General features: G+C 67.2%; 38 protein-coding genes. 23 read left to right on the top strand and 15 right to left on the bottom strand.

The features are described from left to right. Positions 1 to 503: 503 nt before the first annotated feature. Entirely contained in the window at positions 504 to 4,334 is a 3,831-nt protein-coding gene (locus tag G1H11_RS24295; RefSeq protein WP_216844105.1) for a S8 family serine peptidase, read from the top strand. A gap of 39 nt (positions 4,335 to 4,373) precedes the next feature. Here G1H11_RS24295 and G1H11_RS27320 read toward each other — a convergent pair whose 3' ends face one another. The 4 genes from G1H11_RS27320 to G1H11_RS24275 all read right to left on the bottom strand — a co-directional run bounded on the left by G1H11_RS27320 (position 4,374) and on the right by G1H11_RS24275 (position 7,523). Then, a complete protein-coding gene (locus tag G1H11_RS27320; RefSeq protein WP_174257948.1) occupies positions 4,374 to 5,384 on the bottom strand; it encodes a LuxR C-terminal-related transcriptional regulator in 1,011 nt (336 codons plus the stop codon). A gap of 190 nt (positions 5,385 to 5,574) precedes the next feature. Then, complete coding sequence (bla, locus tag G1H11_RS24285; RefSeq protein WP_163821215.1) at positions 5,575 to 6,570, bottom strand: class A beta-lactamase; 996 nt, start codon at positions 6,568 to 6,570, stop codon at positions 5,575 to 5,577. Positions 6,571 to 6,597: 27 nt separating this feature from the next. Continuing rightward, positions 6,598 to 7,200 (bottom strand): TetR/AcrR family transcriptional regulator, encoded by a 603-nt coding sequence (locus G1H11_RS24280; protein WP_163821214.1) that lies wholly within the window; start codon positions 7,198 to 7,200, stop codon positions 6,598 to 6,600. Further along, entirely contained in the window at positions 7,200 to 7,523 is a 324-nt protein-coding gene (locus G1H11_RS24275; RefSeq protein WP_163821213.1) for a DMT family transporter, read from the bottom strand. The genes G1H11_RS24280 and G1H11_RS24275 overlap by 1 nt, the downstream gene beginning before the upstream one ends. A gap of 161 nt (positions 7,524 to 7,684) precedes the next feature. Here G1H11_RS24275 and G1H11_RS24270 point away from each other — a divergent pair, with 161 nt between their 5' ends. Both G1H11_RS24270 and G1H11_RS24265 read left to right on the top strand, forming a co-directional pair. Then, positions 7,685 to 7,927, top strand: a complete 243-nt coding sequence (locus G1H11_RS24270; protein ID WP_163821212.1) for a type II toxin-antitoxin system Phd/YefM family antitoxin — start codon at positions 7,685 to 7,687, stop codon at positions 7,925 to 7,927. Further along, positions 7,924 to 8,355 (top strand): type II toxin-antitoxin system VapC family toxin, encoded by a 432-nt coding sequence (locus tag G1H11_RS24265; RefSeq protein ID WP_216844104.1) that lies wholly within the window; start codon positions 7,924 to 7,926, stop codon positions 8,353 to 8,355. Before G1H11_RS24270 ends, G1H11_RS24265 begins: the two co-directional genes overlap by 4 nt. Positions 8,356 to 8,370: 15 nt before the next feature. On the opposite strand, the gene G1H11_RS26705 is transcribed toward G1H11_RS24265, so the two are convergent. Together G1H11_RS26705 and G1H11_RS24255 are read right to left on the bottom strand one after the other, a co-directional pair. After that, positions 8,371 to 9,225, bottom strand: coding sequence for a methyltransferase domain-containing protein (locus G1H11_RS26705; RefSeq protein WP_281352534.1), 855 nt, complete (start codon positions 9,223 to 9,225; stop codon positions 8,371 to 8,373). Between the two features lie 7 nt (positions 9,226 to 9,232). Beyond that, positions 9,233 to 9,997 (bottom strand): PIG-L deacetylase family protein, encoded by a 765-nt coding sequence (locus G1H11_RS24255; protein WP_163821210.1) that lies wholly within the window; start codon positions 9,995 to 9,997, stop codon positions 9,233 to 9,235. A 278-nt stretch (positions 9,998 to 10,275) separates the two neighbouring features. Between G1H11_RS24255 and dacB the strand changes: the two genes are divergently transcribed. From dacB to G1H11_RS24230, 5 genes are all read left to right on the top strand, one after another. Next, positions 10,276 to 11,895 (top strand): D-alanyl-D-alanine carboxypeptidase/D-alanyl-D-alanine endopeptidase, encoded by a 1,620-nt coding sequence (dacB, locus tag G1H11_RS24250; protein ID WP_216844103.1) that lies wholly within the window; start codon positions 10,276 to 10,278, stop codon positions 11,893 to 11,895. Between the two features lie 125 nt (positions 11,896 to 12,020). After that, positions 12,021 to 12,800: a DNA repair protein RecO gene (recO, locus tag G1H11_RS24245; RefSeq protein WP_163821209.1), complete on the top strand. Its 780-nt coding sequence runs from the start codon at positions 12,021 to 12,023 to the stop codon at positions 12,798 to 12,800. 31 nt (positions 12,801 to 12,831) lie between these two features. Then, positions 12,832 to 13,623 carry an isoprenyl transferase gene (locus G1H11_RS24240; RefSeq protein ID WP_163821208.1) on the top strand — a complete coding sequence of 264 codons (792 nt, stop codon included), beginning with the start codon at positions 12,832 to 12,834 and terminating at the stop codon, positions 13,621 to 13,623. 93 nt (positions 13,624 to 13,716) lie between these two features. After that, a complete protein-coding gene (locus tag G1H11_RS24235; RefSeq protein WP_163821207.1) occupies positions 13,717 to 14,859 on the top strand; it encodes an amidase family protein in 1,143 nt (380 codons plus the stop codon). 74 nt (positions 14,860 to 14,933) lie between these two features. Then, a complete protein-coding gene (locus G1H11_RS24230; RefSeq protein ID WP_163821206.1) occupies positions 14,934 to 15,848 on the top strand; it encodes an arginase family protein in 915 nt (304 codons plus the stop codon). 125 nt (positions 15,849 to 15,973) lie between these two features. Here G1H11_RS24230 and G1H11_RS24225 read toward each other — a convergent pair whose 3' ends face one another. Genes G1H11_RS24225 through G1H11_RS24215 form a run of 3 tightly spaced genes read right to left on the bottom strand, consistent with a single transcriptional unit; the run spans position 15,974 to position 18,811 of the window. Continuing rightward, positions 15,974 to 16,960: a metal ABC transporter permease gene (locus G1H11_RS24225; protein WP_216844102.1), complete on the bottom strand. Its 987-nt coding sequence runs from the start codon at positions 16,958 to 16,960 to the stop codon at positions 15,974 to 15,976. After that, the gene (locus G1H11_RS24220; RefSeq protein WP_163821205.1) at positions 16,948 to 17,769 is read right to left on the bottom strand and encodes a metal ABC transporter ATP-binding protein; all 822 of its coding nucleotides are present in this window, start codon (positions 17,767 to 17,769) and stop codon (positions 16,948 to 16,950) included. Before G1H11_RS24220 ends, G1H11_RS24225 begins: the two co-directional genes overlap by 13 nt. Before the next feature lie 19 nt (positions 17,770 to 17,788). Continuing rightward, the gene (locus G1H11_RS24215) at positions 17,789 to 18,811 is read right to left on the bottom strand and encodes a metal ABC transporter substrate-binding protein (protein WP_216844101.1); all 1,023 of its coding nucleotides are present in this window, start codon (positions 18,809 to 18,811) and stop codon (positions 17,789 to 17,791) included. Positions 18,812 to 19,007: 196 nt separating this feature from the next. Here G1H11_RS24215 and G1H11_RS24210 point away from each other — a divergent pair, with 196 nt between their 5' ends. Further along, positions 19,008 to 19,421 carry a transcriptional repressor gene (locus tag G1H11_RS24210; RefSeq protein WP_163821203.1) on the top strand — a complete coding sequence of 138 codons (414 nt, stop codon included), beginning with the start codon at positions 19,008 to 19,010 and terminating at the stop codon, positions 19,419 to 19,421. A 6-nt stretch (positions 19,422 to 19,427) separates the two neighbouring features. Here G1H11_RS24210 and G1H11_RS24205 read toward each other — a convergent pair whose 3' ends face one another. Continuing rightward, the gene (locus tag G1H11_RS24205; RefSeq protein WP_163821202.1) at positions 19,428 to 19,835 is read right to left on the bottom strand and encodes a DUF6703 family protein; all 408 of its coding nucleotides are present in this window, start codon (positions 19,833 to 19,835) and stop codon (positions 19,428 to 19,430) included. A gap of 126 nt (positions 19,836 to 19,961) precedes the next feature. On the opposite strand from G1H11_RS24205, the gene G1H11_RS24200 reads away from it, so the two are divergent. The 3 genes from G1H11_RS24200 to G1H11_RS24190 all read left to right on the top strand — a co-directional run bounded on the left by G1H11_RS24200 (position 19,962) and on the right by G1H11_RS24190 (position 23,146). Then, positions 19,962 to 20,381 carry an antibiotic biosynthesis monooxygenase family protein gene (locus G1H11_RS24200; RefSeq protein WP_163821201.1) on the top strand — a complete coding sequence of 140 codons (420 nt, stop codon included), beginning with the start codon at positions 19,962 to 19,964 and terminating at the stop codon, positions 20,379 to 20,381. Next, entirely contained in the window at positions 20,378 to 21,631 is a 1,254-nt protein-coding gene (locus G1H11_RS24195) for a YibE/F family protein (RefSeq protein WP_163821200.1), read from the top strand. The genes G1H11_RS24200 and G1H11_RS24195 overlap by 4 nt, the downstream gene beginning before the upstream one ends. 144 nt (positions 21,632 to 21,775) lie before the next feature. Beyond that, positions 21,776 to 23,146: a glycine--tRNA ligase gene (locus G1H11_RS24190; protein WP_174257950.1), complete on the top strand. Its 1,371-nt coding sequence runs from the start codon at positions 21,776 to 21,778 to the stop codon at positions 23,144 to 23,146. 19 nt (positions 23,147 to 23,165) lie between these two features. Here the strand turns inward: G1H11_RS24190 and G1H11_RS24185 are convergent, their stop codons facing one another. Next, positions 23,166 to 23,969, bottom strand: coding sequence for an ABC transporter permease subunit (locus tag G1H11_RS24185; protein ID WP_163821198.1), 804 nt, complete (start codon positions 23,967 to 23,969; stop codon positions 23,166 to 23,168). Continuing rightward, complete coding sequence (locus G1H11_RS24180; RefSeq protein ID WP_163821197.1) at positions 23,966 to 24,874, bottom strand: ABC transporter ATP-binding protein; 909 nt, start codon at positions 24,872 to 24,874, stop codon at positions 23,966 to 23,968. The genes G1H11_RS24185 and G1H11_RS24180 overlap by 4 nt, the downstream gene beginning before the upstream one ends. A gap of 331 nt (positions 24,875 to 25,205) precedes the next feature. Here G1H11_RS24180 and dusB point away from each other — a divergent pair, with 331 nt between their 5' ends. From dusB to G1H11_RS24165, 3 genes are all read left to right on the top strand, one after another. Next, positions 25,206 to 26,357 (top strand): tRNA dihydrouridine synthase DusB, encoded by a 1,152-nt coding sequence (dusB, locus tag G1H11_RS24175; RefSeq protein ID WP_163821196.1) that lies wholly within the window; start codon positions 25,206 to 25,208, stop codon positions 26,355 to 26,357. Positions 26,358 to 26,772: 415 nt separating this feature from the next. Next, positions 26,773 to 29,454, top strand: a complete 2,682-nt coding sequence (ppdK, locus tag G1H11_RS24170; RefSeq protein WP_163821195.1) for a pyruvate, phosphate dikinase — start codon at positions 26,773 to 26,775, stop codon at positions 29,452 to 29,454. Positions 29,455 to 29,954: 500 nt separating this feature from the next. After that, positions 29,955 to 32,378: a glycosyl hydrolase 53 family protein gene (locus G1H11_RS24165; protein ID WP_163821194.1), complete on the top strand. Its 2,424-nt coding sequence runs from the start codon at positions 29,955 to 29,957 to the stop codon at positions 32,376 to 32,378. Positions 32,379 to 32,477: 99 nt separating this feature from the next. Here G1H11_RS24165 and G1H11_RS24160 read toward each other — a convergent pair whose 3' ends face one another. The 3 genes from G1H11_RS24160 to G1H11_RS24150 all read right to left on the bottom strand — a co-directional run bounded on the left by G1H11_RS24160 (position 32,478) and on the right by G1H11_RS24150 (position 38,417). After that, the gene (locus tag G1H11_RS24160; protein WP_163821193.1) at positions 32,478 to 34,394 is read right to left on the bottom strand and encodes an alpha/beta hydrolase; all 1,917 of its coding nucleotides are present in this window, start codon (positions 34,392 to 34,394) and stop codon (positions 32,478 to 32,480) included. A gap of 258 nt (positions 34,395 to 34,652) precedes the next feature. Beyond that, a complete protein-coding gene (locus tag G1H11_RS24155) occupies positions 34,653 to 37,166 on the bottom strand; it encodes a glycoside hydrolase family 2 TIM barrel-domain containing protein (protein WP_163821192.1) in 2,514 nt (837 codons plus the stop codon). Positions 37,167 to 37,439: 273 nt separating this feature from the next. Beyond that, positions 37,440 to 38,417, bottom strand: coding sequence for a PfkB family carbohydrate kinase (locus G1H11_RS24150; protein ID WP_163821191.1), 978 nt, complete (start codon positions 38,415 to 38,417; stop codon positions 37,440 to 37,442). A gap of 359 nt (positions 38,418 to 38,776) precedes the next feature. Between G1H11_RS24150 and G1H11_RS24145 the strand changes: the two genes are divergently transcribed. The 8 genes from G1H11_RS24145 (at position 38,777) to G1H11_RS24110 (ending at position 47,132) form a co-directional block, all read left to right on the top strand. Next, on the top strand, positions 38,777 to 39,523 hold the full coding sequence (locus G1H11_RS24145) for an IclR family transcriptional regulator (protein ID WP_163821190.1): 747 nt from the start codon (positions 38,777 to 38,779) through the stop codon (positions 39,521 to 39,523). Positions 39,524 to 39,689: 166 nt separating this feature from the next. Further along, on the top strand, positions 39,690 to 41,003 hold the full coding sequence (locus G1H11_RS24140) for an ABC transporter substrate-binding protein (protein WP_163821189.1): 1,314 nt from the start codon (positions 39,690 to 39,692) through the stop codon (positions 41,001 to 41,003). A 79-nt stretch (positions 41,004 to 41,082) separates the two neighbouring features. Next, positions 41,083 to 42,039 (top strand): carbohydrate ABC transporter permease, encoded by a 957-nt coding sequence (locus tag G1H11_RS24135; RefSeq protein ID WP_163821188.1) that lies wholly within the window; start codon positions 41,083 to 41,085, stop codon positions 42,037 to 42,039. A gap of 64 nt (positions 42,040 to 42,103) precedes the next feature. Further along, entirely contained in the window at positions 42,104 to 42,934 is an 831-nt protein-coding gene (locus G1H11_RS24130) for an ABC transporter permease subunit (RefSeq protein ID WP_163821187.1), read from the top strand. Positions 42,935 to 42,973: 39 nt separating this feature from the next. Continuing rightward, positions 42,974 to 44,773: an IlvD/Edd family dehydratase gene (locus G1H11_RS24125; RefSeq protein ID WP_163821186.1), complete on the top strand. Its 1,800-nt coding sequence runs from the start codon at positions 42,974 to 42,976 to the stop codon at positions 44,771 to 44,773. After that, positions 44,760 to 45,683, top strand: a complete 924-nt coding sequence (locus G1H11_RS24120) for a dihydrodipicolinate synthase family protein (protein ID WP_163821185.1) — start codon at positions 44,760 to 44,762, stop codon at positions 45,681 to 45,683. Before G1H11_RS24125 ends, G1H11_RS24120 begins: the two co-directional genes overlap by 14 nt. Before the next feature lie 128 nt (positions 45,684 to 45,811). Then, entirely contained in the window at positions 45,812 to 46,492 is a 681-nt protein-coding gene (locus tag G1H11_RS24115; protein ID WP_163821184.1) for a hypothetical protein, read from the top strand. Continuing rightward, complete coding sequence (locus G1H11_RS24110; RefSeq protein ID WP_163821183.1) at positions 46,485 to 47,132, top strand: class F sortase; 648 nt, start codon at positions 46,485 to 46,487, stop codon at positions 47,130 to 47,132. The genes G1H11_RS24115 and G1H11_RS24110 overlap by 8 nt, the downstream gene beginning before the upstream one ends. Positions 47,133 to 47,366: the final 234 nt, after the last annotated feature.

Below are 47,366 nucleotides of genomic sequence, written 5' to 3'. Positions count from 1 at the left end.
CCGCGGCTGGGACGTCCATACAGGCGCGGACGGGCATCCAGACTTCCTGCCACCCCCATGGGTCGACCCCGAACGGACCCCCAGACGCAACACCCGACCCCGACACCACCACCAACCACCACCCGACGGCTAGCGGGAATAGCCCTCGGGACATGCGCCCGGGACAGGCGATTGGGCAGGTGACCGGGAACAGGTGACTGGCGGCAGGTGACCGGGAACAGGTGACTGGCGGCAGGTGACCGGGATAGGCGACCGGAGCACGTACCGGGAGCACTCCTGCCCGGGGCCTGATCACGCGCCACGCAAAGGTGCTGCCGGATGCTGCGAACCACCGTGAAAGGGCCGCGGAGGGAGCGCCCATTGTTGTCGAAATTGCGACATGTCGTAACAACGGCACGTCTGGCTAGTGACGTGGGCACTGTAGACAAGTGAACCTTGGGTTGCGCTCAATCAAACGGCGCGGCTCCCGTTCGGCTCACGGAAGGCTCAACAGCATGCATGCGATGTCACGACTACGCCGCGGCGCGATCGGCTGCGCCGTGGCTGTGCTTGCCGCCACCACAGGTGTCACCGCCGGCGCCGCTGGTGACACGGACGTTCCGGCGACAGCCGTTGCGCCGGCGAGCGCGGCGCTCACAGTGGGAGAGCCGACGGCGGCGGAACACATCGGGCGCGGACTTCCTGGCGAAACCTACAGCGTGACCCTACTCACCGGAGACGTCGTCCACGTCGAGCAAGCCGCGGAAGGCAAGCAAGCGGTCACCATCGAACCCGTTGCGGGCCGTGCTGTCGTGGACTTCCTCCACCTCGAACTCGACGGTGAACTGTTCGTGCTGCCGTACGACGTGCTGCGCCACGTGGGCGCCGGTCTGCTGGACCAGCAGCTGTTCAACGTCGACCAGTTGATCGAACAGGGATTTCACGACGCTGAGACGGACTCCCTACCGGTCATTCTCCAGTATGGACCGGACTCGGATGTCGCCCTGCTCGATGAGCCCGGTGCGCTCCACAGCGCACAGCATGAGCTGACCCTGGAAAGCGTCAACGCCCGCGCTGTGGCGGTGGACAAGCAGAACGCGGCGATGTTCTGGGAGTCCGTGGACGTCGGTGATGACGGCGACGCGGTCACGACGCTGAGCCAGGACATCGAGCGTATTTGGCTGGACGCCAGGGTGGAGGCGGTCCTGGATCACAGCGTGGGCCAGATCGGTGCACCAAGCGCGTGGGATCTGGGGCTAGACGGAGCCGGCGTCACGGTCGCCGTGCTGGACACCGGCGTGGACGAGAAGCATCCGGACCTTGCGGGCAAAGTCAGCGACGCGCGCAATTTCACCGGCAGCGACTCGACGGACGACATGATCGGCCACGGCACGCACGTCGCGGCGACCATCGCCGGTACCGGGGCCGCCTCGGACGGGCTGCGCAGGGGAGTGGCGCCGGGTGCTGACCTGCTCTCGGGCAAGGTACTCGGGGACGACGGCGTCGGTCAGAGCTCGTGGGTCATCGAGGGCATGGAGTGGGCCGCGGCGGCCGGCGCAGATGTGATCAACATGAGTCTCGGCGGCGGGCCCACTGACGGCACCGATCCAATGAGCCTCGCGGTGAATCAGCTCACGGAGGAGAGCGGAGCCCTGTTCGTCATCGCCGCGGGCAACGACGGGCCCAGCAGCACCACGGTCGGTGCGCCGGGGAGCGCCGACGCGGCCCTGACGGTGGGCGCGGTGGACCGTGACGACCTGCTGGCCCGGTTCTCCAGCCGCGGTCCGCGCCTGGGTGACCTGGCCGGCAAGCCGGACATCACCGCGCCAGGCGTCGGCATCGTCGCCGCCCGCGCCTCGGAGACGGCGATGGGTGTCCCGGTCGACGAGCACTACACCGCGGCCAACGGCACGTCGATGGCTACCCCGCACGTGGCCGGAGCGGCGGCCATCCTCGCGCAACGGCACACCGAGTGGGCCGCGGGCGAGCTCAAGGATGCGCTGATCAGCACCGCGGTGATCGCTGACGATTACTCGACAGATGAGCAGGGCGGCGGCCGGGTCGACATCGCACGTGCCGTGGAGAACGGCATCTACGCCAGCGGCGCGGTGAGCCTCGGCGATTTCGCCGACGAGGACGACGTACCTACGTCGACCGAGGTGACCTACGTCAACACCACGGACGAGCCGATCGAGCTCGACCTCGACGTGGAGCTCCGGACGGCCAGCGGTGACGTCCCGTCCGACGCGGCTGTCCGGCTGGGTCACGACACAGTGCGGGTAGAGGCGCAGTCGAGTGCCGTGGTGCCGGTGGTGGTCGATCCCGCGCAGCTCGACCGCGGGCGCTACACCGGCCGTCTTACGGCCACCTCGTCAGCCGGGACCGTCAGCAGCACACTGTGGCTGCTCAAGTCGCCCCCGATTCACGAGGTGACCTTCTCGGCCGTCGGCCCGGACGGCGAGCCGAGTACCGCGCTGCCGCTGGCCGTGTACGGGGACGACCCTCGGTTCGACCTGGTGACGGATCTGTGGCGGCCTGGCCAGTCCATCACTCGTGAACTCGGGGAAGGTGACTACTACGTCTTCGCCAAGATCGACAACGAGGATCGCGTGAACGGTGAGACCGCCCACGTCGTCGTCATTCCGGAGCTTGAGGTCACCGGGGACAATGAGGTGATCCTCGACGCCCGCGAAGCCGTGGAGGTGAAGATTGAGACCCCGCGGCCGGCGAGGCAGGACGGAATCTTCAGCTACTACGCCTACCGGCATGCCGGCGTGCGCGGCGTCGCCACCGGCGCGATGGAACACGCCAATGTCGAGCGGCTGTACGTGTCGCCTACCGAGCAGGTGTCTGGGGGCGAATTCGAGTTCAACTCCCGTTGGCAGCTGCGTCAGCCCATGCTGGACGGCGACGTCGTAGGCCGGCCGAAGTTCGATCTCGAGCTGAACTATCTGAACGGATCGGACGCGTTCGACGGTACCGAGACCTTGCCGTTCATCTACGTGGGAGAGGGCGAGCCCGAGAACTACGAGGGGCTCGACGTCCAGGATGCACTCGTGCTCGCCGCTCCGCTCGGTGACCCCGATTTCGACGGTCTGACTGCTGTCGCGGCCGAGGCCGGTGCGAGGATGATCGTGTTCGTGCCACCGAGCGGCTACAGCTGGTTCAGCACGTGGGACCCGGACGCGCGGTGGTTGCCGACTATGGCCGCCTACGTCCGGCCGGACCGGGGGGCGCAGCTCATCGACTTGCTCAAGCGGCAAGCCGCGAAGGTGCGCTTGACCGGGGTGATCGACAGCCCATACCTGTACGACGTGATGCAGGTGTCCAGTGGCCGGGTGCCGGAGAAGGTGGTGCACGTCGTCGACCAGCGCAACAGCGCGACCCTGACGAACCGTTACCACGACACCGGAGGCGGCGAATGGGTCAAGGAGCAGCGCTTCGGCTGGCGCGAGTGGATGGGCTCCGCGATCAATCAGACACAGCGCCAGATGCGTACTCCGGCGCAGCGTGAGGAGATCGTCAGCGCGGACGGCACGCTGTGGCAGCACCGGGTACGGCACGACTCGCCGTGGCTGACCGGGGACGCGGTCGGCGGAGGTATGACGCACGTTCCACGGACCTACGGGGCCGGCGAGCGGATCGACGCGGATTGGCACGGCGCGATCATCCGGCCCGCCATCCCGCGAGACGTGAAGGGACTGACGAGCTACCGCGATGACGACGTCATGACGATTCGCATCCCCGAGTACGCCAGCAGCGCGTCCGACCACTACGGTTTCGCGGAGGGCGCGGAGGAGCCCTGGGGGGACACTGTGGTGGCACGGCTCTACGGAAACGACGAGCTGATCGCCGAGGACATCGCAGCCTGGGGCGAGTACCCGGTGTTGCCGGAGCCTGCGAGCTACCGACTGGACATGACCGTCGAGCGTGACGAGCCTGAGTGGGAGTTTTCCCCGCGTACGACAACGTCGTGGACGTTCGACTCCGCTCGCCCCGATAGTGACGCCGAGCTGTTGCCGCTGCTGCAGGTGGACTACGACATCGACACCGACCTTCGAAACCGGGCGCCGGCAGGCCGCGTCGTCCAGCTCGGCCTGACCGCCCGGCACCAGACGGGGGCAGCTGCCGAAGCCGTGCGCGAGTTGCGTGTCCAGGTGTCCTTCGACGACGGAGCGACCTGGGAGGACGCCCGGGTGATCGACCGCGGGAAGGGACGGTTCCAGGCTCAGGTGCGCCACCCACCCCTGCGTGCCACCAACGGCTACGTGTCCTTGCGGGTGGAGGCGTCGGACGCCGTCGGCAACAGCATCGCTCAGATCATCGAGCGGGCTTACGGCCTCGGGTCCGGATGATGCTGTCGTCGTGACGAGGTTCGCCCGCCTCGGCCGGGGTCAGACCCAGCCGTGGCGGGCGGCTTGCCACGCCAGTTGCATGCGTGTCTCGGCGCCGACCCGGTCCATCAGTTCCTTGACTCGCCGTTGCACGGTCCGCTGGCTGATGCTCAAGGCGGTGGCGATCGCCTTGTCGCTCACCCCGGCGACGAGCAGTGACAGGAGGTAGAGGTCGTCGTCGCCCACCGCGTTCGTGGTTCGTTCGGGAGCTGAGCGTTGAAGCGCCGTGCCCTGCGAGCCCTCGAACACATGCAGCGGAGACGCGTTCGCCCAGTAGCTTTCGAACAGGGCGATCAGTGCCGCGAGCAGGTTGCTGTCGCGCACCAGCGCGGCGGTGGGCTCGCCGGGGCCGTCACCACCGCGCACCAGGGGACACAGCGCCACCTTGCGGTCAGCGATGACCATCCGCACCGGCAGGTGTGGCGTCGCACGTGCCTGTTCGCCCTTCCGGATGCCACCGGCGACGTTGCCGATCATTCCCGGTTCCTCGAGCAGGGCCTGCTCGTAGATCACCTGGTACCGCACGCCACGAGCGAGCATCTCGAACTCTTCGCTGTTCTCCTCCGAGGGCATGGCGACGTGCCCGGACCGGCAGAACCACAAGGCTTCCTCGCGGGTGCCCAGCTGGAGATTCCTCAGCTGTTGCCGGATCGCCGGCGCCCCCGTGACGACCTCGACGAGTTGGGTGGCGTCCCGGCGGCGGACGCTGCTGCGGTACTCGTCGGTCAGGTGCGCGACGGCGGTACGCGCTCGCTCGAGGGCTTCTTGCCCGCTCAGCAGCAGCTGTCCGAGCCCGATGTCGGGAGCGGTGACGGTGAACCGGCTTTTCTCACCGTGGCGATGCTGGCTGACGAGGCCTTTGGCGTACAGCGAATCCAGCACGTCCTGCGCCTCTTCGGCTGTGACGTCGAGCGTGCCCGCGAGCGTGGCGGCGTCGGACTCGATGACGCCGACCAGCAGGCGATACATGCGTTCCTCGAGCGTATCGAGGCCGACCGCGTCGAACACCATTCCACCTTTCAGTCAGCCGTAGGAGACCTATGGTTGCAGGCACGGCTACCGGTGGAAGGCAGGTGGCCTCCAACTGGCGGCATCGGTCCAACCTTCGGCCATGCTCTCGTATCGGATGAGGTCTCCGTCGTACCCCGAGGTCAGAGGAGCGTCGCGTGGCTTCCAAGGTGATTGGGTGCTCGCCGGATTCTCAGCCGTTACCGGCTCCGGTCAGGGCGTCGGCGATGATCTCGGCGGTGTCGGCGATCAGCTGATCGTCGTGCTCTGCGCCTTCCTCGTCGCGGCTGGACAGCACCGCGATGACGATGGGATCGCGCCCGGGCGGCCATGCGACGGCGATATCGTTGCGGGTTCCGTACCCGCCGTTGCCGGTCTTGTCGCCCACCACCCAGTCGTCGGGTAGGCCGGCGCGGATCAGGTCGTCTCCGGTCGTGTTCTCCACCAGCCATGCGGTGAGCAGCGCCTGCTTGTCCCCGGAAAGGGCGTCGTCCAGAACGAACGTCCGCAGGCTGGTGCCGATCGATCGTGCGGTGCTGGTGTCTCGGGTATCACCCGGAACGGCGGAGCTCATCTCGATCTCGTACCGGTCGACGCTGATGACGTCGTCGCCGTTCTCCTGGAGAGCCCTTCCCAGACCGCTGGGCCCGCCGACCTCGTCGAGAAGGAGGTTCGTGGCAGTGTTGTCGCTGTAACGGACCGCTGCTTCGCAGAGCTCGCCGATAGACAGCCCGGTTTCGACGTGCTGCTCGGTAATGGGGGCGTGGAAAACGAGATCGTCGCTGGTGTACGTGATGACACGGTCCAGGTCCTCAATGGAGTTCTCCTGCAGGACGACGCCGCACAGAAGTGCCTTGAATGTGGATGCGTGGCCGAATCGGTCGTCGGCGCGGTAGGCGATCTCTTGATTCGCGCCGGTGTCCACCGCGTACACCCCGAGCCGGGCGTCGTAGGTATTCTCCAGCTCCGCGAACTCCTCATCTGCGGAGATGATGCCGGGAGTGCCGGACGGCGTTTCGTCGGACGGCGATGCCGCGGTCGTCGGGGCGCTCGTCGTCGGTGCCGTGGTGGCTTCGGAACCGGCGGACGTGGCGTCACGGTTCGAAGAGCAGCCGGTGAGCGAAACGACGGCGACGACGCCCAGTGCAGCAAGGACGGTGCGTCGAGTGAGACGCGGGGGGACGTTCATGGCGAATAGTCTGCCAGCCCGGACTGCTTAGCCGGCCCGTCTGATCAGGCTCTGCAGAACGTGGAGGACGACGCCGGCGTCGGGTGGATTCTCGCCGATACAGGCGCGGAGGAACAGGCCGTCGATGGCGGCGGTGGCACCGGCTCGTTCAACGGGGTCGTCGATGTACCTGGCCATCAACGCGTCGAGGGCGTCCATCCATCGGGCGATCTGCGGGCGCATCTCCGGCCGTCGAGCAGCCTTCAGGAACAGTTCGTATTCGGCGACGATGTGAGCGCGGGTGGTGGTCGTGCTGCCGGCGATCAACGACGCGAGTCCCTCCAGAGCGCTGGCGTCGTCCATGCTGCAGAGCTTGTCGAGTTCCTCCAGGTAGCTGTCGTTGCAGGCGGTCAGTGCCGCCACGAGCATCTCCTCAACGGAGGGGAAGTAGTACATCACCGCACTGGGCGGCAGCCCGGCCTCGCGCGCCACCGCGCGCTGGGTGACCGCTGCGACTCCGCTGTCCTCGATGACGCGCATCGTGGCTTCGCGGAGCAGCCGCCTGCGCTTCTCGCCCTTGCGGCGCCGGCCGTCCTGGATGGAGGGGTCCGGCACGAGATCACCGTGAGCGGTGCCGGCGGCACGCGCCATCACTGGTTACCTCCGAGCTCGAGTGCGAGGACACCGGCGATGATCAATGCGATTCCGCCCACCTGGACCCACGTCATGTTCTCACCCAGGAATATCGTGCCGATGACGGCGATCAGCGCGATGCCGGCTGCTGCCCACACTCCGTACGCGACGCCGAGATGCATGCCGCGGGTGAGCGCCAGCGAGAGCAGGTAGAACGCGCTGGCGTAGCCCACCACCACAACAATCGACGGAACGAGCCGGCTGAAGCCCTCCGAGAGCTTCAACGCCGTGGTTGCGGTCACCTCGAAGGCGATCGCGGCGGCGAGGAAGAGCCATGGCATGGGAACCCCCAAGGTAAAAACCTGAGCAATTGCTCCAGATTCTAGCTCGAATCTCGGTCGCGGCGAATGGCTCGGCTCGGTGCCGTTCGAGCTGCGCGGGGCATTCGGCTTGCCGAGGTCTCACGGTTGCCTTCATGACCATGGTGTGTGACCATGGTCATATGACGCCAGCGGGTAAGACCACGCATATGCCGGCGGGCCAGTTCAAGGCCGTCTGCCTCAAGGTGCTCGACGGGGTGGCTGAGTCGCGCGTCCCGGTCACCATCACCAAGCGCGGAGTGCCGGTGGCCAGGTTGGTGCCGGTCGACCCGCCGGCGCCGCTCTTCGGCGCACTGGCCGGGACGGTCGCCCACTGCGAGGACCTCCTCGCTCCCATCGGCGACGAGTGGGACGCTCTGCGGTGACGCCGCAGGACGGCGGTCCCGTGGTGCTGGACACGCACGTGCTGGTCTGGATGCTCGCTGGAGATTCCCGGCTGCCCGCGGACGTGCGGCAGAAGATCGAGAACGCCTCCTATGCAGCGGGTGCGAACGTCAGCTCGATCTCGCTGTGGGAGATCGCCATGCTGGTGGCGAAAGACCGGCTCCAGCTCACCAGCGACGTCGGCGCGTGGGTTGAACGCGTGGTGGCTCAGCCCGGCCTCACCGTGGTCCCGCTGGCGCCGGAGATCGCCGTTGCCAGCACCCGGTTGCCGGGGGACATTCACCGTGACCCGGCTGACCGGATCATCGTGGCCACGGCGCGCACGCTCGGTGCGACCCTCGTGACGGCGGACACCGCCCTGATCGACTATGGCGCGGCGGGTCATGTCGCCACCCTCGCGGCCGCGTGAGCTCGTGGAACCCGATCAGCCTGGGCGTCGCCCCGCCACCGCGAACATCCCCACAGACATGAAGACGCGGCCGGTCCGGCCGGCATGGACCAGCTGCTCGAGGAAGCGTGATCCCGTCGCCGCGTCGAGGGCCCGTGCCTCGACCATCTGGTGAACGATCGGCGGGATCGGGAAGACACCGGAGGGTGTCGCTTCCGTGTCGGGTGACCACTGCGTCCAGACGTGGGTTTCAGCGGTGGCCTCGAGGCCGGTGATTCCCGCGTCACGGCAGAGGTTGAGAAGCTTGCTGCCGGCCGAGGCCGGTGTTCCCCGCAACCTCGGGATGGCTTCACGGAATGCGGCGACCGCGTCGTCGTCGGGGATGTCGATGGTGAGGGTCAGCCAGTCGGTGTCGGTGATGCACAACCGCCCGCCCGGACGCAGGACGCGCACCATCTCGTTCACCGCGCGGCCAGGCTCCTCCAGCCACTGCAGCGTGCGCTCCGAGCGGCAGATGTCGAACGCCGCGTCCGGCTCGCCGAGATCGGCGGCATCGCCGGTGTGGAAATCCACGCTCACCCCGGCGTCGGCCACCCGGCTCCTGGCAACCTCCAGCATGCTGGTGCTGGCGTCGATGCCGACCACCCGGCCACCGGGTGCCACGTTCGCGGCCAGTGTCGCCGCCACGTCGCCGAGCCCGCATCCGACGTCCAGGACCTCGTCGCCGGGACGAGGAGCGAGCCGCGCACGTTCCCACGCCCGGAGCCTGCGGACGGAAGGCCAGGCGGCCGTGGCGTCCATTCCCGCCAGCACCGTGGCGACATCAGGCTGCTGGTCAACCTTGGAATAGCCGAGACGCGCGTCCAGGGCCGCCGTGTCTGCGTCGGCCATGACGGCCCTACCGCCAGTCCTCGAAGCTGGCATCGCGGAAGAACTCCTCCGCGGTGAGATCATGGAACGCGGCGTCCCCGAGAGCCCGGTAGAGCGGATCGACCTGACTGGACTGGGCGCGAAGAGCCCGCACCTTTCGATCGAGCAGTGCTGTATCCGGCCGGAACCAGATGGCCAGCTGCTCGGGCTCGACAGCGGGCGGCGTCATCCCCTCGACCATCATGATCGCGTCGAGGGCGATGTGTGCGCCGAAGCGCTCGTTCCAATCCTGTGTCTTCGTCGCATACAGCAGGCGTGGCGGCGTCCGATGCGGCGTGCCGTCCGACGTGGAGGTCGCTGCGGTTCGGCGGACTGCGAGGGTCGCCCAGCGGCTTACCGCCATGTGGTCGTCGTGGCCGGTCATGCCGTCGGGGCCGAAGGTGAGAACCGTATCCGGCCGGATCTCGTCGATCAGGGCGGCGAGCTTGGCCACGGGCACCGCGGGGTCGATGAGATGGCACCCTCCGTCGGAGTACCCGAGCCAATGGTGCTCCGCGACCCCGAGAATCTCCATCGAGGCCGCGCATTCCGTCACGCGCAGCATCCTGCGCTCGTCGGCCGTGCGGCCGTCGTCGTCGGGAAAGCCGGCCTCGCCCTTGGTGGCGGTGACACACACCACCCGGCGTCCGTCGTCGACAGATGCCGCCATGAGCGCGCCGGAGAGGTAGGCCTCGTCGTCGGGATGGGCCCAGATACCCAGGACAGTGCCGAGTTCGTGCGCGTCGAGTCTCATCCGATGTCCACCTTGTGCATGCTCGGAGCATGAAGTTTGGCCGGCCCAGGCTGACACCGGGCCGTGCTGAGTAGTGTCGGCGGCGCCAGCCAAGGTGCGGTCAAGGGTGGGTAAACATCCACAGAACCGTCCCGTTCACGGGAATCCAGAAGCTCCGGCCACCGAGCCCTTGTTGCCCGGATGCCGAGAAATATTCCGGCGAATGCTTGACATTGCGGAAAGAATTCCAGGATGGTCTAGACCTCAGCTGCGTCCTTCCCTACGTGCAAGGAGCCCAGATGCGCGGTCGGTCCAGGAACGTCATCGTCACTTTAGCCGCAGGCGGCCTGCTGGCCGCGTTCAACGTCGTGCCGTCGGCGCTGCCGGCGGAGAACCTCACCCCGGCCGATCCGGCCGTGGCGGATCTCGTCGCCGATCTCGACGGCATCCTGGCCGATCCGCGTCTCGACGGGGCCCAGGCCTCGGTCGTCGTCGCCGACGCCGAGACCGGCGACGTGCTCTACGACCACAACGGCGAGAACCGGCTGATGCCGGCGTCGAACACGAAGCTGCTGACCTCGGCGGCGGCGATGGATGTCCTCGGTCCGGAGCACACCTTCGGCACCACGGTGGAGACTGATGCCCGGCACAGCGGCCGGATCCTCGCCGGAAACCTCTATCTGCGAGGTACGGGCGACCCCACGATGCTGGCCGAAGACTACGAAAACCTCGCCGGCCAGATCGCCGACGCCGGCATCCAGCGTGTCCACGGAGCGGTGGTCGCCGACGACACCTGGTTCGACGACGTGCGCCTCGGGCTCGGCTGGAACTGGGACGACGAGCCGTTCTACTACTCTGCCCAGATCTCGGCGCTCACCGTCGGACCGGACACGGACTACGACGCGGGCACCGTGATCGTCCGGGTCGAGCCGGGCCGGCGCGCGGGCGATGCCCCGGTGGTCACGATGGTGCCGGACAACGACTACGTCGGCATCGTCAACGACGCCGTCACCACAGACGCCGGTTCCGGACGCTCCATCTCGATCGACCGGGACCACGGCAGCGACTCCATCAGGATCAGCGGCACCATCGCCACCGACGCGGCGCCCACCAGCGTCTGGCGGGCTATCTGGGAACCCACCGGACTTGCCGCCGACGTCTTCCTCCGGGCGCTGGAGGAGCGCGGCGTCAAGGTCCGGGATGGAATCGGCTACGGCAGCACGCCAGCCGGCGCCCGCGTCCTCGCCGCCCACGAGTCGATGCCGCTGAGCGAGCTGCTCATCCCGTTCATGAAGCTGAGCAACAACGGTCACGCCGAGGTCCTGGTCAAGGCGATGGGCCGCGAGGTCTCGGGAGCCGGTACCTGGGCGGCCGGCCTGGCGGCGATGCGGACGTCGCTGCAGAAGTGGGACGTGGACACGGACACCATCGCGGTGGTGGACGGCTCCGGGCTGTCCCGCCGGAACTGGGTTCCGGGCAACGAGTTCGTCGACATGTTGCGGGCCATCCAGGACGAGCCGTGGTTCGACGCATGGTACGAGTCGATGCCGGTGGCCGGGGTCAGCGAGCGGATGGTCGGCGGGACGTTGCGGAGCCGGATGGTGGGCACCGCGGCGCAGGACAACGTTCGCGCCAAGACCGGATCTCTGACCGGTGCGTCGGCCCTGTCCGGCTACGTGACAACTGCCGACGACGACGAGCTGGTCTTCGCGATCGTGCTCAACTACTACCTCAGTGGTAAGCCGTCCGACCTCGAGGACGCGATCGCCGTGCGCCTGGCCGAGCACACCGCCGACGGCGAGGTGCCGGTCGGAACGCTCTCCGATTCCCGTGAGAACGGGTCGTCGTCCGAACAGCTGGGCGAGCATGCTCCGGTGAGCGCGAACGAGCTGGAGTGTTCCTGGACCAAGTCCTGCTGACCTCCTACCCGTCCCCATGATCATCGACGATCCGCCACCTTGGCGTGGGGGTGATCGTCGATGATCATGGGGGCGTTGGCGAGCCCTTGCGCCGCGATGTCAGTCCGGTGGCGGACAATGGTCGCGTGAGTCTCTATCGTGACGAGGCGGTCGTGCTGCGTACCCAGAAGCTGGGCGAGGCCGACCGCATCGTCACGTTGCTCACCCGCGGCCACGGCCGCATCCGTGCCGTGGCCAAGGGTGTCCGGCGCACCACCAGCCGGTTCGGCGCGCGGCTGGAGCCGTTCATGCACATCGACGTCCAGCTCGCCACCGGCCGCTCGCTGGACATCGTCACTCAGGTCGAGACAGTGGCGCCCTTCGGGACCAAGATCTGCGCCGACTACGCCCGGTACACTTCCGCCACGGCCATCCTGGAGACGGCTGAGCGGCTCAGCGCCGAGGAGCGAGAACCGGCGTTGCAGCACTACCTTCTCCTGGTGGGCGCGTTGCGGGCGCTGGCAGGAGGAGCCCACGACCCCGGCCTCGTGCTGGACGCGTTCCTCTTGCGTGGGCTCGCCATCGCCGGGTTCGCACCGAGCTTCACCGACTGCGCGCGGTGCAGCACCCAGGGGCCGCACCGGCTGTTCTCGGTGCATTCCGGTGGCATGGTGTGCGGGGCGTGCCGCCCGGCCGGCACGGTCGCCCCCTCGGCGGACACACTCGCCCTCCTGAGCGCGCTGCTGACCGGAGACTGGGCGGTGGCGGATCAGAGCGAGGAACAGGCCCGGCGCGAGGCCAGCGGCATCACCGCGGCGTTCCTCCAGTGGCACCTGGAGCGCGGCTTGCGTTCGCTCCCGCTCGTCGAGCGGGTCTACCGGGAGCGCCAGGTGATCGGCGACGACGAGCCGGTGGCGCACCTGTGAGGTGGAGGATGATCGACGAAAAGCCGGTGGCGTGCCTGTGAAACGAGAGTTCGCGGCGCCACCGCCGCACCCGTCCGGTGCCCAGCCGCCACCCGTTCCAGCCGACCTGGTCCCGCGGCACGTGGCGCTGGTCATGGACGGCAACGGTCGGTGGGCCAATCAGCGCGGTCTCCCGCGCACCAAGGGGCACGAGGCTGGTGAGGCGGCGTTGCTCGACGTCATCCACGGCGCTATCGAGATCGGTGTGCCCTGCCTGTCCGCGTACGCGTTCTCCACGGAGAACTGGCGCCGCTCACCGGACGAGGTCAAGTTCCTGATGGGCTTCAACCGAGACGTCATCCATCGCCGGCGCGACGAGCTGGACGCCCTGGGTGTGCGCATCCGGTGGGCCGGGCGGCGCCCCCGGCTGTGGAAGAGCGTGATCAGCGAGCTCGCCGAGGCCGAGCGCCGCACCCGGGACAACGACGTCATCACGCTGCAGTTCTGCGTCAACTACGGCGGGCGGGCCGAGCTCGGCGATGCCGCCGCCGCCCTCGCGGCCGATGTCGCGGCGGGCCGGGTGAATCCGAAGCGGGTCAACGAGAACACGCTGGCCCGTTATCTCTACAACCCCGATCTACCCGAGGTGGACCTGTTCGTGCGCTCGTCCGGGGAGCAGCGCACATCGAATTTCATGCTGTGGCAGGCGGCCTACGCGGAGATGGTCTTCCTGGACACCCTGTGGCCGGACTTCGACCGGCGTGACCTGTGGCGGGCCATCGAGATCTACGCCAGCCGGGACCGCCGCTACGGCGGTGCCGACCCGGCCGCCCCCGCCGTGTGAGCGCCGGCGGCAGGAGCATCCGCGGCCGCCGCTTACAGGAGGTGCCCGGCCCGGACACGTGCCGGGGCTTACGTGATGGTGCATGATCGTCGCGTGAGCCGTGATGCGACCTGGTTACTGAGACTGGACACCGACGGAGACGGTCCGCGGCTGGCGGTGAAGGACTGCATCGACGTCGCGGGCACACCCACGACCGTCGCGTGCCCCGCGATCATGGACGATGCGGAACCGGCCCGGGCCGACGCGCCGGCGGTGGCCACGGCGCGGAGCCAGGGTGCGCGGATCGTCGGCAAGACCAACCTGGTGGAGCTGTGCCGGCACATCGACGGCGTCAACCCGTGGACCGGGACGCCACTCAATCCCCTCGACCCCGAACGGCTGCCCGGGGGTTCGTCCAGCGGCTCAGCCGTGGCGGTCGCCGTCCACGAGGCCGATGTCGCCTACGGCACGGACACCGGAGGATCGGTCCGCGTTCCCGCGGCCTGCTGTGGCATCACCGGGCTGAAAACCACCGCCGGGCGGATTCCGATGCACGGCGTCTTCGAGTTCTCCCGCACCCTGGACACGGTAGGGCCGCTGGCACGCGACGTCGCCGGCCTGGCCCTGGGTATGAGCCTGATGGAGCCCGGGTTCCGGGCCGCCCCGGCCGAGGCGGCGTCGGCGACCGTGTCGCGCCTGCGGTTTCCCGATGTCGATCCTGGGATCGACGACGCCATCGACGAGGCGTTGGCAGCGGCGGGCATGACGGCCGTCGACGTCACGCTGCCCGAATGGGAGGACTGGATCGACGCCGCTGACGAGATCATGACGGCTGAGGGGTACTGGGCACACCGCCATCTCCTGGGCCGCGCGGACCGGCTCGAGGAGCGCGACGTGCGCAGCATCCGTGCGGGGGAGTCGATCACCGCCGCCCGGGTCACGGAATGCCGCCGGACCGGCCGCGCCGTCCGTGCCCGCCTCGGCGCGCTGCTGCACCAGCACGGCCTGCTGGCGCTGCCCACGTTGCGTGTGGCTCCTCCGCGCATCGGGGAGCGAGCACGGATGACATACCTGACCGTCCCGCTCAACCTGGCCGGGCTGCCGGCGGTGTCGTTGCCGGTTCCGCGGCCCGGTGGCGGCTTCCCGGCGTCGCTGCAGCTTGTCGGCGGATGGCTGGACGAGGAGAGGCTGCTCGCGGCGGCTTCTGTCATCGAGACGGCCGTGGGGACCGTCGACCGTGCCGACAGGCAGGGCTAGTGCCCTTCCGACTGGCAGGGCATTAGCATCCCTGCCAGCAGGCGCCGGACGGTGAGGATCGAAGGAGCAGACACATGGTGGTGGCCGGCAGGGAGATCGCCGTCCTCGACGCGCCTTCCAACCTGGGGTTGCGTCCTCCCGGGCCCGGACTGGTGCCGGGCTGCTACAAGGCGCCGGGTGTGCTCCGTGACAGCGGCCTGCTCACCGCCCTCGCCGCGGAAGACGCCGGCGTTGTGACGCCCGGCAGGTACCTGCCCGAGTGGACACCCGGCTCCGTCCGCAACGAGGCCGGCATCGCCGAACACTCGCGGCTGCTGGCGGACCGCATTTGCCGTCTGGTGGACCGCGCACGCTTCCCGCTGGTTCTGGGTGGCGAGTGCAGCATCCTTGTCGGCGCCGGGTTGGCATTGCAGCGCACGGGCCGCTTCGGTTTGGTATCCCTCGACGGGCTCGACTACCGGCATCCCGGCAACATGCCCGACGCCGGCGTGGCCGTCGGGGGCGAGAGCCTGGCCCTCGTGACCGGTCTCGGGGGCATGCTGGCCGAGCTGGACGGTGCGCGGCCGTATCTGCGGCCGGAGGACGTCGTGGCGGTAGGCCTGCGCGGCGACGACGAGTGTGCGGAGGAGGCTGCCGCAGCCGGGCTGCATCTGATCGACGCGCCGGCGGTCGCCGGGGATTCGCAAGCAGCCTCGGCCGAAGCGCTGGACATCGTCGAGGCCTCCGTACTGGACGGGTTCTGGATCCACCTCGACGCCGACGTACTCGACCCTGGCGTGATGCCCGCCGTGGACAGCCCGGAGCCTGGCGGCCTGAGCTTCGAGCAGCTGGTCGGCGTGCTGGCGCGGCTGCTGGCCTCGCCCCGGGCGGTGGGTCTGGACGTGACCATCTACGACCCCGATCTCGACCCCGGTTTCCGGTACGGCACGGCGCTCACCCAGGCCCTGGTCGACGCGTTCAGACTCGCGGCCGCACGACGACTCGGCTGAACGTCGACCCAACGGTGGAGGGTTCTTTCATCGGTGGAGGACTGTGTGGGCCAGGACCGATAAGGCCTTCCACCCTTGAAAGAACCCTCCACCGTTGAGCGGGGGCACACAAGGCAGCGAGCGCGCTAGTGCTCGTCGTAGTGCTTGCCGTGTGCGGCATGGAGGTGGCCGTCGTGGAGATAGTCCGTGTGATCGTCGTGCGTGACGGCCGGGTGACCACATTGCTCGTCGTGCTCGTGCGGGTGCTCCTCCGTGGGCACGTGGGCTCCGGTGACCCGCGGGTCCTCGCCGCCCGCCCGGCCTCGTACACGTCGCCGCACGATCGTGCCCAGCGGCCAGGCCAGGATGAAGCCAGCCAGGGCGATCACCACGATGCTGGCTCCGGGAGCCACATCGACGTAGTAGGAGAACACGACGCCGGAGAGGGAGGGAACGACGCCGAGGCACAGCGCCAGCGTGAAGGTGGTGCGAAAGCCCTTCGTGAGCTGCATCGCGGTCGCGACCGGCACCACCATCAGCGCACTCACCAGCAGCAAGCCGACGGTGCGCATGGCCACCGCGACGGTCACCGCCGCCATGACGGCGATCATGATGCTGTACAGCCGAACCGGAATCCCGCACGCCCGGGCGAATTCCTCGTCCTGGCAGACGGCGAACAATTGCGGCGCCAGCCCGATGGACGCGGCGATGACGACGACCGCGAGTCCGCCGATCACCCACAGGTCGCCGGTGGAGACGGTGGTGATCGAACCGAAGAGGTAGGTGTTCAAGGTCGCGGCCGAGCTGCCGGCGAGGCCGGTGATCAGCACACCGCCGGCGATGCCGCCGTAGAAGAGCATGGCGAGTGCGACGTCGGCCGACGCCTTCCCGTACGAGCGCACCACCTCGATGGTCACCGCTCCGGCGATCGCGACGACGACGGCCGTCCACACCGGCGCCCACCCGGTCAGCAGGCCCACGGCGACGCCGGTCAGGGCCACGTGACCGATGCCGTCGCCCATCAACGCCAGGCGCCGATGCACCAGGTACGTGCCGATGGCGGGAGCGGCCAGGCCGGTCAGCAGGGCCGCCAGGAGCGCCCGTTGCATGAAGTCGTAGTTCAGGAGTTCCAACCGAACGGCCCCGCTTCCTCGTCGTCGCCGTGCGGATGGTCATGGGGCTCGCCGGCGGCCGGCACTCGCCCGGGGCCATGGGTGTACGCACCGGCGTGCACGGTAGCCGTCGTGGGGTGTCCGTGTGCGGACGCGGGCACCGGCCCGTCGTGGACAATCCGCCCACCATCGAGCACGACGCCGCGGTTGACCAGCGGTGCCAGCGGGCCCATCTCGTGTAGGACCAGGAGGACGGTGCGCCCGGACGCGACGAACGTGCGCAGCGAGCGGGCGAAGGCCTCCTGGCTGCGCCGGTCCACACCGGCGTTGGGTTCGTCAAGCACCAGGATGTCGGGATCACCGGCCGCGGCGCGGGCGATGAGCACGCGCTGTTGCTGCCCGCCGGAGAGCGTGTGGATGCCGTCGCCGGCCCGATCGGTGAGGCCCACGAGTTCGATGGCGCGCTCGACGGCGGCCCGGTCGGCGCGCGACGCCGGCAGGAACGGTCGCCGCTGAGCCAGCCGGCCCGAGCTCACGACCTCACGCACGGTGGCCGGGACGCCGCCGGCGGCCGTGGTGCGTTGCGGGACGTAGCCCACCCGCCGCCAGTCGTGGAACGAGCGCAATGTCTCCCCGAACAGGGAGATCTCCCCGGAGGCGACGGGAATTAGGCCGACGATAGCCCGCACCAGCGTCGATTTACCCGAACCATTGGCGCCGAGCAGGGTCACGACCTCGCCCGCCCCCACATGGAAGTCGACGTCGTGCACGACGGGGCGCTCGCCGAGTTCGACGGTGACGCCCCGTACGTCCACCACGCGCTCGCTCATGAACGGAAACGGTACCCCGTCAGGCGCATTCGTTGGCCGCGCGGATGGCTTCCAGGTTCTCTCGCATCAAGCTGAAGTAATCCTCGTCAGCCGTCTCGTCGGTGAGTCCTTCGATGGGGTCAAGAACGGCGATCTCCAGGCCTAGGTCATTGGCCAGGGACTCCACGACTGCCGGGCTGCTGAGTCGCTCGTAGAAGACCGTCGTAATGCCTTCCGCCTCGACGGTGGAGTGGACTTCGCTCACCCGGGCCGGCGATGGTTCCGAATCGGGATCCAGGCCGGCGACGCCGAGCTGGTCCAGGCCATATCGGGTGGTGAGATATCCGAACGCCTCATGGCTCACGACGATCAGCGAGCGTTCGCACTGCGCCAGACCGGAAGCGAGCTCGCCGTCGAGTTCGTTGAGCTCGTCCGACAGCTGCGAGGCGTTCGCGTGGTAGGCATCGGCGTTGTCCGGGTCGATCTCGGCGAGCATGTCGGCGGTGTCGGCCGCGATGGCCGCCATGTTGGCCGGGTCGAGCCACAGATGCGGATCGCCGTCGAGTTCGCCGTGGCCGTGATCGTCGTGCGCTTCGTCGTCGTGCTCGTGTTCCTCGTGCTCGTGGTCGTCGTGCTCGTGGTCGTCGTGACCGTCTTCATCCTCATTGTGCTCGTCGTCGTGCTCGTGCGTGTCAGGAAGCAGCTCGACGGTGGACGCGGCGTCGAGGACAGCGCCGGAGGCATTCTGCTCGATCGCCGCGTCGACGGCCGGCTGGTAACCGGCCAGGTGCACGACGAGATCGGCGTCGGCGACCTGCCCCACCTGGCGGGCGGTCAGCTCCAGGTCGTGGGACTCGACGCCGGGCTCGGTGAGGTTTTCCACGCTGGCGTGCTCGCCGGCGACCCGCTCGGCGACGAAGGCCAGGGGATAGAACGCCGCCGCGACCGACGCGCCGTTTGACGTGGACTCCCCGCCGGAACCGTCGTCGGCCCCGCATGCGGCTAGCACCAGGCCGGAAGCGGCGATCAGCGGGAGTGCGTGGGCGAGGAAGCGGTCCTTCATGGGAGACATTCTCATGAAAACTGACAACGATTGTCAAAATTGGGAAGAACGTAGGGGCGACCAGTGGTTGAGTGGAACAGCAGCCCGGTGACGGACGCGCCGCCGCGATGGTCGTGCGGTGCGGCACGACCGGCCCACGCAAAGTTAAGGTGGACGTCAGAGTGAGACCCGGACGGGAGAGGCGGGCGCGAGTCCAGTGTCGCTAGAGCAGCAACCGGTCAAGGAACATCGCCGGACGCGTCAACGTGCGGCTGTCGACGAGGTGCTCGAGGAGACCGAGGACTTCATCAGCGCGCAAGACCTCCATGCCATCCTGCGGTCGCGGGGCATGAGCGTCGGGTTGGCCACCGTGTATCGGACGTTGCAGACGCTGGCCGACAACGGCGACGTGGACGTGCTGCACACCGCCGGTGGTGAGGCCGCGTACCGGCGATGTGCCCGGGAAGGCCATCACCACCACCTGGTCTGCCGGTCCTGCAAAGCCACCGTTGAGGTTGCCGGTCCCGCGGTGGAGCGCTGGACCTCGTCGGTGGCCAAGGAACACGGCTACACCGACGTCGCGCATACGCTGGAGATCTTCGGCACGTGCCCGCGCTGCGCGCAGGGCTGACGACGCCTACATGACGCCGGCCAGCTTCGCGATCAGCAGCGCGGCCAGCGCGCCGATCACGGCACCACGCAAGATCCTGGCCGTGGGCTGCAGCTTCGGCCAGGCGAGCACCAGCAGCCACGTGAGGAACAGCACCACCAGGGTCAGCAGCAGTGGAGACCATGGAGCGGGCGCCAGGAGGCCACCGAGCAGGACGCCTCCGGTCACTGCGCCGAGCACCCACTTCGGTGCCCGGGTCAGCCGCAGCAGGATCGGGTAGCTGACTCGCTCGAGGTTCCCTCGCCAGCCCGGCCGCGATACCGGTGCGGGCGCCGGGCGGCGGCTGCTTCCTGGGCGTGGCGCGCGCTGCGCCGATCCCGGCGCGGTGGGCCGCCGTTGAGAGGTACGGCGGGGCTGGCGGCGGTTCTTCGACACGTTGTTGTCCCTCGGATGTGCGGTTGGATGGTCCCCACGGTGTCCGTGCACGAGCGGTGGCACCATGCATGGTACGGCGTGGGCTCACTATGCTGCTGACTTGCTGCCGACATTGAGAGGACCACCATGCTCGTCGTGACCCGGTACCGGGTTCCCCGTGAGGAGGCACCCGACTTCCGTGACCAGGCACGCGAAGCGTTGCTGGCGCTCTCCGGCCAGCGCGGATGGGAGAACGGCCACGTGGGCCGGTCCACCGACGACCCCACGCTCTGGGTGATCACCAGCCAGTGGCGAGACGTCGGGTCGTACCGTCGCGCGTTGTCCTCGTACGACGTCAAGCTCCGCGCGGTGCCGTTGCTCTCGCGCGCCATCGACGAACCGACCGCGTTCGAGATCCTGACCACGGCCGACGCCGGTGCCCGCGCGGCGGACGCGGACGACGTCGCGCTCGGTGATGCCGCCGCGCCCGTGGTGCTCACCGACCTGGACGCGTCGTCGCGCGCCCAGGTCGAGAACGTGCACCCGCGGGAAGGTGGCATGCGATGACCGGCACGCACCTTCATCCCGAGACACCACCGGCCAGCCCGCAGATTCGCAAGGCCGTCCTGTCGGTTCTGATCCCGCTCGTCGCGCTGACCATCGTCGGACTGGTGATCCTCTGGCCCACCGGCGAGTCGCCGCGGATCGAGGCCGGCGTGCGGACCGACGCCGAGATCCTCGAGGTCCGTGCCTGTGAGAACGTCGAGAACCGGCAGCCGGGCGGGCACAATCACGGAGGCCAGCCGTCCACCGAGTGCCAGGAAGCCGACGTGCTGATCGAGTCCGGGCCGGACCAGGGCAAGGAGACCATCGTCCCCCTGTGGTTCGGCGAAGGAGCACCCACCTTCGAAGCCGGAGACAAGGTGGTGCTGTCCGGCGTTCCCGACGCGCCGCTGGAGAGCCGGTACGAGGTGACCGACTTCCAGCGCGGCATGCCGCTGCTCTGGCTGGGCATCATGTTCGGTGTCGCGGTGGTACTGCTGTCCCGGTGGAAGGGCCTCGCCGCACTCGCCGGTCTCGCCATATCGGTGCTGGTCATCGTGGTGTTCCTCCTTCCGGCTCTGCTGTCGGGTAAAGAACCGCTGGCGGTGGCCGTCGTGGGATCGTCGGTGATCATGATCGCGACACTGTATCTGGCGCACGGGGTGTCGATACGAACGTCCGTGGCGTTGATCGGAACTCTGATCAGCCTGACCCTGACCGGCGTTCTCGGTGTCGTGTTCACCGCGCTCGGCCAGTTCACCGGTCTGGTCGATCACGCGGCGGCGTACATGGGCACGGTGGACTCGGAGTTCAATATCCGGGGACTGTTGCTGGCCGGCCTGGTGGTCGGTGCGCTCGGGGTGCTCGACGACACGACCGTGACGCAGAGCGCCACCGTCTGGGAGCTCGCGGCCGCCGACCCGTCGTCCAGCCGGGCTCAGCTCTTCGCCGCGGGCATGCGCATCGGCCGGGAGCATGTCGCCGCCACCGTGAACACGCTGGTACTCGCCTACGTCGGTGCGTCGCTGCCGCTGCTGATGCTGTTCAACGTGGCGGGCATCGGCGTGGCCGACGCTTTGACCACCGAGGCTGTGGCTCAGGAGGTGGTCCGCGCGCTCGTGGGCAGTCTCGGGATCATCGCCGCGGTGCCGGTCACCACCGGTTTGGCGGTGCTGGCCGTGCGGCACAAGCAGGATCCGGTACCCGCGAAGAAGGGCGGCGGGCACGGGCGGGGCGGTCCACGAGCGCGCCGGGCGGCTTCGGCCCGCCGCTGACGCCCGGCCCGGGCGGTGTGCGCATCCTGGCTCGATCATGACGGCATTCGGCCGTGAACGCGTGGTCAAGATTGATAGCCTCGGGTACTGATTCGTTTCGCCGACCGCCAGCCGGATGGAGTGATCATCGTGCCGGACGTCCCCATGGACGCCGTGGTGTCTCTTGCGAAGCGACGCGGGTTCGCCTTTCCGGCGGGCGAGATCTACGGCGGCACCAGGTCGGCCTGGGACTACGGCCCGCTCGGCGTGGAGCTGAAGGAGAACGTGCGGCGGCAATGGTGGCGCGCCATGGTCCAGCAGCGAGAGGATGTCGTCGGGCTCGATTCCTCGGTGATCCTGCCGCGCGCGGTCTGGGTCGCTTCGGGTCACGTGGAACAGTTCGTCGACCCGCTGGTCGAGTGCCAGTCGTGCCACGAGCGGCACCGTGCCGATCAGTTGGAGGAGGCCTACGCCGAGCGGCACGGGAGGGCTCCCGAGGGAGGGCTGTCCGTCGTCTCGTGTCCGGGTTGCGGCGCCCGCCGGTCATGGACCGATCCCAAGCCGTTCAACGGTCTCCTCAGGACCTTCCTGGGTCCGGTAGAGACCGCCGACGGCCTTCACTACTTGCGTCCGGAGACCGCCCAGGGCACGTTCACGAACTTCCTCAACGTGATGAACACCTCCCGCCGCAAGCCACCGTTCGGGATCGCGCAGACCGGCAAGTCGTTCCGCAACGAGGTCACGCCCGGCAACTTCATCTTCCGTACGCGCGAGTTCGAACAGATGGAGATGGAGTTCTTCGTCGAGCCCGGAACCGACGAGCAGTGGCACGAGTACTGGCTGCAAGAGCGGTGGGACTGGTATGTCGATCTCGGGCTGTCAGCGGAGAATTTGCGGCGTCATGAGCATCCCCCCGAGAAGCTGTCGCATTACTCCAAGCGCACCGTCGACATCGAGTACCGGTTCGGCTTCGGCGGCGCCGATGGTTTCGCCGAGCTTGAGGGAGTGGCCAACCGGACCGACTTCGACCTGCGGACGCACGGCACGCACGCGGGCACGGAGCTGAGCTACTTCGATCAAGGCAAGGGCGAACGCTGGGTTCCCTACGTCATCGAGCCCGCCGCCGGCCTGACCCGCTCGGTGCTGGCCTTTCTCCTGGACGCGTACGACACGGACGAGGCGGCGAACTCGAAGGGCGGCGTCGACCGGAGAACGGTGCTGCGCTTCGACCCGCGTCTGGCGCCGGTCAAGGCGGCGGTCCTGCCGTTGTCCCGCAACGGTGAGCTCTCACCCATAGCGCGAGACCTCGCCACCGCGCTGCGAGCGCGGTGGAATGTGGAGTTCGACGACGCCGGTGCGATCGGGCGCCGTTACCGGAGACAGGACGAGATCGGCACGCCGTTCTGTGTCACCGTGGATTTCGAGACGCTTGACGACCAGGCCGTGACGGTCCGCGAACGCGACTCCATGACCCAGGAACGGGTCGGCGTCGACCACGTCGAGGCGTATCTCGCCGCCCGGCTCCCCGTCTGCTGAGTCGCGCGCGCCGGCGGCGTCAGGTGAGGTCGCGACGGTGGAAGATCGCGATGCCGATGACAGCTACCGGGACCAGCACCAGCAACGGCGCGCCGATCGCCTGGAACGTCCAGCCCTCGGTGAGCGGTGACGGCGACAGGAACCAGTACCACGGCGAGCTCCAGCGCAGGTTCTCGAAGAATTCGACAAGACTGGACAGCCCGAAGACCACGTACGTGGCGGTGGCCAGGCCCGCGCCGGTGGCGATGGCGAGGCCCTTGCTGCCGGTCGCGGCGCCCACCGCGAACGCGAGGCAGGCGAACAGCAGGGCGAGCAGGAACACTCCCACGCCGGCGGCGGCCAGATTGCCGACGCTGAGTTCGCTCAGCTCGAACGGGTCGCGCAGCATGACCAGCAGCGCCGACGCGATCAGCGTCAGCATCGCCAGCAGGAGCGTCACCCCGGCGAGCCGCTCCACGGCCACGCGCCACCGGGGAACCGGATTGGCCAGCAGCGGTTCCAGGGTGCCTTCTCGCTCCGCGCCCGCGATGCTCCACGTGCCGGCGGCTATGCCGAAGATCAGTAGGACGATGGGGAACACGTTGGCGTAGAACTGGCTGTTCAGGTAGCCGGCCGGTGTGGTGATGCCGTCGGCGGCGCCCATCATCTGGACGACGCCTTCCGGCAGCGACTCCATGAACTCGTCGAAACCGCGGCCGGCGTCCTTGACCGCCGGATAGCTCGCCGCCGTGATCACCGCGAGGGCAGCGATCCCCAGGGACCACCACAGGAAGCCACGGCGTCGCTCCCGCAGCATCTGGACGAGGATGATTCCACCTTTCATGTCGCGTCTCCGTCCTCGTCGTGCTGGTAGTAGTGGAAGAAGACGTCCTCGAGGTCGTCGTCGTGACTGACGATCCGCTCCACCTGGTGACCGGCGACGCGGTCTACGAGGGCCGCTACGCTGCCGTCCACCACCACTCGGGCGACGCGCCCATCCACCACCACGTCGGAGATGCCTTCCACGCCGTCGAGCAGGCCCGGCGGGATGTCGTGGGCAAAGCGCAACTCCAGCCGCTGGCGGGCGACGTCGCGGAGGCTGGCGATGGTGTCCTCGCGCACCAGGACGCCGCGGCGCAGGATCCCGATCCGGTCGGCGATGTCCTCGACCTCCGGCAGGGTGTGCGAGGAGTACAGCACGCCCGCCCCTGCGCTGCGGCGGGAGCGGACGAGATCCAGCACGTCGCGCTGGAGCAGGGGGTCGAGCCCGGCCGTCGGCTCGTCGAGGACCAGCACGTCCGGGTCGTGCATGAACGCCTGCACGATGGCGACCTTGCGCCGGTTCCCGGTGGAAAGCTGGCCGATCTTGCGGGACGGGTCGAGACCCAGCCGTTCGCACAGCTGCTCGATGTTCTTCCAGGGAAGCCCGCCGCGCAGGTCGGCGTACCAGGTGAGCAGATTCTCTGCGCGTAGGTTGCGGTCCAGCGTGACGTCGCCACCCACGTATCCGACCCGGCGCCGGATGGCCAGGTCACGGGCGTGCCCACCGAGCAGTCCGACCGAGCCTTCGGTGGGATTGATGAAGCCCAGCAGCGCCCGGATGGTGGTGGTCTTCCCCGCGCCGTTGGGCCCGAGGAGACCGTAGACCTCACCGGGCCCGACCCGCAGATCGAGGTCCTTGACCGCGGTCAGAGTGCCGAACCGCTTGGTCAGGCCCCGCACGTCGATCAGGGACGCGTCGTGGTTCATCGATCATCCTCCTCGGAGCCGGGATACCCGCTGGGCGGCGTCGCACACTGATCTTGACTTTAGTGTGCGAGCCGGAGCGGCACATCGGAGGCACGCGCACAGGGGATTAGGTGCACCGAGCGTGTGAGGTGCACCGGGATCAGGTGACGAAACCTGGTTGGTTCTGCGCATGAGTGCCACCTGATCCGCTTGTGCTCGCATGCTGAGACGAGATCAGATGCGCTGCGTGCCCTTCTACGCACAGGTGGGCCACCTGATCGTCTCGCCCCGGATGATCGGGCGACATATCGACGATCAGGTGACCAAGGCGGGGCGGGGGATAATGGGGGTGATGACGAACGTGACTCCCGCGACCCTCGACCGGACGCTCCAGCTCGCCTCGCTGCGCGTCGACCCGCCGGTGGTGCTGGCGCCGATGGCCGGTGTGACCAATGCGGCGTTCCGCCAGCTGTGCGCCGAACAGGGCGCCGGCCTGTACGTCTGCGAGATGATCACCTCCCGGGGGATCGTCGAGCGCGACGAGAAGAGCCTCGGCATGCTGGTGTTCGCCGATGCCGAGCCGGTCCGTTCCGTTCAGCTCTACGGTGTGGATCCGCATTACGTGGGCGAGGCGGTCAAGATTCTCGCCGGCGAGTACGGCGTCGCGCACGTCGATCTGAACTTCGGCTGTCCCGTGCCGAAGGTGACCCGCAAGGGTGGCGGCGCGGCGCTGCCGTACAAGCGTGACCTCCTCGAGCGGATCCTGCGTTCGGCGGTGAGCTCGGCGGAGCCCTATGGCATCCCGGTCACGATGAAGACGCGCAAGGGCATCGACGAGGAGGTCCTCACCTACCTCGACGCCGGCCGGATCGCCGAGGACGCCGGATGCGCCGCGATCGCTCTGCACGGGCGTACGGCCGCGCAGCACTACTCGGGTTCCGCCGACTGGTCGGCCATCGCGCAGCTCAAGCGGCATGTGGGCATCCCGGTGCTGGGCAACGGCGACATCTGGGAGGCCTCTGACGCGTTGCGGATGGTCGAAGAGACCGGCGCCGACGGCGTGGTGGTCGGCCGGGGCTGCCTGGGCCGGCCATGGCTGTTCCGCGACCTGGCGGCCGCTTTCGCCGGTGAGCCGCCGCCGCCGCTTCCCACGCTGGGCGAGGTCGCCGTGATGATCCGCAGGCATGCCGAGCTGCTGGCCGAGCTGATGGGAGAGGAACGCGGGCTGCGCGACATGCGCAAGCACATGGCCTGGTATGTGAAGGGCTTCGCGGTCGGGGGACAGGTGCGCGCGGCCCTAGGGATGGTCGACAGTCTGGCGGGCCTGGACCGGCTGCTGGCAGAGTTCGACCCGGACCAGCCGTTCCCGGAGTCCGAGATCGGCGTCGCCCGGGGCAGGCAGGGGAGCCCGCGCAAGGTGGCGCTCCCGGCCGGTTGGCTCGACGACACCACCTGCATCTCCGATGACCTCGCCGCTGCCGAGCTCGGGATCTCCGGAGGCTGATCCGCCGCGCCGTGGAGCCGGCCCCATGGCGATACGCGCGATCACCGTGGTACTGACCTGTTAGTACCTCTGCGTGTGCTGTGGATCACGCATCGTCCGGCCGGGGACGGATCATTCCCCACGGTCAGAGCGGCGCCGGGTGCCGAGCGCCGTCGGCACGCGAGCACGGCACCCTGTCAAGAGCCCAGCGGAGCGCCGTTTCCACCGCTGACATCTGGTTAAGCTCCGCGCAATACCTTCGTACTCAGCGCCGACGTACATCAGACACGAGACAGCCATCCCCGGATCGGCGAGGCCGCCACTGCCGCGTCGGCATCGCCACCGGGGCCGACCGTAGCCAGACCCGGACGCAAGGGCCCGCTACAGCGGGCGCCACGTTCCCGGGCCAGACTCAGTCACCCAGGAGGGCCGGCCAGTGCCGCAGTACGTATTCGATTTCACCGAGGGACACAGGGACGACAAGGACCTGCTGGGGGGCAAAGGCGCGAACCTGGCCGAGATGACCAGGCTCGGGCTGCCGGTCCCTCCGGGGTTCACCATCAGCACCGAGGCCTGCAGGTACTACCTAAACACCGGCCGGGAGCCCGACACCATGGCGGGGGAGGTCGGCGCCAACCTCGCGAGGCTGCAGGAGAAGATCGGCAAGCGGCTGGGCGACCCCGAGGACCCGCTGCTGGTGTCGGTGCGTTCGGGGGCGAAATTCTCCATGCCGGGGATGATGGAGACGGTGCTCAATGTCGGCTTGACCGACATCTCGGTGATCGGGCTGGCTGCGCGTTCCGGTGACGAGCGCTTCGCCTGGGACTCCTACCGCAGGCTCGTTCAGATGTACGGCAAGACGGTGCTCGGTATCGACGGCGGTCACTTCGACGAGCGGATCGAGGCGCGCAAGAAGGCACGCAAGGTCGACGCGGACGTCGATCTCGACGTCTCGGATATGAAACGTCTGGTGGACGAGTTCAAAGACATCGTTCTCGACGAGTCGGGCCGGCCGTTCCCGCAGGACCCCCGTCAGCAGCTCGATCTCGCCGTCTGCGCGGTGTTCGAGTCGTGGAACACCGAGCGGGCCAAGCTCTACCGCCGCCAGGAGCGGATTCCGGACGACCTGGGCACCGCGGTCAACGTCTGCGCCATGGTCTTCGGCAATCTCGGACCGGACTCCGGTACCGGGGTAGCGTTCACCCGCGATCCGGCCACCGGAGCGCAGGGCGTGTACGGCGACTACCTGCCCAACGCCCAGGGCGAGGACGTCGTCGCCGGAATCCGCAACACGCTGTCGCTGGCGGATCTGGAGCGCATCGACAAGGCCTCCTACGACGAGCTGCTCCGGATCATGGAGACGCTCGAGCGGCACTACCTCGACCTGTGTGACATCGAGTTCACCATCGAGCGGGGCAAGCTCTGGATGCTGCAGACCCGGGTAGGCAAGCGGACACCCGCGGCCGCGTTCCGGGTGGCCGCTCAGCTCGTGGACGAAGGACTGATCGACGACGACGAGGCTCTGCGCCGGGTCCGTGGCGAGCAACTGGCGCAGCTGATGTTCCCGCAGTTCGATCCGGCGGCTCCGCGCGAGGTGATCGCGGCCGGCATGGCCGCGAGTCCAGGCGCGGCGGTTGGCAAAGCCGCTTTCGACTCGGCGACGGCCATCGCGTGGGCCGAGGCCGGCGAGGACGTCATCCTGGTGCGGCGGGAGACCAATCCCGACGATCTCGGCGGCATGGTCGCCGCGCGGGGCGTGCTGACCTCGCGAGGAGGGAAGACCAGCCACGCCGCCGTCGTGGCGCGCGGTATGGGCCGCACCTGCGTGGTGGGTGTGGAGGCGTTGCGAGTCGATCCGCGGGCCAAGGCGTTCACCACGTCCGACGGCACCAAGGTGACGGAGGGCGACGTGATCTCGATCGACGGCGGAACCGGGGAGGTGTTTCTCGGCGAGGTGCCGGTGGTGCCGTCGGCGGTGGTCGGGGCCCTGCAGGGCAACGACGAGCCGGTGGGTGACCGGCAGGAGGTCGTCGACGCGGTGTTGCGGCTGATGCGCCATGCCGACGCGCGTCGTCGCCTGGGTGTGCTGGCCAACGCCGATACCGCGGACGACGCCCGGCGGGCGCGCAGCCTCGGTGCCCAGGGGATCGGGCTGTGCCGGACGGAGCACATGTTCCTCGGCCCGCGGCGCAAGGTGGTCGAGCGGCTCATCCTGGCGCGGGGCGACGACCAGCGTGCCGCCGCCCTGGATGAGCTCCGGCCGCTGCAGCGCCGCGACTTCGCGGAGATCCTGGAGGCGATGGACGGGCTGCCGGTCACTATCCGGCTGCTGGACCCGCCCCTGCACGAGTTCCTTCCCGACCTGACCGACCTCTCGGTTCGGGTAGCCGTGGCCGAGGCGACCGGGTCGCCCGACCAGGACGCGGCCGATCTGCTGGCCGAGGTGCAGCGGCTGCACGAGCAGAACCCCATGCTCGGTATGCGTGGCGTCCGGCTGGGCCTGATGATCCCGGAACTGTTCGAACTGCAGGTTCGAGCCATCGCCGAGGCCGCCGTCGACCTGAAGACGCAGGGCCGCGACCCTCGCCCGGAGATCATGGTGCCGCTCGTCGCCGCGGTGCAGGAACTGGAATCGGTGCGCGACATGGCTGAGGCGACCATCGGGGAGGTCGTGCACGACGCCGGTGTCGAGCTGTCGGTGCCGATCGGTACGATGATCGAACTGCCCCGAGCCGCGATGACCGCGAAGCAGATCGCCGAGGCGGCCGACTTCTTCTCCTTCGGCACCAATGACCTGACGCAGACCACGTGGGGCTTCTCCCGTGACGACGTCGAGGCGGCGTTCTTCCCGAAGTACCTCGAACGGGGCGTCTTCGGGGTGAGCCCGTTCGAGTCGATCGACGCCGAGGGCGTTGGCCGGCTGGTATCCATCGCGGCCTGGGAGGGCAAGGAAGCCCGTCCCGATCTCAAGGTGGGCATCTGTGGCGAGCACGGAGGTGACCCGGACTCGGTGCACTTCTTCGAGTCGATTCAGCTGGACTACGTCTCGTGCTCCCCGTTCCGGATCCCTGTGGCGCGGCTGGAGGCGGGGCGGGCCCGCGTCGTCGAAAGTTCCTGAGCTTCGGTGTTTTACCCGGCGTACGCGCCGCCAGGGCCAGCATGCCCGAATGGAGAGTCGGCCAGCCCGTGGGGTCGGCTCTACCCAACCCATCCGGTGTTCGTGGTGATGCTTGACAGCGACATTCATCGTGATTGCCTGAATGCGCACGATCGGTTCTTTACGGCCGCTAGCTGCCCTGTGCAGACTCCTCAGTCGCATGGAGATCCGCCGGTTCCTGGCGGCCACATGCTGGGCGGACCGTCGCCACATCTGGTCACGTCGGCGCACCATGTCGCGCGATTCATCCCGGATGTCAGCTCTTGACACTTTCTCAACCTTGCGCAACACTCGACCTGCATGTTACGCAGTGATGCTGCATAATGTGCAGTTCTATCGAAGTCTCACACATCGAGATGTCGAGAAGGGAGGCGCCCCGCGTACGGGCCGGGCCTCCCGGAGCTCCGTGAGGTCAGGCCATCGGTGGATTGGCCGGTAGTGACCGAACGTGAGGAGTTTCAATGGCGAGCAAACGCCCGCTCAGGGCGACGTTGGGCATCGCCACGGCGCTGGCCGTGGGTTGCGGGGCTGCTGTGGTCGGGGCCGTGGCCCCTGCATCAGCATTGTTCGGGGACGTGGAGATCACTCCCATCGAAAGCAACATCGCCGGGAAGTTCTGGACCACGGCGAATGCGAGCAGCGGCGAGTCGACCGCGGCGCTGGCGATCGACCAGGACGTCGACACTGCGTGGCTGGCGAGCGAGCCCGAGCCGGGCCAGTGGGTGAGTCTCGACCTGGGCGGAGCCTACGACAACGTCAGAAAGGTCCGGGTTGTCTTCCCGGACGCCGGTGCGGTCTACCAGTATGTGGTCGAGACGTCGGCGGACGGCGAGTCGTGGCAGGTCATAGCCGACCATGCCGATAACGCCCAGGCATCGCGCGGATCGGTCGACCTCTTCACCCAGCCCGGTACAAGGCACGTGCGGGTGACGATCACGGGGACCTCACCCGGCGCGGCCGTGGGCGTGAGTGAGATCTCGGTGTACAACTATCTCCGCGACGACATTGTCCTCGGTGCCGACGCTTCCTGGGTCGACGATGACGTCACCGCGGGACGAAACTACTGGGTTCATCCTCGGGAAGAAGATCGAGGAGCCGGTCCTCACCTGCTCGATGTTCTCAAAGACCGTGGCCTGGACTACACCCGGCTGCGTATCTTCAACGAGCCCCGTAGCGAGGGAAGCGGGCAACTGACATCGCCGGCATTCCAGAGCCCGGAGCGTTCCCTGGAGGTGGCAAAATGGATCAAGGACAGGGGGCTCTCTCTCGGCATCGACTTCCATTACGCCGACTCGTGGGCGGACCCGGGCAAGCAGCCCAAGCCACGAGCCTGGGCGGAGCTGGAGTTCGACGACCTTGTCGACGCACTGTACGAGTACACGTACAGCTACATCACGGAGCTGGTCGATCAAGGCACAACACCGGACAAGGTCGCGATCGGCAACGAGGTCAATAACGGCTTCCTGTGGGGTAGCGAAGCTGCGGGCATGACCGAGGGACCGGTTGTCGGTACGGCGAACCCCGCCTACTTCAGGAACCAGGCGGCGATCTATCAGTCCCAGCCGGGTGGCGGACTGCTCTGGCCCTACATGAACTCTGACGATCCTGTGGAGCAGCAACTTTACGCTGAGGCTTTCGACCGGTTCGCTACTCTGCAGGCTGCCGGCATACGCGCGGTCCGCGACGCCTCGCCCGGAACCAAGGTCGAGATCCACTCGCTGGTCGGCTCGGGCGTCGGTGCGCCGGTAGGGCCAGGAGTGGGGAATCAGGAGATCAGCGGCATCGAGAAGGCCATGGAGATGTGGAACCAGACCCTGTCGAGGCTGGAACACATGGGCCAGTTCCCGGATGTCATCGGGCTGTCGTACTACCCCGAGTACCACGGCACCATCGACCAGCTCGAGTACAACATGCACACGATCGCTACAGCCTATCCGGAGCTTGAGATCGTGAATGCCGAGACGTCGTATCCGGCGTCCGGCGGGGGAGGCACGCCGATGCCGAACGCGACGTTCCCCCGCACGATTCAAGGGCAGGCCGACGCGATTCAGCGGGTATTCCAGGCGAACAACGACATCGTCGACAATCAGGGCGGCGGCGTCCTGATATGGGAACCGGCGCGGTGGCAGTCCATGTTCCGTTCGGTGCCGGGTATGCCGAACACGTGGGAGCCGCACGCGTCGATCGACATCTACAACCTCAGCCATGCCGAGCACATCTGGGAAGACACCGTGTTCAGGACTGTGCGCGTCGGTGGCGACATCGTGCTGCCCGACGCGGTGAGGGTATTGACCACGGCCGATGGCTCGGTGGTCTCCGCACCTGTGGACTGGGAATCCCTTGCGGGCGGCGCAACCAGTGAGGCAGGCGTCATCTCGGTGGCCGGATCGACTGAGTACGGGGATGTGACCGCGGAGTTCGATGTGGTCGACGAGTTCGTCGGATTGGAATGCGACGAGGTGATCTCGGGTCGCCACGCTGGGTCGCTTACCGTCGACTCGGGTGTGACGTGCCTGGATGGCTCGACCGTTTCCGGTCCGGTGTCTGTTGAGGCTGGTGCGTCGCTGGTCTCAGATGGGTCCCAGATATCGGGTCCGGTGATCGCGCGGGGCGCCGAGACTGTCCTACTGTGCGACACCAGGGTGAGCGGGCCCGTGACGCTCACCGGCTCCGCGTCGGTGACTCTGGGCAATCCGGCGTTGGGCTGCGCGCCGAACACCTTCTCGGGCCCGGTCACGGTGACGGGTACTGCTAACTGGAACGTGATAGCCGGCAACTCGATCTCAGGGCCGCTGTCGTGTACTGGCAACGCGGCGGCTCCGGTCGACAACGGATTGCCGAACCGGGTTGCCGGTCCTAAGTCCGGACAGTGTTCGGGCTTGTGACCCGTTAGCTCGCTCGAGCGAATGTGGGGGAACGGACTTGACGTCCGTTCCCCCACATGTGCGTGTGCACCCTACGTACTGATGATCACTACCCGTGGATCAGCTCAATGACTGGCGCAGTTTAGTCAGAGCCTCGGCCAGAGCATCGAGCCCCGCCCGCTCGGCCGTGCGAGCGGCGTTGTCGAGCTGGGCGAGGCCGGCCCGGTGCTGCGGACCGTCGGTGAACCGCTCGGCTCGGTCGATCGCCTCCTGGATCTCGGTGGCCAGCTCGCCCGCGAGCAGACCGGCACGAACGGCTTGGTCGTAGTGCCACCGCACATCCGCGAAGCTCGGGACAAAGATCAGTTCTCCCGTCACTGTGTCCCGCCGGTAGCCTTCGAAGAACTCCCAGATGTCCGGCGCGGACAACGGGTAGTTCACGTGTGCGAGGTCGCTTACCGCTGCCAACTTCATGACCACGCCGCGGTCGTTGGAAAGGGTGCCGACGTGTGCGTCCTTTTCGCCGATCTTGTCCCACCGCTGATCGTCAAGCTCAATGCCGTAGAAAGGATTGACCGACAGGTCAGGTGCTTGCGGCACGTCCACGCCGTTCAGGGCACCGTATGCGCGCAAGGCCGTGTAGACGCTGCGTGAGCTGGCTGAAACCGGCAACTGTCCGATGTCGTCGTTCACACCTTGGAGCATGTAGATCGGCACCTCGTGGTTGGGCGCGGCGATCGAGCGCGCCAGAGCGATCTGTGCGTCGCCGCCTCCGAACGGAGCTCCCAAGCCTGCCACGGCGGCGAAGAGATCACGCTGCTCGAGTGGCCAGGACTGCGTCTGGCTGGCACCGAGTGAGAAGCCGAAAGCGTAGACGCGCCCGGTGTCGATCTGCGGGTATTTCGCGGCGAGATGTTCGACGAGCCGCGCGGTCGAGTCTGCATTGAAGTTCAGCAAGCCGAATCGGGAACCCTGGTTCTCAGCGGAGACCATGATCGCGCCGGTCTCAGCGACCTGTTCGATCCAGCCTCCCCGCTCGGCGATGTGCTGAGGCATGTCGGTCGTTCCGTGCAAGAGCACGATCAGGGGCAAGGTGCCTGCAGGCGCTTCGGCTGCAGACTCGGGAATGTACTCCTGCCACATGTACTCGCCCGTCGACGACCCCAACGGGTGGGTCACCGGGGTTTGCCGGACCCCCAGTTCGTCAAGTCGATAGGAGAACAGGGCGAAGCCGTCACGTGTGACGAAGGGATCTACCCGCCCCGGATTGTTGTCATCGAGGTAGATGCGATAGTTGTGGCTGAGGAGATGTTCCCACGCGGATGAGAACGACTCAGCGAGGCTCTGACCGCTGTCCGCCGCAGCGACCACCCGCACCAGGGGGTCGGCTGGATCCTCATAGACCGTTACCCCGCCCTCAGTGCTCACCGGAACGGCTTGGTTCGCCGACACGTATTGGTCGGCCGCGGTCGCGTCGCCGTGGATATAGGCCGGGATAGGTGCATGCGGCGTGACCGCCGAACTCATACTCCCGCCGTGGGTGAAGATGCCGGCGATGGACCACGAGTTCTGCGAGATGACGTTGTTCACGAAGGTGGCGCCCTCGCCGATTCCGATCACCTTCATGTTGGTGTGCTGCCACGTGGCCTGCCGCGGCAACTCGCTGAGCAGCGAGAAGTAGGACTCGAGGTCCGCCTCGGCGTCGTAACTCACGCCGTTTGTCGGATTGATGACCCACGCCCGCGTCGCGTATTCAGTCAGATGCGTCGCGAGCCCGAGCTCATCGATGAGTTCGGCCGCCCCGGCCGCGTCGACTGCCTCATCGGGATAGACGAGATACCGCGGGGCGATCGTGGGCTCGCGCTTGGTGAAATCGTAAGCATCTCGTTCGTCGAACAGCCAGACTTCGGTTCCGATATCGGGAACAGCGACTGGATCGAGCGCGGCCGTCGTCGAAGACGCTTGGGCAGCCACCGTAGTGGATACCAAGGTGCACGCGACGACGGACGCAGCCAGCACATTGGCTCTCCGTCTCACAGCAGACCTCTCCTTCACAGGGTTCTCCCTTGCTTGTGTGGGGTTGTTCACGTAGGCCGGATTTCTCTATGGCCCGCACAAGGCTGCGTTGGGCAGCTTCCACGTCAGGCCGCGTGGTGGAGCCACGTCGAGGGCGTATGGACAGAAAAGACGTGTCCATACGCCGAACGAGGCGCCCGCCAACCAAGGGCGGGCGCCCCTACCTGCTCGCCTGACACCGAGACACTCCCTGGGGGAGTGCTCGATCCAGGGCCAGGGTTACGAGACCGTCTGGAATTCCACGGATGCGGCTGTGAGTCCCGGGGAGCTCGCGCTCACCGATACCGTGCCTGGCTCGTCGGCCGATTGCACGATCGCGAGGAGGCGGCCCTGAGATGCGTTCCGGGCCTCCAGACGGTAGTCCTGCCGGTCCGACATGTTGCCGTTGTCGGAGCCGAGGTACGTCCCGTTGCCCTGTACCGACCAGGTGACCCGGTTGTTGGCAGTCGGCACCACCAAGCCGTTGGCGTCCACGATCTCGGCCGTGATGTGTGCGACGTCGCGGCGGTCGGCGGCGATCTTGTCACGGTCCACCGACAGCCTGATCGCGGCCGGTCCAGAAGTGGTTGTCACTTCGGTTGTGACGGCGACGTTGTTCAGCTTGCGGCCCACGGCGCGGAGGGTTCCGGGCTCGTAGGGAACGTCCCACGCCAAACTGAGATCCGATGTGGTGCGTGGCGTGTTCCGCTCAGGCGGGTAATTGTTGTACGCCTCGACCATTCCGACCGCCGGATGCCAGTAGCCCTTGGTGCCGAGTGACCGGCCGTTGAGGAAGAGCTCGACCGAGTCGCAGTTGGTGTATGCCCTCACTGTCACGCGCTGTCCGGGTTGGGCGTTCTGGTTCCAGTGCGGGAACAGGTAGACCATAGGCTCTTCGGTCCACTGGCTTTGATAGAAGTAGAAACCGGGCTTCTTGAACCCGCACAGGTTCATCACGCCGCCGCTGAACCCACGGCTATTGGGCGAAGACGCCTCTCCGAGGTAGTCGAAGCCCGTCCACATGAAATCGCCGGACGCGTAGTCTCGCGTCGAGATGAACTTGTACTGGTTCTCGACGTCGACGCTGTGGTTGTTGGTGATGTTCCCGCTTTCCGACCCCACCATGGGCTTGTGGCCCCACTTCTTGCGGTCGACCTCCATGTAGAGGTGCGCACGGTCACGCCACCGGTTGCAGTAGTTGTACCCGATAACGTCCATCTCGGCGATGAACTCGTCTGTGGTCGCGGCGCCCGGACGCTCGTGCCCCATGCGGTCGCAACCGACGGTGACGAGTCGAATGGGATCCTCGCGGTGGAACACCTCAACGAGACTCCGCAAGGTGTGGTGTCCGTCCGGATCTCCCTCGGGAGACTGGTCGGCGACCTCATTGCCCGCGCTCCACAGAACGACCGATGGACGGTTGCGGTCGCGTCGGACGACGTTCACGATGTCGCGCTCGTACCACTCATCGAAGTATGCGCTGTATCCGTTCGGCTCCACCTGTGGCTTCGGCGCCTTCCACTCGTCGAGCACCTCGTTCATGACGAGGAAGCCCATGCGGTCGAAGAGGTCCAGGACCTCAGCGGCGAAGGGGGTGTGACCCGTCCGGATGGCGTTGCAGCCCATCTCCTTGAGGAGCTCCAGCCGGCGCTCCCACACCCGCACCGGCACCGCGGCACCGACCAGCCCGGCCTCGTGGTGAATGTTGACACCGTTCATCTTGACCTGCTGGCCGTTGATCAACAGCCCCTTGTCCGCGTCGAACACCGCGGTCCGGATCCCGATCGGGGTGTCGTACACGTCGACGACGCCCTGCGTCTGCCTGCCAGAGCCCGATCCAGTCCGTACCGTGCTCCGGATGGTGTACATGGTGGGATCCTCGACGGACCACAGTGCGGGATCGTCGACGGCCAGCTCCTGGGAGAACGTGTGCTCCCGACCGTGCGGGATGTTCCGGGCGGACTCGACCGTCTCTACTGTCTTGCCGTCCGCGTCGATCAGGTCCGTCTGCAGGGTGACCTGGGCGGGACGCTCGCCTTCGTTCTCCACCACTGTCTTGATCCGCAGCGTGGCGGCCTCGGCAGAGGCTTCTTCGACGATCACCTGGGTGCCCCACTGAGCGATGTGTACTGCGTGGGTGGTGGTCAGCCAGGTGTGGCGGTAGATACCGGAGCCGGAGTACCACCGGCTGTTCGGCTGGCGGGAGTTGTCGACTCGTACGGCGATGACGTTTTCGCCTTCGACAAGATGAGGCGTGAGGTCATAGGCGAACGGGACGTAGCCGTACGGCCGGTCCCCGAGGTGTTTGCCGTTGATCCAGACAGAGCTGTTCTGGTACACGCCGTCGAAGTCGACGACGACGCGGCGGTCTGCGTCGGTCGTGGGTGCGGTGAACCGCTTGCGATACCAGCCGATCCCGGTCGGGACCCACCCGCCCGGTCCGCCGGACGGCTCGCTCGGGCTCAGCGGGCCCTCGATGCTCCAGTCGTGTGGCAGGTCGACATCGTCCCAGCCGGCGTCGTCGTACGACGGGGCTTGGGCGCCTTGGGGATCATCGCGGAGAAACTTCCAGCCGAAGTCGAAATTCTCGCGTGCGCGGCCGTCTTGCGTCTCGTCATCGGCGGCATACGCGATGGCCGTGCCCGCGGTGGCGGAGCCGACGCCGGCCGCGAGCAGGCCGACCCCGAGGGTTGCGCCGCCTCTGATTATTTGACGCCGGGTAGTTGCGCCAGTGGTCGAGGTTTGTTCGCTCATTAGTCCTTCTTCCTCGCTGAAAACGGACGGAACCAACACGTGTGATCGCGGGACATAGGCGCTGCCGCGTTCACGGGGATGCAAGGTGGGCCGCGGCATGGCTGTGTGGCAGCAGTTGGCCCGGATTCAAGGGACGCAGCATGCGAGGCCGTGAGTTCCATTCACTCCCCCATCTTCGAACTGCATATTATGCAGTTCAACTGCAAATCATGCAGTGTATGAATAATCGGTCTTATCCACACGAACTGTCAAGGGTGAGACCTCGCGCGGGGCTCAGCGGATCGTGGAATCGGCGGCGTTGAGGGAGCTGAGGTCCGCGCGAGTCGGCAGCCCTTCCCAGTCGCCGGCGCACGCGACCACGAAGGACGCGGTGGCTATCGCTCGTGCAAGTCGATGTGGCACGTCGAGTCCGTCCAGGCGCGCCGATAGGTATCCGGACACGAAGGCGTCGCCCGCCCCGATCACGTCGACAACCCGGACCGGACGTGCCGGGCTGGAGATCTTTTCATCTCTGGTGAAGACCGTGGCGCCGGCCGCGCCGCGTGTCACGACCAGCTCGGACACGCCGCGGTCGAGCAGTGCGCTCACCTGGGCTGTCTCCGAGTCGCCGCCCGCCACGAGTTCGAGCTCGTCGTCGGACGCGATAAGCACGTCGATGTGGGGCACGAGTTCAGTGAGGGCTTCGGCTGCCTGCTCGCGCGTCCACAGTCGTGACCGATAGTTCACGTCCAGGCTCACAGTCACGCCGCGTGCCGACGCGGTGGACACCGCTTCGGAGACAGCGGCCCTTGGCCCGGAACCGAGTGCGCATGTGATTCCCGTGACATGGAGCACTTTGGGAGGTGATGCGAGTGCTGGAACGACATCCGCGGGTTCGAGATGTGACGCGGCCGAACCTGCTCTGTAGTACGTGACACGGGTGATCTCAGAGGTTCGAGGTTCGCTGACGAGCAAGCCGGTGGTCCCACGGCGATCGACGCGGGCGCCGGACACATCCATGGCCTCGGCCCGGAGCGTGCGCAGGACGAGCGCACCGGGCTCGTCGTCGCCCACCAGACCCAGCCATCGGACCGAGTGACCCAGCCGGGAAAGTCCGATGGCGACGTTCGACTCGGCGCCCGCCATGGAGATCGTCGCCGATTGATGTGTGGAGAGCGGTCCGTCTGCCCGTACCGTGATGAGTGATTCGCCGAACGTGAGCACATCGACACTCTGCGAGGTAACGGATTCGGTCGCGCTGGCCGTGGTCACGTCAGGTGTCCGAGATTGGTCGTCGACAGTTTCAGCGCGGTATCGGCGCCATGAGGTCCGATCGCCAGCTCACTCACGCCTGATCGCCTGCCCCAACTAGGCCAGAAAGACTCACTCGCGACCTCCCACTGCACATGACGCAGGATCTCTGCGTAACATGCAGTGAGGCTAGATAAGTCTTTCCGGAGTTGTCAATGGCGCGGAGGTGGGGAAGTTGTGACGGAGCTGCGGGGCGAGGTGGGGAATCCCCAGGCCAAGGTGGCCGTGGAGTACTGTCAGGCGATCATGCGTGGAGGGTCGGCCGATGGCCCCACTCGCTGGTGGACGTTTGTACTGCTAAGAGGTTGAGGTGAGGCTTCATGACGCAATCTGTTGACCGTGCGGTCGAGGCGCTGATGTATGTGGCGAGCCAGCCACGATCAGTCGGGGACGTGGCGAACCGGCTCGGCGTCCATTCCACGACAGCGCTGCGAATTCTCCACACGCTGCACGGCTGGCGGCTGTTGGACAAACGGCCGGACGGTACGTATCGGCTCGGAGCCGCGGTAGTCGAACTGGGGCAGCGTGCCCTTGAGTCGTTGGATGTGCGCGAGATCGCCGCACCGTTCATGCAACAGCTCCACGCCGCCACGGGCGAGACTGTTCACCTGGCGATCCTGGAGAACGGTCACGTCATCTACATCGACAAGATCGAGAGCAAGCATCCGGTGCGCATGTACTCACGGATCGGCCTGATGGCCCCGCTGCACTGCACTGGAGTGGCGAAGGCGATCTTGGCTCACCTTCCCCCGGCGGACGTCGACCGGCTGCTTACGAGCATTGACCTGGAGAAGCACACCCCGCACACGCTCACGACACTTGAGGCACTCCATGCGGATTTCGCGCGATCCCGCGAGCGCGGGTACGCAATGGACGAGGAGGAGCACGAGCTGGGGATCCACTGCGTTGCCGCGCCCATTCTCCATGCTGACGGCGGCGTTGCGGCATCGTTGAGCGTATCCGCGCCGGCGATGCGAGTTCCGCGAGAGCGGCTGATGACCTTCGTCGACCCCTTGCGTCAGGCGGTGGCCGGGGCCGCCGCGGAGCTCGGGCGTCCTTCGACTTGACCCCCGGCTGCTTGGTTGCCGGCGACAAGGTGGTAGCGAGCGGTTCACGCGCCGGCAACCTTGACATGCTGCTGCCAGAGGCTTAGGTTCGTGCTGCGAATAACGCAGGCCTGCTGCAGAGTGCGCAGTCAGGAGAATTGAACTCGGCTCGACGAAAGGTGCTGTAATGAATGCTGCGACAGCGCGCACGTCTCTGCAGCCCTGGAAGAAGGGCTCGCTCGCCCTGATTTCCGGGCTGCTGGTGCTGACTGCGTGTGGAAGTGACGATGGCGCTGCCGACGACGCGGACGGTGGCGAGGGCAGCGCCGAGGAGATCGTGCTCGACTTTCCGAGCTGGCAGGCGAACGAGCCTGGACACGGGGAGGCCCTTGCCGCGATCATCGAGGAGTTTGAGAGCAGGCACGAGGGAGTAACCGTCAACCTCTACGCCGTGAGTAACGAAGACTTCCAGAATCAAATCGTTACGCGACTGTCGGCAGGCGACCCGCCCGACATCATTCCGTCGGGAAACCACTTCTTCGCCTTCGCGGCGACGGGTCAGCTCGAGCCGTTGAACGACCGGCTCGAGGCCAGCGGACTGCTTGACGAGTGGGAGAGCTTCCAATCAGAGCGCGTCGTCGACGGTGATCACCTCGCGCTCACCATGCACGCGCTCACTCGCATGCTCTATGTGAACGAGGAATACCTCGACGACGCTGGCCTCGACGGGCCGCCGACCAGCCCGCAGGAGCTGTCCGCTGCCGTGGACACCCTTGCAGCGAACCTTGAAGAGGGCGTCTCCCCATGGGGAGCGACCACGACCACCCACTCCAACTTGTTCGGTGAGTCGACTGCATTCATCGTCGGAATGGGGAGCCAGTGGATCGTTGATGGTGAGTGGGCGGTCACAGCGCCGGCGACTGTCGAGGCCATTGAGCTCTACCGCAGCTTGGCGACGCAGGCGCCGCCCGGCCTCGACGGGGGAGGGTACCGCCAGCTACTGGCGGACGGACGGGTCGCCATGTCGCAAGACGGAAGCTGGGTCATCGCCACGCTGGACGACACCGCGCCGGAGGACATCCGGCCGAGCATTGCCGCCGCCGTGCCACCTTTCGAGAACACCCTTGCACTCGTCGGTACGTCCTTGTCGATCCCGGCCGGTATCAGTGACGAACGCAAGGACCTGGCGTGGGAGTTCATCCAGGTGGCAGCTGAGCCGGAGTTCCAGGGTCAATGGGCGGGTTCGATCGACGCCGCACCGGGCCGCACTGGTTCGATCCCGCAGGAGCGCATCGACGAGCGTCCGGAGCTGGCGATCGTCGCGGACACGATCGCCAGCGCTCAGCCGGAGTTTCCGGACAGCGAGAACTTCCGGGCCAACTTCGGCGAGATCGAAACGCGAATCATCGACGCCATGATGCGGCTCCTCACCACCGATGCGGACACGCTCGAGGTCCTCACCGACCTGGAGAACCAGCTGGCCGGCATCACAGAGCCGTGACCTGCTCCAATCGCTGGTGGACGCGGTGCTACCGCGCCGCGTCCACCGGCAAGTCACCGATGCCGAGGAGATCGCCCAGATGACCCTGACTGGCGCCCGGGATACTCCGAACGCCGCCGACACCCCGCCCAGGCAGCCGCGATGGCGGCTCTCGCTGTCGGCGAGGAACAGTTTCCTCTCTTACGCGCTGCTGGCGCCGTCACTCGCGCTTGCGCTGGTGTTCATCGCCTTCCCGATCTACATGATCGTCAACCTGAGCCTGCGCGATGGCCGCACCATGGTGATGAGCGAGGTCGGCGATCTGCCGTTCACGCTGAACAACTACACCGGCGTGCTCACTGACCCGGAAACCTGGGACTCACTGCGCATCTCGGCGATCTATACCACCGCGACCGTACTCGGGGCGATCGTGGTGGGCATGAGTACGGCGCTTCTCCTTCGCCGTCGCCTTCCGGGACGACGGTGGTTGCGGACGCTGATCCTCATCCCCTGGCCGATCCCTGGCGCGATCGCCACCGTCGCATTCGTGTGGATGCTGGACGGCACGTATGGAGTGGTCAACTACCTACTCCGCAATCTGGGGATCGTCGACGAGAACATCGCGTGGTTTTTCAACCCAGACACGGCCTTGATCGGCGTGCTGATGCCTACGGTGTGGATCGCCTATCCGCTGTGCACGCTCATGCTGCTCGCGTCGCTGCAATCCGTGCCCGAGGAACTCTACGAAGCGGCAAGGGTCGACGGCGCCACACCCCGGCAGCAGTTCCGGCATGTGACTTGGCCGGCCGTGCAGAACACGGCGGTGCTAGCGATGATCGTGACCGGATTGTGGAGCTTCACGACGTTCGACTTCATCTACGCGATCACCCGCGGCGGACCAGACGGTGCGACTCAGACCCTCGCGGTGGCGATCTACAACCAGGCGTTCCGGTTCTTCGACATGCCTTATGCAGCGGCACTCGGGGTGGTGACGATGGCCATCGCGAGCACGGTGCTCCTGGCGTTGTTCCCCGTGGTCCGCAGGAGGTTCTTCTAGTGGTCGACCTGCCCAGGCGCACACCGATACCCACACGAGTGCTATCCGAAGGGAGGCGGCCGTCGTGACATCGTGGCGGATGCGCGTTCTCCGGTACATGTTGATCTTCGCGCTGATCATCGTGCTGCTGTTCCCGGTCTACTGGATGGTGCTCACGGCGCTGCTGCCGACACGGATTTTGCTGTCGCCGTCGCCGCCGTTGATCCCGCCGATGGCCGAAATCAACTTCGATTCCTTCTGGCGGGTGTTCGAACTTCGTCCCGTCGAGACGTGGCTGGCCAATTCGGCGATCGTGACGTCGGGGACCGTTGTCGCGTGCGTCGTGCTGGCGACGATGGCGGGGTACAGCTTGTCCAGGCTGGCGTCCAAGTTCGCTCTGGCGGTGGGCTACAGTCTTTTCCTGGTCCGCCTCATCCCGGCGACACTGCTCGTCATCCCCTTGTTCATGATGTTCGGCGCGATCGGCCTCAACAACACGCTACGCAGCCTGGTGATCGCCAATACCGTGATCATCGTTCCATTCGCGGCCTGGCTGATGAAGTCGTTCTTTGACTCCATCCCGGTCGAGTTGGAGGAAGCCGCGCACGCCGACGGCTGTTCCCGGCTTCGAGCGTTTCTGATCATCGTCTTGCCGCTGGCCAAGCCAGGCATCGGAGCGGTAGCCATCTTCTCTGCCATTCTGGCCTGGGGAGAGTTCACCTTCGCTCGAACGCTGATCCAGGGCGACGCTGGCGTGACGGTGACCGTCGGCCTCGTCAGCTTCGTCGGCGAGTACACCGCGGACTGGGGCGCACTGATGGCCGCGGGGTTACTCTCCGTCGGCCCGATGGTGCTCCTGTTCATCCTGCTTGAGCCGTTGCTGATCAGCGGTCTGACCAGTGGAGCCGTGAAGTAGGGCGTGGTCAGCGCACCCGACGAGTTAGAGGGAGAAATCATGACGAACCGGCTGCGTAGCAACCGCTATTTCGGCGGCTACAACCAGCAGTCGCTCGTCCGCAACGGCCACATGCAGGGACTGGGGTTCCCGGACGGCCTCCTGCGGTCGGGCAAGCCCCTGATCGGCATCGCCGACACTCAATCCGAGCTGAACCCGTGCAATGCCCATCTCGGCAGCATTGCGGAAGCGGTCAAGCGCGGGGTCTGGGAGGCGGGCGGCGTCCCAGTCACCTTCCCGACCATCAGCCTCGGTGAGCCGAATATGCTGCCCACCACCATGCTTTTCAGGAACCTGATGAGCATGGACGTCGAGGAGACCATCCGCGCCAACCCCATCGATGGCGTCGTGCTGCTGGGCGGCTGCGACAAGACCACACCGGCGTTGCTCATGGGCGCCGCGAGCGTCGATCTACCCACCTTGATGGTCACCGGCGGCCCGATGCTCACCCCGCGCTTCAGGGGCCGGACCATGGGTACGGGCACGGATGCACGGAAGATGGCCGATGACGTGCGAGCCGGAAGAATGCGCCCCGAGGAGTTCTTCGCTGCCGAAGGCTGTTACGCGAGGAGCGCCGGACACTGCATGGTGATGGGGACGGCTTCCACCATGGCGAGCGTCGCGGAGGCGCTCGGCATGCAGCTGCCTGGAACGTCGTCGATTCCCGCTCCGGACTCTGCCCGGCTCCAGGCGGCCCACCGCGCAGGCCGGCGAATCGTGGACATGGTCCACGAGGACCTGCGCATGTCCCAGATTCTCACCCGGGGTGCGTTCGAGAACGCCGTGAAGGTGTCGGCCGCTCTGAGCGGTTCCACCAACGCGGTCCTGCATCTGCTCGCCATCGCCGGCCGCACTGACGCGTCGCTGGAGCTGCGTGATTTCGACGACTGGATGCGCGATGTGCCTTGGCTGGTCAACCTACGTCCCGCCGGCGAGTACTACATGGAGGACTTCCACTTCGCCGGGGGGCTGCCGGTGGTTATGCAACGCCTTGGGGAGCTGCTCGCCACCGATGCGATGACCGTCACGGGCCGGACGGTCGCGGAGAACGTCGCCGATGCCGAGTGCTTCGACGACGACGTGATCCGGCCGGTGGATCGCCCGTTGGGTATCGGAGCGGGAACGGCCGTGCTCTACGGCAACCTCGCGCCCGACGGCGCAGTGATCAAGCAGGCCGCCGCCAGCAGCGACCTGATGCAGCACCGCGGCAAGGCCGTCGTGTTCGACACCATTCAGGAGTGTGAGGCGCAGATCCACGATCCTGACCTCGACATCGATGAGAACTCGGTGCTGGTGGTTCGCAACTGTGGTCCGCGTGGATATCCGGGCATGCCGGAGGTGGCCAACCTGCCGATACCGCGGAAGCTCCTGGAACGGGGCATCGACGACCTCGTCCGCATCTCCGATGCCCGGATGAGCGGCACCGCGTACGGCACCGTCGTGCTGCATGTCTCGCCCGAAGCAGCCGCGGGCGGGCCGCTCGCCTTGGTGCGCACCGGTGACGAGATCGTCTTGGATGTGCCGGCACGCACCTTGTCATTGCAGGTCGATGACGCTGAGCTTGATCGCCGCCGCGCCGCGGCGAAGCGGAGCGGCTCCAAGTTCTCCCGTGGGTACGCCAAGCTGTATGAAGACCACGTCACGCAGGCTCACCAGGGCGCGGACTTCGACTTCCTGGTCGGTCGGGGGGACGACGCGCCGCACGGTGGCGATCCGTACCTCCCACCCGATGACGACGACGCGTTGTTGCGGCAAGCGTCGTTGGCTACGCCTGTGGAGGCTCGCGATGGCCAGGCCTGAGCCTGACTTCAGGGGCGTCTACTCCATCCCGGTCACGCCGTTCACCGAGGACGGCGACCTTGATGAGCACGCACTCGGCCGAGTAATCGAGTTCACGGTGGAGGCGGGGGCGCACGGACTCGTGACGCCGGTGAACGTCAGCGAGTTCTTCACCCTCACCGGAGAGGAACGGCAACGCGTGGTCGAGTTGACTGTGCGCTTCGCCGCAGGTCGGGTGCCCGTCGTGGCGGGCGTCACTGGCGAATCGATCCCGCAGGCGCGCGCCAACGCCGTGCATGCGGCGGGAGCGGGGGCTGATGCGGTAATCGCGGTGCCGCCGTACATCCGCCGCGGCACCTGGCCTGAGGTGATCGCCTACTACGAGGCCATCGCCTCGGCCAGCGCCTTGCCGGTGTTTGTCCAGAACGTCGATGGGCCCACGGGCACCCAGATGTCGGCCAGTCAACTGCTGGAGATCGCTGAGCGCATCGACGGCGCCACATGGGTCAAAGAGGAGTCCGGCCAAGCCGGAACCGTGCTTGCCGGCCTGGCTGCAGATACGTCAGGGCTGATCGCCGGCGTCCTGGGCGGGAAGGGCGCGCGATACATCATCGAGGAGCACGCGCGCGGCATTGACGGCACCATGCCCGGTTGCGAGTTCTCCGACATCCACGCGGCGCTGTGGAGCGCACTGCAGGCCGGCGACGAGATCACCACTATGCGTATCTACCGGCACCTTCTGCCGTTGGTGACTATGGAGGACCAATACGGGACGATCTTCTGCAAAGAGGTGCTGAAGATGCGTGGCGTCTTGTCCAACACCGTCGTCCGGGAACCTGGGGCGCCTGTCATCGACGACACGGTCCGGGGAATTGTTCGCCGTCTGCTGGACGACGCCCTCGCCGCGGTCGAGCCAGAGTCGTCGAGATGACCTGAGATCTGGCGTTTCGTTCTGAATGGTGATCGCTCTGGTGGCGGGCGACCCAACTCTGATAATTTCCGGCAGGGTCCGCAGAGTGCGGGCCGGCACGGTCAGATGGGACCACACCGGAGGATGTCATGCGCGTGACGGCGCTCGTCGTCGCGGCGTCTATCGCGGCGCTCGCCGCGCAGCCGGCGGTGGTCAGCGCCGCGAGCGCCGGCACCGTGCTCGCGAGCGCGGCCAGCGGCTGTGCCGGGCATGGGTCGGACATCACCGGTCAGGTTCGCGGGACACTGTCGAACGACAATAAGACGCTCGACGTCGTGCCGGTCGATGATGCGTTCCGTCTCACCGCGGTCGGCGTGACCGGCGGCGGGCAGCTGGAGATGTACACCGGCGGATCGTTCACCGGCCTCACCGCGCCTCCCAACCGGGGCGGGCAGACGCCAGGAATCAGCGGCTGGTTCGCGTGTGGTGTCGCCGTTTCGCAGCCGCCGTCGTCGCCCCCACCCGATCCGTCGGTCACGCCGAGCCCGTCGCCCACCGACACACCCGAGCCGACGAGAACGCCTGAGCCGACGAGAACGCCGGAGTCGCCGGCGCCCGAGACCACTGACACTCCCGAACCCACGGACTCTCCGGCCACCCAGGCGCCTACCGGAGAACCCTCGCATCCGCCCGTGCCCACCTCCATCCCGGCCGGGCTGGCTCCGGCCGATGGCGGCGGGGCGTTCGGGGCGCTGGGCGTCGCTGGTGCCGGCTGTATCGCGGCGGCCGGGGCGGTCCTGCTGTTCCGTCGCCGGCGTGCCGATGGCTGAGTGGGTCCCGCGGCATCGTCGCCGTGCTCCGGGGGGCGTGGTGCTCTACGTCGTGCTGGGTGCGGCGCTGGTGCTGGTGGCAGGGGCCGCGTGGGCCGTCGGCGCGCTGCTCTCCGGCGGTGACTCGTCGTCGCTGTTGTCGCGGGATCGCGACGATGTGCCGGTCGAGGCTCGGCCGGACACCGTGGACGATGAAGCGGACGACGACGAGGAGGGCTACCGGATCTGGATCCCCGCGATCAGCGTGACCGCGGGCTTGGTGGGCATTGACAGTGACGACGAGCGGGTGCTGCTCCCGCCGGAGGACCCGGCGCAGGCCGGGTGGTGGGCCCCGGGCGCGGCCCCCGGGGCGGACGCCGGCACGGTGCTCGTGGTGGGGCACTCGGCCGAGTCCGGCGATGCGGTCTTCAACCACGCCGGCGAGTTGAGCGAGGACGACCTGATCGTGATCGGGGACGCCGAGCCGTTCGCCTACCGCGTGCTCTCCGTAGAGGTGATCAGGCGAGACGAGCTTCCCGGCCGCTCCGCCAAGCTCTTCACACAGGACGGTCCGCACCGCCTCGTCCTCGTGACTTGCGAAGGGTGGTCCGGCGAGGACTTCGACGCGAACGTCGTCGTCACGGCCGAGCCGGCCCGTTAACCCACTCTGGGGATCTCCGAATGATCATGTAAACCATGTTTTCCCGTGCTTCACCATGCCTGCAGGCATGGTGAAGCACGGGAAAACATGGTTTACATGATCATTTTGGGCTCTTGTGACATGTCCGTGGGTGGGTTGAGCGTGTCATAGCAGCGCACGCCGTTCTTTCCGCCTAGGTTTTTGATTGTCGAAGATCAAAAACAAGGTGTGAGGAGAACGGCGTGCGTGGCGCTA

The organism is Phytoactinopolyspora alkaliphila (genome assembly GCF_010550695.1).
In the GTDB taxonomy this organism is placed as follows: domain Bacteria; phylum Actinomycetota; class Actinomycetes; order Jiangellales; family Jiangellaceae; genus Phytoactinopolyspora; species Phytoactinopolyspora alkaliphila.
This window is presented reverse-complemented; position numbering and strand designations above follow the sequence as displayed.

What these genes read in the sequence shown, in the direction of transcription:
- G1H11_RS24295 (WP_216844105.1), top strand. Translation starts at nt 504, where the DNA reads ATGTCACGACTACGCCGCGGCGCGATCGGCTGCGCCGTGGCTGTGCTT.
- G1H11_RS27320 (WP_174257948.1), bottom strand. Translation starts at nt 5,384, where the DNA reads ATGGTGTTCGACGCGGTCGGCCTCGATACGCTCGAGGAACGCATGTAT.
- bla (WP_163821215.1), bottom strand. Translation starts at nt 6,570, where the DNA reads ATGAACGTCCCCCCGCGTCTCACTCGACGCACCGTCCTTGCTGCACTG.
- G1H11_RS24280 (WP_163821214.1), bottom strand. Translation starts at nt 7,200, where the DNA reads ATGGCGCGTGCCGCCGGCACCGCTCACGGTGATCTCGTGCCGGACCCC.
- G1H11_RS24275 (WP_163821213.1), bottom strand. Translation starts at nt 7,523, where the DNA reads ATGCCATGGCTCTTCCTCGCCGCCGCGATCGCCTTCGAGGTGACCGCA.
- G1H11_RS24270 (WP_163821212.1), top strand. Translation starts at nt 7,685, where the DNA reads ATGACGCCAGCGGGTAAGACCACGCATATGCCGGCGGGCCAGTTCAAG.
- G1H11_RS26705 (WP_281352534.1), bottom strand. Translation starts at nt 9,225, where the DNA reads ATGGCCGACGCAGACACGGCGGCCCTGGACGCGCGTCTCGGCTATTCC.
- G1H11_RS24255 (WP_163821210.1), bottom strand. Translation starts at nt 9,997, where the DNA reads ATGAGACTCGACGCGCACGAACTCGGCACTGTCCTGGGTATCTGGGCC.
- dacB (WP_216844103.1), top strand. Translation starts at nt 10,276, where the DNA reads ATGCGCGGTCGGTCCAGGAACGTCATCGTCACTTTAGCCGCAGGCGGC.
- G1H11_RS24230 (WP_163821206.1), top strand. Translation starts at nt 14,934, where the DNA reads ATGGTGGTGGCCGGCAGGGAGATCGCCGTCCTCGACGCGCCTTCCAAC.
- G1H11_RS24220 (WP_163821205.1), bottom strand. Translation starts at nt 17,769, where the DNA reads ATGAGCGAGCGCGTGGTGGACGTACGGGGCGTCACCGTCGAACTCGGC.
- G1H11_RS24215 (WP_216844101.1), bottom strand. Translation starts at nt 18,811, where the DNA reads ATGAAGGACCGCTTCCTCGCCCACGCACTCCCGCTGATCGCCGCTTCC.
- G1H11_RS24200 (WP_163821201.1), top strand. Translation starts at nt 19,962, where the DNA reads ATGCTCGTCGTGACCCGGTACCGGGTTCCCCGTGAGGAGGCACCCGAC.
- G1H11_RS24195 (WP_163821200.1), top strand. Translation starts at nt 20,378, where the DNA reads ATGACCGGCACGCACCTTCATCCCGAGACACCACCGGCCAGCCCGCAG.
- G1H11_RS24190 (WP_174257950.1), top strand. Translation starts at nt 21,776, where the DNA reads ATGGACGCCGTGGTGTCTCTTGCGAAGCGACGCGGGTTCGCCTTTCCG.
- G1H11_RS24185 (WP_163821198.1), bottom strand. Translation starts at nt 23,969, where the DNA reads ATGAAAGGTGGAATCATCCTCGTCCAGATGCTGCGGGAGCGACGCCGT.
- G1H11_RS24180 (WP_163821197.1), bottom strand. Translation starts at nt 24,874, where the DNA reads ATGAACCACGACGCGTCCCTGATCGACGTGCGGGGCCTGACCAAGCGG.
- dusB (WP_163821196.1), top strand. Translation starts at nt 25,206, where the DNA reads ATGACGAACGTGACTCCCGCGACCCTCGACCGGACGCTCCAGCTCGCC.
- G1H11_RS24165 (WP_163821194.1), top strand. Translation starts at nt 29,955, where the DNA reads ATGGCGAGCAAACGCCCGCTCAGGGCGACGTTGGGCATCGCCACGGCG.
- G1H11_RS24155 (WP_163821192.1), bottom strand. Translation starts at nt 37,166, where the DNA reads ATGAGCGAACAAACCTCGACCACTGGCGCAACTACCCGGCGTCAAATA.
- G1H11_RS24145 (WP_163821190.1), top strand. Translation starts at nt 38,777, where the DNA reads ATGACGCAATCTGTTGACCGTGCGGTCGAGGCGCTGATGTATGTGGCG.
- G1H11_RS24140 (WP_163821189.1), top strand. Translation starts at nt 39,690, where the DNA reads ATGAATGCTGCGACAGCGCGCACGTCTCTGCAGCCCTGGAAGAAGGGC.
- G1H11_RS24135 (WP_163821188.1), top strand. Translation starts at nt 41,083, where the DNA reads ATGACCCTGACTGGCGCCCGGGATACTCCGAACGCCGCCGACACCCCG.
- G1H11_RS24125 (WP_163821186.1), top strand. Translation starts at nt 42,974, where the DNA reads ATGACGAACCGGCTGCGTAGCAACCGCTATTTCGGCGGCTACAACCAG.
- G1H11_RS24120 (WP_163821185.1), top strand. Translation starts at nt 44,760, where the DNA reads ATGGCCAGGCCTGAGCCTGACTTCAGGGGCGTCTACTCCATCCCGGTC.
- G1H11_RS24115 (WP_163821184.1), top strand. Translation starts at nt 45,812, where the DNA reads ATGCGCGTGACGGCGCTCGTCGTCGCGGCGTCTATCGCGGCGCTCGCC.
- G1H11_RS24110 (WP_163821183.1), top strand. Translation starts at nt 46,485, where the DNA reads ATGGCTGAGTGGGTCCCGCGGCATCGTCGCCGTGCTCCGGGGGGCGTG.